At 72.5% G+C, this 51298-nt stretch carries 39 protein-coding genes (1 of these 39 cut by a window edge); 27 read left to right on the top strand and 12 right to left on the bottom strand.

Going from position 1 to position 51298, the window contains the following annotated elements:
- Window positions 1–318 precede the first annotated feature (318 nt).
- Window positions 319–1110 carry a VOC family protein gene (locus ACQKM2_RS09695; protein WP_427708110.1) on the bottom strand — a complete coding sequence of 264 codons (792 nt, stop codon included), beginning with the start codon at window positions 1108–1110 and terminating at the stop codon, window positions 319–321.
- A gap of 176 nt (window positions 1111–1286) precedes the next feature.
- On the opposite strand from ACQKM2_RS09695, the gene ACQKM2_RS09690 reads away from it, so the two are divergent.
- Entirely contained in the window at window positions 1287–2120 is an 834-nt protein-coding gene (locus tag ACQKM2_RS09690; RefSeq protein ID WP_427708108.1) for a sulfurtransferase, read from the top strand.
- 44 nt (window positions 2121–2164) lie between these two features.
- On the opposite strand, the gene sepH is transcribed toward ACQKM2_RS09690, so the two are convergent.
- A complete protein-coding gene (sepH, locus tag ACQKM2_RS09685) occupies window positions 2165–3196 on the bottom strand; it encodes a septation protein SepH (protein WP_427708107.1) in 1032 nt (343 codons plus the stop codon).
- A 532-nt stretch (window positions 3197–3728) separates the two neighbouring features.
- On the opposite strand from sepH, the gene ACQKM2_RS09680 reads away from it, so the two are divergent.
- Window positions 3729–4556: a hypothetical protein gene (locus ACQKM2_RS09680; RefSeq protein ID WP_427708105.1), complete on the top strand. Its 828-nt coding sequence runs from the start codon at window positions 3729–3731 to the stop codon at window positions 4554–4556.
- A 7-nt stretch (window positions 4557–4563) separates the two neighbouring features.
- Here the strand turns inward: ACQKM2_RS09680 and ACQKM2_RS09675 are convergent, their stop codons facing one another.
- Both ACQKM2_RS09675 and ACQKM2_RS09670 read right to left on the bottom strand, forming a co-directional pair.
- Window positions 4564–5895 (bottom strand): D-arabinono-1,4-lactone oxidase, encoded by a 1332-nt coding sequence (locus tag ACQKM2_RS09675; RefSeq protein ID WP_427708103.1) that lies wholly within the window; start codon window positions 5893–5895, stop codon window positions 4564–4566.
- On the bottom strand, window positions 5843–7102 hold the full coding sequence (locus ACQKM2_RS09670; RefSeq protein WP_427708101.1) for an MFS transporter: 1260 nt from the start codon (window positions 7100–7102) through the stop codon (window positions 5843–5845). The genes ACQKM2_RS09675 and ACQKM2_RS09670 overlap by 53 nt, the downstream gene beginning before the upstream one ends.
- 168 nt (window positions 7103–7270) lie before the next feature.
- On the opposite strand from ACQKM2_RS09670, the gene ACQKM2_RS09665 reads away from it, so the two are divergent.
- Window positions 7271–8437 (top strand): ferrochelatase, encoded by a 1167-nt coding sequence (locus tag ACQKM2_RS09665; protein ID WP_427708099.1) that lies wholly within the window; start codon window positions 7271–7273, stop codon window positions 8435–8437.
- Window positions 8438–8446: 9 nt separating this feature from the next.
- Complete coding sequence (locus ACQKM2_RS09660) at window positions 8447–9250, top strand: inositol monophosphatase family protein (RefSeq protein WP_427708097.1); 804 nt, start codon at window positions 8447–8449, stop codon at window positions 9248–9250.
- Between the two features lie 88 nt (window positions 9251–9338).
- Here ACQKM2_RS09660 and ACQKM2_RS09655 read toward each other — a convergent pair whose 3' ends face one another.
- Window positions 9339–9506, bottom strand: coding sequence for a hypothetical protein (locus ACQKM2_RS09655; protein ID WP_164720975.1), 168 nt, complete (start codon window positions 9504–9506; stop codon window positions 9339–9341).
- A gap of 296 nt (window positions 9507–9802) precedes the next feature.
- Here ACQKM2_RS09655 and ACQKM2_RS09650 point away from each other — a divergent pair, with 296 nt between their 5' ends.
- The 4 genes from ACQKM2_RS09650 to ACQKM2_RS09635 all read left to right on the top strand — a co-directional run bounded on the left by ACQKM2_RS09650 (window position 9803) and on the right by ACQKM2_RS09635 (window position 13328).
- Window positions 9803–10456: a response regulator transcription factor gene (locus ACQKM2_RS09650; RefSeq protein ID WP_007267046.1), complete on the top strand. Its 654-nt coding sequence runs from the start codon at window positions 9803–9805 to the stop codon at window positions 10454–10456.
- 4 nt (window positions 10457–10460) lie between these two features.
- Window positions 10461–11705, top strand: a complete 1245-nt coding sequence (locus ACQKM2_RS09645) for a sensor histidine kinase (protein WP_427708094.1) — start codon at window positions 10461–10463, stop codon at window positions 11703–11705.
- Window positions 11706–12090: 385 nt separating this feature from the next.
- Window positions 12091–12387 carry a DUF4193 domain-containing protein gene (locus ACQKM2_RS09640; protein ID WP_007267048.1) on the top strand — a complete coding sequence of 99 codons (297 nt, stop codon included), beginning with the start codon at window positions 12091–12093 and terminating at the stop codon, window positions 12385–12387.
- 2 nt (window positions 12388–12389) lie between these two features.
- A complete protein-coding gene (locus tag ACQKM2_RS09635) occupies window positions 12390–13328 on the top strand; it encodes a hypothetical protein (protein WP_427708092.1) in 939 nt (312 codons plus the stop codon).
- 36 nt (window positions 13329–13364) lie between these two features.
- On the opposite strand, the gene ACQKM2_RS09630 is transcribed toward ACQKM2_RS09635, so the two are convergent.
- Entirely contained in the window at window positions 13365–13835 is a 471-nt protein-coding gene (locus tag ACQKM2_RS09630) for a DUF3093 domain-containing protein (RefSeq protein ID WP_427708090.1), read from the bottom strand.
- Window positions 13836–13893: 58 nt separating this feature from the next.
- Here ACQKM2_RS09630 and ACQKM2_RS09625 point away from each other — a divergent pair, with 58 nt between their 5' ends.
- From ACQKM2_RS09625 to ACQKM2_RS09595, 7 genes are all read left to right on the top strand, one after another.
- Window positions 13894–14478 carry a PaaI family thioesterase gene (locus ACQKM2_RS09625; protein ID WP_427708088.1) on the top strand — a complete coding sequence of 195 codons (585 nt, stop codon included), beginning with the start codon at window positions 13894–13896 and terminating at the stop codon, window positions 14476–14478.
- Window positions 14478–15014: a dUTP diphosphatase gene (dut, locus tag ACQKM2_RS09620; protein ID WP_007267052.1), complete on the top strand. Its 537-nt coding sequence runs from the start codon at window positions 14478–14480 to the stop codon at window positions 15012–15014. The genes ACQKM2_RS09625 and dut overlap by 1 nt, the downstream gene beginning before the upstream one ends.
- 1 nt (window position 15015) lies before the next feature.
- Window positions 15016–15792 carry a DUF3710 domain-containing protein gene (locus ACQKM2_RS09615; protein ID WP_427708086.1) on the top strand — a complete coding sequence of 259 codons (777 nt, stop codon included), beginning with the start codon at window positions 15016–15018 and terminating at the stop codon, window positions 15790–15792.
- A 177-nt stretch (window positions 15793–15969) separates the two neighbouring features.
- Window positions 15970–18555 carry a DUF4118 domain-containing protein gene (locus ACQKM2_RS09610; RefSeq protein WP_427708084.1) on the top strand — a complete coding sequence of 862 codons (2586 nt, stop codon included), beginning with the start codon at window positions 15970–15972 and terminating at the stop codon, window positions 18553–18555.
- A complete protein-coding gene (locus ACQKM2_RS09605; RefSeq protein ID WP_427708082.1) occupies window positions 18552–19238 on the top strand; it encodes a response regulator in 687 nt (228 codons plus the stop codon). Before ACQKM2_RS09610 ends, ACQKM2_RS09605 begins: the two co-directional genes overlap by 4 nt.
- 43 nt (window positions 19239–19281) lie before the next feature.
- Window positions 19282–19701: an OB-fold nucleic acid binding domain-containing protein gene (locus tag ACQKM2_RS09600; RefSeq protein WP_007267057.1), complete on the top strand. Its 420-nt coding sequence runs from the start codon at window positions 19282–19284 to the stop codon at window positions 19699–19701.
- 3 nt (window positions 19702–19704) lie between these two features.
- The gene (locus ACQKM2_RS09595) at window positions 19705–20487 is read left to right on the top strand and encodes a DUF3159 domain-containing protein (RefSeq protein ID WP_427708080.1); all 783 of its coding nucleotides are present in this window, start codon (window positions 19705–19707) and stop codon (window positions 20485–20487) included.
- Window positions 20488–20570: 83 nt separating this feature from the next.
- On the opposite strand, the gene ACQKM2_RS09590 is transcribed toward ACQKM2_RS09595, so the two are convergent.
- Window positions 20571–21233 carry a potassium channel family protein gene (locus ACQKM2_RS09590; RefSeq protein WP_007267059.1) on the bottom strand — a complete coding sequence of 221 codons (663 nt, stop codon included), beginning with the start codon at window positions 21231–21233 and terminating at the stop codon, window positions 20571–20573.
- Entirely contained in the window at window positions 21230–21898 is a 669-nt protein-coding gene (locus tag ACQKM2_RS09585; protein WP_358891940.1) for a potassium channel family protein, read from the bottom strand. The genes ACQKM2_RS09590 and ACQKM2_RS09585 overlap by 4 nt, the downstream gene beginning before the upstream one ends.
- Window positions 21899–22109: 211 nt before the next feature.
- On the opposite strand from ACQKM2_RS09585, the gene ACQKM2_RS09580 reads away from it, so the two are divergent.
- The 3 genes from ACQKM2_RS09580 (at window position 22110) to ACQKM2_RS09570 (ending at window position 27378) form a co-directional block, all read left to right on the top strand.
- Entirely contained in the window at window positions 22110–24164 is a 2055-nt protein-coding gene (locus ACQKM2_RS09580) for an APC family permease (RefSeq protein ID WP_427708078.1), read from the top strand.
- Window positions 24165–24277: 113 nt separating this feature from the next.
- A complete protein-coding gene (locus tag ACQKM2_RS09575) occupies window positions 24278–25609 on the top strand; it encodes a class I SAM-dependent RNA methyltransferase (RefSeq protein WP_427708076.1) in 1332 nt (443 codons plus the stop codon).
- A gap of 104 nt (window positions 25610–25713) precedes the next feature.
- A complete protein-coding gene (locus ACQKM2_RS09570; RefSeq protein ID WP_427708074.1) occupies window positions 25714–27378 on the top strand; it encodes an N-6 DNA methylase in 1665 nt (554 codons plus the stop codon).
- A gap of 4 nt (window positions 27379–27382) precedes the next feature.
- On the opposite strand, the gene ACQKM2_RS09565 is transcribed toward ACQKM2_RS09570, so the two are convergent.
- The 4 genes from ACQKM2_RS09565 to ACQKM2_RS09550 all read right to left on the bottom strand — a co-directional run bounded on the left by ACQKM2_RS09565 (window position 27383) and on the right by ACQKM2_RS09550 (window position 34061).
- Entirely contained in the window at window positions 27383–29524 is a 2142-nt protein-coding gene (locus ACQKM2_RS09565; protein ID WP_427708072.1) for a UvrD-helicase domain-containing protein, read from the bottom strand.
- 40 nt (window positions 29525–29564) lie between these two features.
- Window positions 29565–30779 (bottom strand): McrC family protein, encoded by a 1215-nt coding sequence (locus ACQKM2_RS09560; RefSeq protein WP_427708070.1) that lies wholly within the window; start codon window positions 30777–30779, stop codon window positions 29565–29567.
- Complete coding sequence (locus ACQKM2_RS09555; RefSeq protein ID WP_427708068.1) at window positions 30776–32620, bottom strand: DUF4357 domain-containing protein; 1845 nt, start codon at window positions 32618–32620, stop codon at window positions 30776–30778. The genes ACQKM2_RS09560 and ACQKM2_RS09555 overlap by 4 nt, the downstream gene beginning before the upstream one ends.
- Window positions 32621–32705: 85 nt before the next feature.
- Complete coding sequence (locus tag ACQKM2_RS09550) at window positions 32706–34061, bottom strand: hypothetical protein (RefSeq protein WP_427708067.1); 1356 nt, start codon at window positions 34059–34061, stop codon at window positions 32706–32708.
- 183 nt (window positions 34062–34244) lie between these two features.
- Between ACQKM2_RS09550 and ACQKM2_RS09545 the strand changes: the two genes are divergently transcribed.
- The 9 genes from ACQKM2_RS09545 to ACQKM2_RS09505 all read left to right on the top strand — a co-directional run.
- Window positions 34245–37724, top strand: coding sequence for a sigma-70 family RNA polymerase sigma factor (locus ACQKM2_RS09545; RefSeq protein WP_427708065.1), 3480 nt, complete (start codon window positions 34245–34247; stop codon window positions 37722–37724).
- 60 nt (window positions 37725–37784) lie between these two features.
- Window positions 37785–40904, top strand: a complete 3120-nt coding sequence (locus ACQKM2_RS09540; RefSeq protein WP_427708063.1) for a helicase-related protein — start codon at window positions 37785–37787, stop codon at window positions 40902–40904.
- Window positions 40901–42727 (top strand): DrmB family protein, encoded by a 1827-nt coding sequence (drmB, locus tag ACQKM2_RS09535; protein WP_427708061.1) that lies wholly within the window; start codon window positions 40901–40903, stop codon window positions 42725–42727. Before ACQKM2_RS09540 ends, drmB begins: the two co-directional genes overlap by 4 nt.
- Window positions 42728–42735: 8 nt before the next feature.
- Window positions 42736–43824, top strand: coding sequence for a DNA helicase (locus ACQKM2_RS09530; RefSeq protein ID WP_427708059.1), 1089 nt, complete (start codon window positions 42736–42738; stop codon window positions 43822–43824).
- Window positions 43825–44398: 574 nt separating this feature from the next.
- Window positions 44399–47356: a BTAD domain-containing putative transcriptional regulator gene (locus ACQKM2_RS09525; protein WP_427708057.1), complete on the top strand. Its 2958-nt coding sequence runs from the start codon at window positions 44399–44401 to the stop codon at window positions 47354–47356.
- Window positions 47357–47433: 77 nt separating this feature from the next.
- Window positions 47434–48468, top strand: a complete 1035-nt coding sequence (gene sbnB / locus ACQKM2_RS09520) for a 2,3-diaminopropionate biosynthesis protein SbnB (protein ID WP_427708055.1) — start codon at window positions 47434–47436, stop codon at window positions 48466–48468.
- Between the two features lie 95 nt (window positions 48469–48563).
- Window positions 48564–50102, top strand: a complete 1539-nt coding sequence (locus ACQKM2_RS09515; protein ID WP_427708053.1) for an anthranilate synthase component I family protein — start codon at window positions 48564–48566, stop codon at window positions 50100–50102.
- Window positions 50099–50695: an anthranilate synthase component II gene (locus tag ACQKM2_RS09510; protein ID WP_125596498.1), complete on the top strand. Its 597-nt coding sequence runs from the start codon at window positions 50099–50101 to the stop codon at window positions 50693–50695. The genes ACQKM2_RS09515 and ACQKM2_RS09510 overlap by 4 nt, the downstream gene beginning before the upstream one ends.
- A protein-coding gene (locus ACQKM2_RS09505; protein ID WP_427708051.1) for a class II 3-deoxy-7-phosphoheptulonate synthase crosses the window boundary here: on the top strand, window positions 50692–51298 show its start. Its footprint extends 752 nt past the window's final position; 607 of the gene's 1359 nt are visible here — the first part of the coding sequence; its start codon is at window positions 50692–50694; its stop codon lies off the right edge, out of view. The genes ACQKM2_RS09510 and ACQKM2_RS09505 overlap by 4 nt, the downstream gene beginning before the upstream one ends.

Genomic DNA, 51298 nt, shown 5'->3' with positions numbered 1-51298 from the left:
GCGATCCGAAGCCCTACGTCTGGACCAGAACCGCGGACGAGATCCTCGAACGCCTCGCCAGCTATCTGAACAGAATTCCTGACTCGGAAGACTAGGGCTTGTCGTCAAACTCCCTCCCCCAGCTACCGCTGGGAGGGGCCCCCAGCCCCGCGACGCCTGGTGCGTGCTCTCGCCGCACCGGGCGAAAGCCAAGTACGTTCCAGTACGCGGGCTTCCGCCCGGCGCACCGAGAGCACGCACCTGGGGGCACCTCCCAGCGGTAGCTGGGGGAGCCGCGGGGCCGCCCTCCGGGCGACGACGGGAGTTTGACGACAAGCCCTAGCCCTCCGAGGGCGTTCGTACCAGGGCGAACACCGCCCCCTCCGGGTCCGCGACCACGGCCAGCCGGCCCGTGATCCGCTCCCGGGGCGGGGCGACGACCCGGCCGCCCAGCTCGGCCACCCGGGCGGCGGCCGCGTCGGGGTCCGCCACCTCGAAGTACGTCATCCAGTGCGGCCCCCGGTCGTGCGGCAGCGACCGGCCCACCCCGTGGACGGCGGCGACCGGACGGCCGCCCAGGCGCAGCGTCAGGTAGTCGAAGTCGGACGGGACGTCCGGGTGCGGCTCGGTCTCGTGGCCGAAGACGTGCTCGTAGAACTTGCCGACCGTGGAGGACTCCTGGGTGAGCAGCTCGTTCCACACCGGGGTGCCGGCCGCCCCCGCCCGGCGGGCCGCGGGGTGGCCGTCCGTCTGCCAGACCCCGAAGATCGCCCCCAGCGGGTCGGAGCAGATCGCCATCCGTCCCGCCGCCCCCGCGTCGAGCGGGCCCACCGCGACCGTGCCGCCGCAGGAGCGGATGGACTCGGCGGTGCAGTCGGCGTCGTCCGTCGCGAAGTACGTGGTCCACGCCACCGGAAGATGGCGGTCCGGTGGCATCTCGCCGATCCCGGCGACCGCCTCGCCGTCGAGGAAGGCCCGGACGCTCGGGCCGAACTGGGTGGGGCCGGGCTCGTACTCCCAGCCGAACAGGTCGGCGTAGAAGTCCTCCGTGCTCCCAAGGCCGTGCACCATCAGGCTCACCCAGCACGGTGTGCCGGGCGTGCGCCGCGAAGCCCCCGATGCCTCCGTCATGTCAGCCGTCTCCCGCCGTCGTGTCCCTGTTCCCCGCAGATGCTTGCACTCCGCGGCACCCCGTGCGCCCCGACCGGCCGCGTGACCGGGGCGCGGAACAGAGATGTCCGAATCACTGCGCCCCGTCGATGTCGGGCTTGTTACACGGGTTCGAGGGCGGGGAGAAAGATGGGCCCATGACTGCGATTCTCTCGGCCTCCGAACTGCGGGGCGAGCTCGCCGGCGCCCGCCCGCCGGCACTCCTGGACGTCCGCTGGCAGCTGGGCGGCCCCGACCAGCGCCCCGCCTACGAAGCCGGGCACCTGCCCGGCGCCGTGTACGTCGACCTGGACCGCGAACTGGCAGGTCCGCCGGGGGCGGGCGGCCGCCACCCGCTGCCCGACCCGGAGGACTTCGGCGCCGCGATGCGCCGGGCCGGGGTGCGCGCGGACGAGCCGGTGGTCGTGTACGACGGCGGCCTCGGCTGGGCGGCCGCCCGCGCCTGGTGGCTGCTGCGCTGGACGGGTCACCGGAACGTGCGCGTGCTGGACGGGGGCCTGGCCGCGTGGACGGCGGCGGGCGGCGCGCTCAGCACCGACGCGCCGACGCCCGCCGAGGGCGATTTCAAGCCAAACCCGGGGGCGTTCGGACTGCTGGAGGCCGACGACGCGGCCGCGCTGGCGCGCACGGGCCTGCTGCTGGACGCCCGCGCGGGCGAGCGCTACCGCGGCGAGGTCGAGCCGATCGACCGGGTCGGCGGGCACATCCCGGGCGCGGTGTCGGCCCCGACCACCGAGAACGTCGGCCCGGACGGGCGGTTCCTGTCGGCCGGGGAGCTGCGCGCCCGGTTCGCGGCGCTCGGCGCCGCGGGGGACACCGCGGTGGGCGTGTACTGCGGCTCCGGGGTCTCCGGGGCGCACGAGGTGCTCGCGCTGGAGGTGGCGGGAATTCCGGCCGGCCTGTACGCGGGCAGCTGGTCGCAGTGGTCCTCGGACCCGGAGCGGCCCGTGGCCACCGGCCCCAACCCCTGACGCGCACGCGGCCGGCGGCGCCCCCTCGGGGGCGCCGCCGCGCGCTACTCCTGCTTCTTGCGCCGGGTCCCGAAGACGATCTCGTCCCAGCTGGGCACGGCCGCCCGGCGCCCCGGCCGGACCCCGTCGGCCTCGGCCTGCCGGTCGGTGGTACCCGTCAGCCGCTCGCGGTGGCCCGCCACCGTACGCGGCATCAGCACGTCCGCGTACGCCGCGCCGGCACCCGCCGACGCCGCCGCGGCCGGGGGCTCCGCGGACTCCTGCTCCTCGGCGGGAGCCTCCGTACGGTCCGGCACCACCAGGTCGCCCCGGAAGCTCGGGACCGCCTCCAGCAGGCTGGTCAGCGTGTCCCGCTCCTCCTCCGGCTCCGGCGGGGGCGGCGGGGCGGGGCGGCTGTCGGGCCGTTCGATCTGCCGGTCCAGGGCGCGGTCCAGCGGCCGGTCCCTGGGCAGCCGGGCGATCCTCGGCACGAACGGGAAGCTCGGCTCCGGGGTGGAGGGCAGGTCGTCGGCCTCGCCGATCAGGGAGCGGGCCTCGTCGTCCACGGCGACGACCAGCCGGCGCGGCGGGTCGTACGACCAGCTCGCCGAGTGCGGTTCGCCCGCCACCCGGTAGACCAGCAGCACCTCCCAGGTGCCGTCGTCGCGGCGCCAGGAGTCCCAGAGCACGGAGTCCTTGTCGGCCCCGCGCAGCGTGAGGCGCTCCTGCACGGCCTCGCCGAGCTGCGGTCCGGTGTTCTCGCCGGGGCGGCGCACGGGGGTCTTGCGGGCGCGTTCGGCCATGAAGGCGCGCTCGGCCAGCACCGGGCCCTCGAAGCGGCGCACCCGGTCGACCGGGATGCCGGCGAGCTGGGCGACCTCCTCCGCGGAGGCACCTGCTCGTATGCGGGCCTGGATGTCGCGGGGGCGGAGGTGGCTCTCCACCTCGATCTCGATCTGGTTCAGGCGCGCGCGGTCATTGCGCACGGCAGCCCGCAGCCGCTCGTCGATCGGAAGCGTGTACTCCGTGCTGTCCGCAGCCTTGAGCACCAGTCGTGTTCCGTCATTTGAGACGGCCACGACACGCAGTTCGGGCATGGGGACCTCCCGGGTGGTGCCTGCCGACGTCACGTGCGTCGCTGCTTCCGCTAGTCGAGTGTGGCCTGCCCGGGTGCAGCCTGCCACAACCTTGCCGAGTTAAACCGGCGTGTCGGGCATGCGCCCTTGATCGACGTTATGGCACGGTTACCTGTTGGGCACGCACAGTGACCAAGTGGTTACTGTGCGCAGCAGGAACCCGTGCGATACCGCGGCATCACCGGTCTTGAGTGCCGCTTCTCCATCAGCCGGCCCCCTCTCCCGGGTCCGGACATCCGGAAGGAAGGACGGTCCCAGGGCTCGCCACAGTACTCCATTCGGGCCACCCGGGTGGACCGCCGCGCCGCCGAACTTGTCGCGGGCGGCGGGAGTTGGCCTGCCCGGAATCGGGTCGGCATCCGGGTCCACCTGCGGACAGGGCCGTTTCGGGGTGTCCTGCTTCACAGAATCCGCAGAAACGGAACTTTCCATTTCGCTCAGAGGTCAGTAACTGCTGGAAGAGGAGAGGCGCGAGAGGCGGGACACACAGGGGATGGCGATGGGTCAGAAGGCGGCGGACGCGGCGGACGCGGCGAACCCGGAGGAACAGGGGCGCAGGAAGCTCGACCTGAGCGTGGCCCAGGTCGCGGGCAGCTCCCTCGCCACCGTCGCGGCCGCCCTGCTCGCCTCGAAGATGGGCGTCTACGGGACCATCCTCGGCGCGGGCGTGGTCAGCGTGGTCGCCACCGCCGGCGGGCCCGTCATCCAGCACCTGTTCCGCCGCACCGGCGACCAGCTCCGCGAGAGCGCCCGCCCCAGGGCCCGTCAGGTCCCGCCGCCCGGCGGGGAGCCGGACCCCGCGGCCCCGGCGCCGGGGGAGTTCGGCGAGGCCACCGTGCACGGCACCCGCGTACGGGGCTGGAAGCGCACGGCGGTGGCCTCCGGCGCCGCCTTCGCCCTCGCCCTCGGCGGCCTCGGGACCTACGAGGCCTTCGCGGGCACCTCCGTCAGCAGCGACGGCCGCACCCTCCTGTCGGGCGGCTCCCGCACCGCCCCCGACCACAAGCCCGCCCCGTCGAAGCGGGACCCGGACGGGAACGGCGGGGGCGGGACGGACGGCAAGGGGCGGTCCGGCGGCGAGCAGGGCCGGAGCGGCACCCCGGGGACGGACGGGAAGACGCCCGGTTCCGGGACCTCCCCGAGCCCCTCCCGCTCGGGCACCGGCCAGGACCCGTCCCCCGGCCCCGCCCCTTCCGGGTCGAAGGGGCCGACGGCGCCGACGCCCGCCCCGACCCCCTCGGGGCAGAGCCCCGACCCCGGCCCGACCCCGGCCTCCGGCGGCGCGGGAGGCGGCCGCGAGCCGTCGCCCAGCGCCTCTTGAGCGGGGGTCAGTCCCCGAGGACCCGCCGCAGGTAGTCGTTGCCGAACAGCCGGTCAGGGTCCAGCCGGTCGCGCACCGTGGTGAACTCGGCGAAGCGCGGGTAGACCTCGGCGAGCTGCTCCGCGTCCCGGCTGTGCACCTTGCCCCAGTGCGGCCGGCCCCCGTGGGCGGTGAAGATCCGCTCGGCCGCCGTGAAGTAGGCCTGGTACGGGGTGCCCCGGTACATGTGCACCGCGACGTACGCCGTCTCCCGCCCCGAGGCGGTGGACAGGGTGATGTCGTCCGCCGGAGCCGTGCGCACCTCCACCGGGAAGCTGATCCGCAGGCCCGAGCGGTCGACCATGGCCTTCAGCTCCCGCAGCGCCTCGACCGCCCGCTCGCGCGGAAGGGCGTACTCCATCTCCACGAACCGCACCCGGCGCGGACTGGTGAACACCTTGTACGGGATGTCCGTGTAGGTGCGCGCCGACAGGGCGCGGCTGGCGACGCGGGCGATCGAGGGGATGGCCGCCGGGACGGCGCGGCCCAGGGAGTTGACCGCCTGGAAGAGGCCGTTGGAGAGCAGCTCGTCCTCGATCCAGGCGCTGACCGCGCCGGGCGGGGCGGCGGGGCCCTGGCTGCGGTTGTTGCGCTTGGTGTTGCAGTTGCCGGTGTGCGGGAACCAGTAGAACTCGAAGTGCTCGTTCTCCGCGACGTGCTGGTCGAACTCGGCGGTCACCCGGTCGAAGCGCATGGGCTCCTCGCGGGCGGTCAGGAGGAAGAGCGGCTCCACCGCGAAGGTGATCGAGGTGACGACGCCGAGGGCGCCGATGCCGATCCGGGCCGCCGCGAAGACCTCGGGGTTCTCCTTCTCCGAGCAGGTCATCAGCCTGCCGTCCGCCGTGACCAGCTCCAGCGCGCGGATCTGGGCGGAGATGGAGGCCGAGTCGCGGCCGGTGCCGTGCGTGCCGGTGCCGGTGGCGCCGGAGACCGTCTGCTCCATGATGTCGCCCATGTTGGCGAGCGAGAGGCCCTGCCGGGCCAGGTCCCGGTTCAGGTCCTTGAGGGCGGTGCCCGCCGCCACGGTGACGGTGCCCGCGGCCCGGTCGAGCGACAGGATCCCGCTGAGCGCCTGCGGCCGTACGAGCACCCCGTCGGTCGCGGCCGCCGCGGTGAAGGAGTGGCCGGTGCCGACCGCCTTCACCCGCAGCCCTTCCTCGGCGGCCCGGCGGACCGCCTCCTGGAGCTCCCCGACCGAGGCCGGAGTCACCACGCGCGCGGGCGTGGCGCGGACGTTGCCCGCCCAGTTACGCCACGTGGCCGGTGCGTTCTTCGCTGCTGCTGTCCCCGACGTCGCCATCGCTGGCAGGCTCCTCCCCTTGCGCCGGCCTCGTCAGCCGGCGGTAACCCGCGAACGCCACCGCCGCCGCGGCCACTCCCGAGGAGATCGAGACCACGAACCCGCGCTGGGCCCCGGCCGCGTCGATGACCAGACCGGTCACCGAGGAGCCGACCGCGACCCCGACCGCCAGGCCGGTGCTGATCCAGGTCATGCCCTCGGTGAGCTTCGCGCGTGGTACGTGCGATTCGATCAGGGCCATCGTGGTGATCATCGTGGGAGCGATGGCGAGGCCCGAGACGAAGAGCGCCACGGCCAGAAACGGAAGGTTCCCGGCCAGTAGGAGGGGGATCATACTCACGGCCATCGCACATATGCCCAGTACCCAGCGGCGTTCGGCCTTGCCCTTGAGGTGCAGCAGGCCGAAGACGATTCCGGCGATACAGGACCCCGCCGCCCAGATCGCCAGGATGAAGCTGGCGGAGGACTTGCTGCCCTGCTCCTCGGCGAAGGCCAGCGTGGACACGTCGATGGAGCCGAAGATCGCGCCGGTCGCCACGAAGGTGGCCGTCAGCACCTGGAGTCCGGGGGAGCGCAGGGCCGAGGCGCGGTCCGCGTCGGGGCTGCGCGGGTGCGGGGCCGGCTCGGTGGAGCGCTGGGCGGTGAGCAGCCAGACCCCGACGAGCAGGCAGCCGGCCGCGATGACCGGCCCGGCCTCGGGGAACCAGGTGGTGGACAGTCCGATGGCGAGGATCGGGCCGAAGATGAAGCACACCTCGTCGATCACGGACTCGAAGGAGTACGCGGTGTGCAGCTCGCGCGGGGAGTCGCGGTAGAGCTCGGTCCAGCGGGCGCGGACCATGGAGCCGACGCTCGGCACGCAGCCGGCGACGGCGGCGAAGACGAAGAGGGTCCAGTCGGGCAGGCCGTTCGCGGCGGCCAGCACCAGGCCGGTGACGGCCGCGGTGGAGACCAGGGTCGCGGGGCGCAGGACCCGCCGCTGCCCGTACTGGTCGACCAGGCGGGAGACCAGGGGGCCGATGAACGCGGCGGCGAGGGCCAGGGTGCCGGTGAGGGCGCTCGCCATCGCGTAGCGGCCGGTCATCTCCGAGATCATCGTGAGGATGCCGACGCCGACCATGGATATCGGCAGCCGGCCTATGAGGCCGGCGGCGCTGAACCCCTTGGTGCCGGGGGCCGCGAAGATCGCGCGGTAGGGACTGGACAAGGTCGCTCCGTAAGGGACGTCAGAGGCCCATACAGGTTACGACTGCCGACAAGGCGCCCGCATGGGGAAAAATCAACGCTTCAACTTAGGGTCACCTTACCTACGCCGCGTCCGGGATGCGGACCGGCCGGTTCTCCCCGGCGGACCCCGGGTGGCAGGATTCGAGGCATGTCAGACCAGCTCCGTGCCCCCGAAGCGCCCGCGGCCGAAGGCCTCGCCGCCCCCTACGACGCCCTGCTGCTGCTGTCCTTCGGCGGCCCCGAGGGGCCCGACGACGTCGTGCCGTTCCTGGAGAACGTCACGCGCGGCCGGGGCATCCCGCGCGAGCGGCTCAAGGAGGTCGGGCAGCACTACTTCGGCTTCGGCGGGGTCAGCCCGATCAACGCGCAGAACCGCGAGCTGCTGGACGCCCTGCGCAAGGACTTCGCCGAGCACGGGCTGGACCTGCCGGTCTACTGGGGCAACCGGAACTGGGCCCCGTACCTGACCGACGTGATGCGGGAGATGGTGCGCGACGGCCGCCGCCGCATCGCCGTCCTCGCCACCAGCGCGTACGCCTCCTACTCGGGCTGCCGCCAGTACCGCGAGAACCTCGCCGACGCCCTGGCCGCCCTGGAGGAGGAGGGCCTGGAGCTGCCGCGCGTGGACAAGCTGCGGCACTACTTCAACCACCCCGGCTTCGTGCGGCCCATGACCGACGGGGTGCTGGCCTCGCTCGCGGCCCTGCCCGCCGAGGTCCGGGACGGGGCCCGGCTGGCCTTCACCACCCACTCCATCCCCGACTCCGCGGCCGACACCTCCGGCCCGGTCGAGGACCACACCGGGGCCGGCGGGGGCGGGGCCTACGTCAAGCAGCACCTCGACGTGGCCCGCGTCATCGCCGACGCCGTGGCGGCGGAGACCGGCACCGCGCACCCCTGGCAGCTCGTCTACCAGTCCCGCAGCGGCGCCCCGCACATCCCGTGGCTGGAGCCGGACATCTGCGACCACCTGGAGGCCCTGCACGCCGACGGCGCGCCCGCCGTGGTCATGGTGCCGATCGGCTTCGTCTCCGACCACATGGAGGTCCTCTACGACCTCGACACCGAGGCGAAGGCGAAGGCGGCCGAACTGGGCCTGCCCGCCGAGCGCTCCGCGACCGTGGGCGCCGACCCGCGCTTCGCCGCCGCGGTACGCGAACTCGTGCTGGAGCGCGCCGCCCGCGAGCGCGGGGAGCACCCCGTGGAGTGCTGGGTGGGCACGCTGGGGCAGAGCCACGACCTGTGCGCGGTGGGCTGCTGCCCGGCCCGCGCACCCCGGCCGGCGGCCGCCGGCACGGACAGCCCGTACGCGTAGGGGGAAAGCGTGATCCCGCAAGACCTGAAGGCCGAACTGCTGGACGTGGCCCAGGAGGCCGCCCGGCGGGCCGGGGCGCTGCTGCGCGACGGCCGGCCGGCCGATCTGGCGGTGGCCGCGACCAAGAGCAGCCCGATCGACGTGGTGACCGAGATGGACATCGCCGCCGAGAAGCTGATCACCGGCATCCTCGCCGAGCGCCGGCCCGCGGACGGGCTGCTGGGCGAGGAGGGCGCGGACAGCCCCGGCACGAGCGGAGTCCGCTGGGTCGTCGACCCGCTGGACGGCACCGTGAACTACCTCTACGGGCTCCCGAGCTGGGGCGTGTCCATCGCGGCCGAGTACCGGGGCGAGACCGTGGTGGGCGTCGTGGCGGCGCCGATGCGCGGGGAGACCTACCACGCGGTGCTGGGCGGCGGGGCCTGGTCGGGCACCGCCCGGCTGGCCTGCCGGCCGGACGCGCCGCTGGACCGGGCGCTGATCGCCACCGGCTTCGGGTACCTCCAGACCAGGCGGGCCCACCAGGCCGAGGTCGCCGCGCGGATCATCCCCGTGGTGCGTGACATCCGGCGCGGCGGCTCGGCGGCGCTCGACCTGTGCGACGTCGCCGCGGGCCGCCTCGACGGGTACTGGGAGCGCGGACTGAACCCCTGGGACCTGGCGGCGGGCGAGCTGATCGCCCGCGAGGCGGGCGCCCTGACCGGAGGGCGGCCCTCGGAGCCGGCTTCCGGAGAGCTGGCGCTGGCGGCCACCCCGGCGGTCTTCGCCCCGCTCCAGCTGCTCCTGGACGAAGCCGGGGCCTGGCACGACTGACGCGGCGCCGACGGCACCGGGCCCCGGCCGCCTCTCGGCGGCCGGGGCCCGGTGGGTGCGCTGTGAGCTCGGAGGTGCTGCCGTCGGGTCAGGCGGCGGAAACCGGTACGCCGTGTTCTGCGGCGAGCCGCTGGAGATCCTCCAGTTCGGCCTGTTCCACATCCGCGAGGTAGTCGTCGCCCGTCTCACGGGCCTTGCTGAGGTCCGACTGCGTGGCCTTGATGCGCTGCAGGAGACCCGCGGTGAATGCGTCCATGGTGGGTGCGCCCCCTCTGCGTGGGTCGACGGCGGAGAGCACGGAGCAGTCCGCCGCTTCAGGGTGTGGTTGGGGTGTGCTCCTCGTCCTCCCCGGCACCCTGGGCCCAGAAACCTCGTAAGGCGAGGGAATCCTCACTTCCACCGCGCCCACACCCCGCTTCCACGCCGTACGCACGCCCCAGGAGGGCCCCGGAAGGCCCCCCAGGGGCGCCTTACAGCCGGTTTACGGCCGAAACCGGCAGGATGGAGGCGCAATACACGTGTGCCCTGAAGGGCTCGAAGGAAGGAAACGACGTGCGCGTACTCGTCGTCGAGGACGAGCAGCTGCTCGCCGATGCGGTGGCCACGGGCCTGCGCCGGGAGGCCATGGCCGTGGACGTCGTGTACGACGGCGCCGCGGCGCTGGAGCGCGTCGGGGTGAACGACTACGACGTGGTCGTGCTCGACCGGGACCTTCCGCTGGTGCACGGCGACGACGTCTGCCGGAAGATCATCGAGCTGGGCATGCCCACGCGCGTGCTCATGCTCACCGCCTCCGGCGACGTCAGCGACCGCGTCGAGGGCCTGGAGCTCGGGGCCGACGACTACCTGCCCAAGCCCTTCGCCTTCACCGAGCTGACCGCCCGCGTGCGCGCCCTCGGGCGGCGTACCACCGTCGCGCTCCCGCCCGTCCTGGAGCGGGCAGGCATCAAGCTGGACCCGAACCGCCGTGAGGTGTTCCGCGAGGGCCGCGAGGTGCAGCTGGCGCCGAAGGAGTTCGCGGTGCTGGAGGTGCTCATGCGCAGCGAGGGGACCGTGGTGTCCGCCGAGCAGCTGCTGGAGAAGGCCTGGGACGAGAACACCGACCCGTTCACCAACGTGGTCCGGGTGACCGTCATGACCCTGCGCCGCAAGCTCGGGGAGCCGCCCGTCATCGTGACCGTGCCCGGCTCCGGCTACCGGATCTGATCCGGTGGCCTCGACCCCGGCGCCGCCCGCGGCGCCACCGAAACCGACCTGGGACCCCGGCCAGCCCGAGGGTCCCTTCCCTTGGCTGCGGCCGACCATCCGGATAAGGCTCACGCTGCTGTACGGCGGCATGTTCCTGATCGCCGGGATCCTGCTGCTGTCGATCATCTACCTGCTGGCCGCCCAGGCCCTGAGGGAGGGCAACGCGCTCCCCTTCAAGATCGTCGGGGGCCAGAAGGTCGAGGTCTCCAGCACCACCTGCTCCGGCGTGGGCATCGACCAGTCGATCGACCAGTTCAACGCCGCGATCGCGCAGTGCATCCTCGACCAGCGCAAGCACGCCCTGGACGACCTGCTCAGCCGGTCGCTGATGGCCCTCCTGGGCCTCAGCGTCATCGCCTTCGCCTTCGGCTACGCGATGGCCGGCCGGGTGCTCTCGCCGCTGGGCAAGATCACCCGCACCGCCCGCCGGGTGGTCGGCTCCGACCTGACCCGGCGGATCGAGCTGGACGGGCCGGACGACGAGCTGAAGGAGCTCGCCGACACCTTCGACGAGATGCTCGACCGCCTGGAGCGGGCCTTCACCGCCCAGCAGCGCTTCGTGGCCAACGCCTCGCACGAGCTGCGGACCCCCCTGGCGATCAACCGGACGCTGCTGGAGGTCCATCTCTCGGACCCCGGAGCGCCGGTGGAGCTCCAGCAGCTGGGCAAGACGCTGCTGGCCACCAACGAGCGCAGCGAGCAGCTGGTCGAGGGCCTGCTGCTGCTGGCCCGCAGCGAGAACCAGATCGTCGAGCGCAAACCGGTCGACCTCGCCGAGGTCGCCTCCCGCGCCATCGACCAGGCCCGGGGCGAGGCACTCGCCAAGGGCGTGGAGATCCGCGGCGAGCGCGCGCTGGCGGTGATCCAGGGCAACGGCGTCCTGCTGGAGCGGATCGCCCTCAACCTGGTGCAGAACGCCGTCCGGTACAACGTGCCGGAGGGCGGCTGGGTGGAGGTCACGACCGAGGCGCAGCACGGCCAGGCGGTGCTCGTCGTCTCGAACACGGGTCCCGTGGTTCCCGCGTACGAGGTGGACAGCCTCTTCGAGCCCTTCAGACGGCTGCGTACCGAGCGAACGGGCAGCGACAAGGGTGTGGGGCTCGGCCTGTCGATCGCGCGCTCCGTGGCGCGCGCACACGGCGGCCGCATCCTCGCGACGCCCCGCGAGGGCGGTGGCCTCGTGATGCGTGTCACGTTGCCCCTTTGATCCGCCCGGGCCCTGTTCGCCGTCAGCGGAACGCGGCAGCGGTCGCAGAGGGCCCTTCCTGTGTGATCGATCACAGTGTCGAGTGGCGGGCCATGCGCGTTCTGTGACCCCAAGGTGGCCGGAAAGCCCGGGAAGTCCGGGTTTCCGGCCCCCCGGATGGCGGGAAATACACGGGGTGGCGTTCGTGCATGACGGCCCCCCGACCGTGTACGGTCCCGCTCGACATCCCGGCCACGGAGCCCTTCGGGTAAGCGGCTGGGTGTCGATTGAGTAACAGACCTTGATGTGAGGCAAAATCTCCGCCTCAGGTCGGGCACAAGTCCGGCCTCTCGCGCGTTACGTGCGCTGAGACACCGCTAAATCCCAGAGGGGGAGAGCGAAAAAAATGGCAACGGACTACGACACCCCACGCAAGACCGACGACGACGTCGACAACGACAGCATCGAAGAGCTCAAGGCCCGGCGCAGTGACAAGGTCACTTCCAGCGTCGACATCGAGGACTTCGACGGCGCTGAGAGCCTGGAGCTCCCGGGTGCCGACCTCTCCAACGAGGAGCTGGCCGTCCGGGTGCTGCCCAAGCAGGCCGACGAGTTCACCTGCATGAGCTGCTTCCTGGTGCACCACCGCAGCCAGCTGGCGCGCGAGAAGAACGGTCAGCCGATCTGCCGCGACTGCGACTGAGGATGGCCGCGAGCGGCTCGACGCCCTTTCGGAAGCGACGCTTCCGGAAGTCCGGCGATCCGGAGGCGCAGGTTCGCGCGGTGACCACGGGCCCGGAAACGGGCCCCGCGGACGCCGGTGACCACGTCTTCGGTACGACTGTGGTGCCGTCCGACACCGCCGAGGCGGTGCCGTCGGCCGCAGTGGCGGACGAGGAGTCCCGGGGCAGGCCCGGGGCGCGTCGGATGCAAGCCGTCAAGAACGGTGTGCGCAAGGGCGGCGAGAGCGCGAAAGCCGCCGCCCTGTACATCGCCGACCTGATCATCGAGAACGCCCCGCGCGTTCCGGTACGGGACCTCGCGACCCTGCGGGCGCAGTTCCCGGACCTCGGTCCCGACCAGCTGGCCGACAAGCTGATCACCGGGGCCGCCAACGGCACCTCGACCGTGGGCGCCGGCATCGGCGCCGCGGCCATGCTGCCGGTCCCGCCCGCGATGCCGGCCGAGCTGGCCGCGGAGATCACCGGGGTCGCCGCGATCGAGCTGAAGCTCATCGCCGAGCTGCACGAGGTCTACGGGCAGCGCCCGCCGGGCGGCATGAAGGACCGCAGTTTCGCCTACCTGACCTCCTGGACCGAGGAGCGCGGGATCGACCTGACCAAGCCGACCACGCTGAACGCGGCGCTCGGCGGGCAGATGAAGCGCGAACTGCGCCAGCAGATCATGAAGCGGATGTTCCGCAACCTGCCGAACCTCATGCCGTTCATGGTCGGCGCCGCCGTCGGAGCCGTGATGAACCGCCGGGACACCAGGAAACTCGCCGAGAAGGTCCGTAAGGACCTGCGGAGCCGCGCCGTGCCCTGGGACGCCCTCCCCGCCCTGCCGCCCCTGGAACGCCCCTCCGGAGCCCTTCCCGAGGCCACCAGGGCCGCTCTTGAGGGGCGCCGCCCGGACGGCGGCTGAGCCCCCCGAACCTGCCTGCCGGACCAGGCCCCCGGATCAGGCCTTCGCCGCGGCTGCCTTCGCCGCGCGGACGGCCGCCGCGAGGGCCTGGGGCTCGCGCGTGGAGACGTACACGTACGGGGTCGGGTCCGCCGGGTCGGTGACCTCGATCCGGACCGCCGTGGGGACGTAGCTGCGCATCAGCATGAAGGCCCGGACGTCGGCCTTGTACGTGCGCCAGGCGCGCGCCTCCTCCGCCTCCAGCACCTCGGGCTCGCCCAGGGCCGTCACCGGGATCCGGGCGTCGCCGGCCGCGAGCGCGCCGTTCACCACGCGCACGCGCGCGGAGCCGTACGAACTCACCAGCATCCCCGTCAGCGCGGCGCCGCCGACCAGCCCCGCCAGCAGCGGCAGGGTGCCGAGCGGCAGCAGCATCAGCGCGCACGCCAGGCCGGCCAGGGCCGTTATGCCCCACCAGGAGCGGGGCGCGGAGAGTCGTTCGTCGTGGTGCGCGGGGGAGGGCTGCATGGGGCCTAGCCTCCCACGGGGCGACCGGCGGGTAGCCGCGCGGGTAAGGTCAGCGCCTGTGAGTGGACGAAACACGGCGTTGACGCCCCCGGCCGATGCCTCCGCACCGGTCCGGCACCCCGGTGCCCCCGCGCCCGGGGAGCTCCTCGGCGCGCACTACGAACACTGTTTCGGCTGCGGCGGGGGCCAGCCGCACGGGCTCCACCTGGAGGCGCGGGCGGGCGAGGGCGTACGCGTCACGGCCGAGTTCACCGTCAGGCCCGCCCACCAGGGCGCACCCGGTCTCGCGCACGGAGGCGTCCTGGCCACCGCGCTCGACGAGACGCTGGGCTCCCTGAACTGGCTGCTGCGCGTCATCGCGGTGACCGGCCGGCTGGAGACCGACTTCGTGCGGCCCGTGCCCGTGGACACCGTGCTGTACCTGGAGGCCGAGGTCACCGCCGTTGCCGGCCGGAAGATCTACTCCACCGCCGTGGGCCGGATAGGCGGCCCGGACGGCCCCGTCGCCGTCCGCGCGGACGCGCTCTTCATCGAGGTGAAGGTCGACCACTTCATCGACAACGGTCGGCCCGAGGAGATCCGGGCGGCGATGTCCGACCCGGACCAGGTCAGGCGCGCACGCGCCTTCGAGGTGAACCCCTGATGTCCCAGAACACCCATGCGCCCGTCGACGTGCTGATCCGCCGCGTCGACCCCGAGGTGCCCATCCCCGCCTACGGCCACCCCGGCGACGCCGGCTGCGACCTGGTGACCACCGTGGCCGCCGAGCTGGAGCCGGGGGAGCGGGCCGTGCTGCCCACGGGCGTCTCCATCGCCCTGCCCGACGGGTACGCGGCCTTCGTGCACCCGCGCTCGGGCCTGGCTGCCCGCTGCGGGCTCGCGCTCGTGAATGCCCCCGGGACGGTGGATGCCGGGTACCGTGGGGAGATCAAGGTGATCGTGGTCAATCTCGACCCGCGCGAGAGCGTCCGGTTCGAGCGATTCGACCGCATTGCCCAGCTGGTTGTCCAGCGGGTCGAGAAGGTGCGCTTCCACGAGGTGGCGGAGCTTCCCGGCTCGGCCCGGGCCGACGGGGGGTTCGGCTCCACCGGCGGCCATGCGGCCGTGGCCGGATCCGGGGCTGGTCAGCAGGGTGGGAATGGCTACGCTTCGGTCGTATCCGACCGGGAAGGACAGTGACGTGTTCGGACGTCGCAAGAAGAACGACTCCGCCCATGACGGCGGCGCGGCCGAGCAGGTCGTGAACGGCGTGGCTGCCGACGAGCAGGCCGGCGACGACTCCGTCGCGCCCCGCAGGCTCAACCTGCCCCCCGCCCCGCGGCCCGACGGCCCCTGGGACGTCTCCGAGGTGCTCGGCAACCCGGCCGACGGCCGGGTCGACCTGGGCGGCATCCTCGTGCCCGGCGTCGAGGGCATGGAGCTGCGCGTCGAGGTCGCGGGTGACGCGATCGTGGCCGCCACGGTCGTCCTGAACGACAGCGCCGTGCAGCTGCAGGCCTTCGCCGCCCCCAAGAAGGAGGGCATCTGGGGCGAGGTCCGCGACGAGATCGCCTCGGGCATCACCCAGCAGGGCGGCATCATCGACGAGGTCGACGGCCCGCTGGGCTGGGAGCTGCGCGCGCAGGTCCCCGTACCGCTGCCCGACGGCCAGACCGGTGCCCAGCTGGTGCGCTTCGTCGGCGTCGACGGCCCGCGCTGGTTCCTGCGCGGCGTCATCTCCGGCCAGGGCGCGGTGCGCCCCGAGTCGGCCGGCGTGCTAGAGCAGATCTTCCGGGAGACCGTCGTCGTCCGCGGCGACGGCCCGATGGCCCCGCGCGACCCGATCGTCCTGAAGCTGCCGAACGACGCCCAGATGGTGCCGGACGGCGTGCAGACGGCCGAGGAGCAGGAGGGCTCGCGCTTCTCCGGCGGCATGGGCCAGCTGGAGCGCGGCCCGGAGATCACCGAGGTCCGCTGACCCGGACCCCGCGAAGGGTTTCCTCCGGCCCGCGGGTCCCGTTCCCCCGTAAGGGGGGCGGGCCCGCGGGCCTTCGCGCGCCCGGGGCGCGGGCGCGTGCGTCAGGGATGCGTCAGAGATGTCCGGTGGACGCCCTTCCGGTGCGTGAACAGCGGGAACGTCCCCGAGAATGAGCGCATGGGACGCGGAAGGCTAAGGATCCATCTCGGCGCGGCACCCGGAGTGGGCAAGACGTACGCCATGCTCTCGGAGGGCCACCGCCGGGTGGAACGCGGCACCGACTGCGTCGTCGGCTTCGTCGAGCACCACGGGCGGCCGCGCACCGAGGTGATGCTGCACGGCCTCGAACAGGTGCCCAGGCGGGAGCTCTCGCACCGGGGCGCCGCCTTCACCGAGATGGACGTGGACGCGCTGCTCGCCCGCCGCCCCGACGTGGCCCTGGTGGACGAGCTCGCGCACACGAACGTCCCCGGCTCGCGCAACGCGAAGCGCTGGCAGGACGTGGAGGAGCTGCTGCGCGCCGGGATCGACGTGGTGACCACCGTCAACATCCAGCACCTGGAGTCCCTCGGGGACGTGGTGGAGAAGATCACCGGGGTGCGCCAGCGCGAGACCGTGCCGGACGAGGTGGTGCGGCGGGCCGACCAGATAGAGCTGGTCGACATGTCCCCGCAGGCGCTGCGCCGGCGCATGGCGCACGGCAACATCTACCAGCCGGACAAGGTCGACGCGGCCCTGTCGAACTACTTCCGGCCGGGCAACCTGACCGCACTGCGCGAGCTCGCGCTGCTGTGGGTCGCCGACCGGGCCGACGAGTACCTCCAGCAGTACCGGGGCGACCACGGCATCCGCTCGGCCTGGCAGGCCCGTGAGCGGATCGTGGTGGGCCTCACCGGCGGCCCCGAGGGGCGCACCCTCATCCGCAGGGCGGCCCGGATGGCGGCCAAGGGCTCCGGCAGCGAGGTCCTCGCCGTCTACATCGCCCGCAGCGACGGGCTGACCTCGGCCTCGCCCAAGGAGCTCGCGGTGCAGCGGACCCTGGTCGAGGATCTTGGCGGAACGTTTCATCATGTGATCGGCGACAACGTCCCCGACTCCCTCCTCGCCTTCGCCCGCGGCGTCGACGCCACCCAGATCGTGCTCGGCTCCAGCCGCCGCAAGGCCTGGCAGTACGTGCTGGGGCCCGGCGTGGGCGCCACCGTCGCCCGCGACTCCGGCCCCGACCTCGACGTGCACATCGTCACCCACGAGGAGGTGGCCCGGGGCCGGGGGCTGCCCGTGGCCCGCTCGGCGGCCCGGCTCGGCCGGCCCCGGATCGTGGCCGGCTGGGTGGTCGGCGTGGTCTTCCCCGCGCTGCTGTGCACGCTGCTGACCAACATCGACGCCGATCCCGGCCTCGCCAACGACATGCTGCTCTTCCTGGCGCTGACGGTCGCGTCCGCCCTGCTGGGCGGGCTCTGGCCGGCGCTGGCCTCGGCGGCCTTCGGGTCGCTGCTGCTGAACTACTTCTTCGCGCCGCCGGTGCACCGGTTCACCGTCTCCGACCCCAGGAACATCATGGCCATCGCCGTGTTCTTCGGAGTGGCCGTCTCGGTGGCCTCGGTGGTGGACCTCGCCGCCCGGCGCACCCACCAGGCCGCCCGGCTGCGGGCCGAGTCCGAGATCCTGTCCACCCTGGCCGGGAGCGTGCTGCGCGGCGAGACCGCCCTGGACGCGCTGCTGGAGCGGGTGCGCGAGACCTTCGCGATGGAGTCGGTGGCCCTGCTGGAGCGGGCCGGCGAGCTGGAGCCCTGGACCCCGGCCGGCAGCGTCGGGCCCCGCCCGGCCGCCCGGCCCGAGGACGCCGACGTGGACATGCCGATCGGCGACCACATGGCCCTGGCCCTGTCCGGGCGGGTGCTGCCCGCCGAGGACCGCCGCGTGCTCGGCGCCTTCGCCGCGCAGGCCGCCGTCGTGCTGGACCGGCAGCGGCTCGTGGGGGAGGCCGAGGAGGCGCGCCGGCTGGCCGAGGGCAACCGGATCCGGACCGCCCTGCTGGCCGCCGTCAGCCATGACCTGCGTACGCCCCTGGCCTCCATCAAGGCCTCCGTCAGCTCCCTGCGCTCCGACGACGTGGAGTGGTCCGAGGAGGACCGGGCCGAGCTGCTGGCCGGGATCGAGGAGGGCGCCGACCGGCTCGACCACCTGGTCGGCAACCTGCTGGACATGTCCCGGCTCCAGACCGGCACCGTGACCCCGCTGATCCGGGAGATCGACCTCGACGAGGTGGTCCCGATGGCCCTGGGCGGCGTACCGGAGGACAGCGTGCTGCTCGACGTGCCGGAGAGCCTGCCGATGGTGGCCGTGGACCCGGGACTGCTGGAGCGGTCCGTGGCCAACGTGGTGGAGAACGCCGTCAAGTACAGTCCCGCCGGAGAGCGGGTCCTGGTCGCGGCCAGCTTCCTCGGAGACCGGGTCGAGGTGCGCGTCGTCGACCGCGGGCCCGGGGTCCCCGACGAGGCCAAGGACCGGATATTCGCCCCCTTCCAGCGGCACGGCGACGCCCCGCGCGGCGCCGGCGTGGGCCTGGGGCTCGCGGTGGCCAGGGGCTTCGCCGAGGCCATGGACGGCACGCTCGCCGCCGAGGACACTCCCGGGGGCGGGCTGACCATGGTGCTCACCCTCCGGGCGGCGGCCCGCGGCGGCCCGCCGGAACCCGCCGGAACCGAACCGACCGAAGCCGGGGACCTCCCCGCCGAACGACAGAAAGCAGGTCCCCGATGACCCGGGTGCTCGTGGTGGACGACGAGCCGCAGATCGTCCGAGCCCTCGTGATCAACCTCAAGGCGCGCAAGTACGAGGTCGACGCGGCCGCCGACGGGGCGGGCGCCCTGGAGCTCGCGGCCGCCCGCCACCCCGACGTGGTCGTCCTCGACCTCGGCCTGCCCGACATGGACGGGGTCGAGGTCATCCGGGGCCTGCGCGGCTGGACGCGGGTGCCGATCCTGGTGCTCTCGGCCCGGCACAGCTCCGACGAGAAGGTCGAGGCCCTCGACGCGGGCGCCGACGACTACGTCACCAAGCCCTTCGGCATGGACGAGCTGCTGGCCCGGCTGCGCGCCGCCGTCCGCCGGGCCGAGCCGTCCGCCGGGACCGGCGAGGACGAGGTGGTCGTCTCCACCGAGGGCTTCACGGTGGACCTCGCGGCCAAGAAGGCGGTGCGCGAGGGGCGCGACGTACGCCTCACCCCCACCGAGTGGCACCTGCTGGAGGTGCTGGTGCGCAACGGCGGGAAGCTGGTCAGCCAGAAGCAGCTGCTCCAGGAGGTCTGGGGGCCCTCCTACGGGACCGAGACCAACTACCTGAGGGTCTACATGGCCCAGCTGCGCCGCAAGCTGGAGGCGGACCCCTCGCACCCCCGGCACTTCATCACCGAACCGGGCATGGGGTACCGCTTCGAGAAGTAGCGGGGGCTTCGAGAGGCGGCGGGGGCGCCGGTACGCTTCCGGTATGAGTGCTGAACCGCGTCCCGAGAAGCCCGCGAAACCGGCCAGGCCGGCGGGCCGGTTCCGCCGGATGATAGAGCGGCTGTCCACCTCCCAGGAGGAGCTGCATTCGGCGGAACTGCAGGAGGACGCAGAAGCCGCGGGGTGCACGCGGATCTGCGACTGCCACGACCGTCAGATAGTGAAGGTGACCGGCACGCTGCGCACCGTCACCCTCCGGCCCCGGGCGGGGGTGCCCGCCCTGGAGGCCGAGCTGTTCGACGGCTCCGCCGCGCTGGACGTGGTCTGGCTCGGCCGTCGCTCGATCGTGGGAATCGAACCCGGGCGGCGCATGATCGCTTCGGGCCGCGTCTCGATGAGCCACGGCCGCCGGGTGCTCTTCAACCCGAAGTACGAACTCCGCCCGCTCGGACAGGAGCACTGACCGGTGACGCCACTCGACAAGCCGACCACGCCGGAGCCGGGCGCCGCGCCCGCCGACGACCAGAGCGCGGTCACGCAGGCAGCGCTCTTCGACGCCTTCGGCGGCGTCCGGGGCACCGTGGAGACGATGCTCCCCGGCCTGCTCTTCGTGATGATCTACACGATCAACAAGGACGTGAAGTCCTCCGCCATCGCCGCGGGCGGGGTCGCCGTACTGCTGGTGATCGTGCGGCTGCTGCGCAAGGACACCGTGAAGCACGCCTTCAGCGGGGTCTTCGGGGTGGGTCTGGGCGTGGCCTTCGCCCTGTTCACGGGCGACCCGAAGGGCTTCTACCTGCCGGGCATGATCTACGGGGTCTGCCTGGGCCTGGCCTTCACGCTCTCGGCGCTGGCGGGCTTCCCGCTGCTGGGCGTGATCCTCGGGCCGGTGTTCAAGGAGAACCTGTCCTGGCGCACGCGCAACCCGGGGCGCAAGAAGGCGTACGTGAAGGCCAGCCTCGCGTGGGGGCTCATCTTCCTCGCCAAGTACGCGATCATCTTCCCGCTGTACTGGTGGGGTGACGCGACGCAGCTCGGCTGGGTGCTGATCGCGCTCAAGCTCCCGCCGATGGTGCTGGCCGTGTACTTCACCTGGGTCTTCCTGGCGAAGGCTCCGCCGCCGATCGACGTGATCGCCGAGTACGAGGCCGAGGAGGCCGCGCAGGAGGCCGCGAAGGCCGCCGCGAAGGAGGCACAGGCCGGGCAGTCGGCCCAGCCGGGGCAGTCCGGCCGCCACAAGCGGGTCTGAGACGCCTGAGACGTCTGAGACGCGGGAGAAGGGGCGGGGCGGCCGGGATGGCCGCCCCGCCCCTTCTTCGTGTGCGCCGCCGGCTAGTGACGGGCCTGGAGGAGGTCCTCCAGCTGCTCCTCGCGGGCCTGGGCGGCCACGAAGAGGAGCTCGTCGCCCGGCTCCAGGGTCTCCTCGCCGTGCGGGGTGAGCACCCGGTTGCCGCGGATGATCGTGACCAGGGAGGTGTCCTCCGGCCAGGAGATCTCGCTGATCTGGGTGCCGGCGACCGAGGAGTCGGCCGACAGGGTCAGCTCCACGAGGTTCGCGTCGCCGTGGCTGAAGCGCAGCAGCCGCACCAGGTCGCCGACGCTGACGGCCTCCTCGACCAGGGCCGACATCAGGCGCGGCGTGGACACCGCGACGTCGACACCCCAGGACTCGTTGAAGAGCCACTCGTTCTTCGGGTTGTTCACGCGCGCCACCACGCGCGGGACCCCGTACTCGGTCTTCGCCAGCAGCGAGACGACCAGGTTCACCTTGTCGTCGCCCGTCGCGGCGATGACCACGTTGCAGCGCTGCAGCGCCGCCTCGTCGAGCGAGGTGATCTCGCAGGCGTCGGCCAGCAGCCACTCCGCCTGCGGCACCCGCTCCACCGAGATGGCGGTCGGCGCCTTGTCCACGAGGAGCACCTCGTGGCCGTTCTCCAGCAGCTCGCCCGCGATGGAGCGGCCCACGGCCCCGGCTCCGGCGATCGCGACCCTCATGCGTGTGCCTCCTCGGGGCCCTCGGCGAAGGCCGCCTCGACCTTGTCGATCTCGTCCGTGCGCATCATCACGTGGACGAGGTCGCCCTCCTGGAGGACGGTCTGCGAAGTCGGCAGCATCGCCTCGCCCAGGCGGGTGAGGAACGCGACACGGACGCCGGTCTCCTCCTGCAGTTTGCTGACCTTGTGACCGATCCAGGCCGCGGAGGTGTGCACCTCCGCGAGCTGCACCCCGCCGCTCGGGTCACGCCACAGCGGCTCCGCTCCCGAGGGGAGCAGCCGGCGCAGCATCTGGTCGGCGGTCCACCGCACGGTCGCGACGGTGGGGATCCCGAGGCGCTGGTACACCTCGGCGCGCTTGGGGTCGTAGATCCGGGCGGCGACGTTCTCCACGCCGAACATCTCGCGGGCCACGCGGGCCGCGATGATGTTGGAATTGTCACCACTGCTGACGGCGGCGAAAGCACCCGCCTCCTCGATCCCCGCCTCCCGCAGCGTGTCCTGGTCGAAGCCGACACCGGTGACGCGGCGGCCGCCGAACGAGGCACCGAGCCGGCGGAATGCGGTGGGGTCCTGGTCGACCACGGCGACCGTATGCCCCTGCTGTTCCAAGGTCTGCGCGAGGGCGGAGCCCACCCTTCCGCAGCCCATAATGACGATGTGCACGGCCGTCCTTCCGGCTGACAGCTGCTCGCTGGTTCCCAGCCTCATTGCATGCTCTGGCTAATCAGGGTCTCAGACCATGGCCCAAGCTACACACGGGCGGTCACCAGTGTGACCGTTTAGGGGTCCCGCAGGTGCTTCATTGGAGGCGCATTGGTGCGGATTGGGGGCAGGGGGTTCGTCAGCCACATTTCGAACGCTTACGATCCTCTGCGTGTCCAAACTGACCGACGTGCCCAAACGGATCCTGATCGGCCGGGCGCTGCGCAGCGACCGCCTCGGGGAAACGCTCCTCCCCAAGCGGATCGCCCTTCCCGTGTTCGCATCCGACCCGCTCTCCTCAGTGGCATATGCCCCTGGCGAAGTACTGCTGGTCCTGTCCATCGCGGGTGTGTCGGCGTACCACTTCAGCCCATGGATCGCGGTCGCGGTCGTCGTGCTGATGTTCACCGTGGTCGCCTCCTACCGGCAGAACGTCCACGCCTACCCCAGCGGCGGCGGTGACTACGAGGTCGCCAACACCAACCTCGGACCGCAGGCCGGCCTCACGGTGGCGAGCGCCCTGCTCGTCGACTACGTCCTCACCGTCGCCGTCTCCATTTCCTCCGGCGTCGAGAATCTCGGCTCCGCCGTCGATTTCGTCATCGAGCACAAGGTGCTCTCGGCGATCGTCATGATTCTGCTGCTCACGCTGATGAATCTGCGCGGAGTGAAGGAATCCGGGAAGCTCTTCGCCATCCCGACGTACGTGTTCGTCGGCGCCGTGTTCGTGATGATCGCGTGGGGTGCCTGGCGCGGCCTCGTGATGGGCGACACGATGGAGGCCCCGACCGCCCACCTGGAGATCAAGGCCGAGCACCAGGGGCTGGCCGGCTTCGCGCTGGTCTTCCTGCTGCTGCGCGCCTTCTCCTCCGGCTGCGCCGCCCTGACCGGTGTCGAGGCGATCAGCAACGGCGTGCCGGCCTTCCGCAAGCCCAAGAGCAAGAACGCCGCCACCACCCTCGCCCTCATGGGCGGCCTGGCCGTGACCATGTTCTGCGGGATCATCGGCCTGGCCATGGCCACCGACGTGAAGATGGCCGAGGCCCCCGCCACCAACCTGCTGGAGAACGGCGTCCCGGTCGGCGACGGCTTCGTCCAGCACCCGGTGATCTCCCAGGTCGCCGAGGCCGTCTTCGGCAACGGCAGCTTCCTGTTCGTGCTGCTCGCCGCCGCCACGGCCCTCGTCCTGTTCCTGGCCGCCAACACCGCCTACAACGGCTTCCCGCTGCTCGGCTCGATCCTCGCCCAGGACCGCTACCTGCCGCGCCAGCTGCACACCCGCGGCGACCGGCTCGCCTTCTCCAACGGCATCGTGCTGCTCGCCGGCGCGGCCATACTGCTGGTGTGGATCTACGACGCCGACTCCACCAAGCTGATCCAGCTCTACATCGTGGGCGTGTTCGTCTCCTTCACGCTGAGCCAGATCGGCATGGTCCGGCACTGGAACCGCCACCTGAAGACCGAGCGCGACCAGGCCGCACGCCGCCGGATGATCCGCTCCCGGGCGATCAACACCTTCGGCGCCTTCTTCACCGGCATGGTGCTGGTCGTCGTCCTCGCCACCAAGTTCACCCACGGCGCCTGGGTCGCCCTGCTGGGCATGCTGATCTTCTACGGCACCATGACCGCGATCCGTAAGCACTACGACCGCGTCGCCGCCGAGATCGCCGCCGACGAGGGCCCCAGCGACGACAGCGTGCGCCCCTCCCGGGTCCACTCGATCGTCCTGGTCTCCAAGGTCCACAAGCCGACCCTGCGCGCCCTGGCCTTCGCCAAGCTGACCCGCTCGGACACCCTGGAGGCGCTCAGCATCAGCGTCGACCAGGCCGAGACCAAGGCGCTGCGGGCCGAGTGGGAGCGGCGCGGGATCAACGTCCCGCTGAAGATCCTCGACTCGCCCTACCGCGAGATCACCCGGCCCGTGGTCGAGTACGTGAAGGGGCTGCGCAGCGAGAACCCGCGCGACGCGGTCAGCGTCTACATCCCCGAGTACGTCGTCGGACGCTGGTACGAGCACCTCCTGCACAACCAGAGCGCGCTGCGCCTCAAGGGCCGGCTGCTGTTCACGCCCGGCGTGATGGTCACCTCGGTGCCCTACCAGCTGGAATCCTCGGAGCTCGCCAAGCGGCGGGCGAAGAAGCGCCAGGAGTGGAACGCCCCGGGCGCGGTGCGCCGCGGCCCCGTCGACACGCCGAGGCAGCGCCAGAAGGACCCGGCGGGCAAGTAGCCGCGGAGACGCTGCGGAGCCGATGGCGAACGGCCGGAGGAGACCCACGTAAACTGGTGGGTCGGTCCTCCGGCCGTTCCCTTTTGATCCACTTCCCTTGGAGTCTCCCCACCATGACCGAGCAGAACGAGAAGCAGTCACTGGTCGGGGAGGAGTACGAGGTCGAGGTCGGTCCCGTAGCGCACGGCGGCCACTGCATCGCCCGCACCTCGGACGGCCGCGTCCTGTTCGTCCGCCACGCGCTGCCGGGCGAGAAGGTCATCGCAAAGGTCACCGAGGGCGAGTCGGACTCCCGCTTCCTGCGCGCCGACGCCATCACCGTCCTGACCGCCTCCAAGGACCGCGTCGAGGCCCCCTGCCCGTACGCCGGCCCCGGCAAGTGCGGCGGCTGCGACTGGCAGCACGCCAAGCCGGGCGCCCAGCGCCGCCTCAAGGGCGAAGTCGTCGCCGAGCAGCTGAAGCGGCTCGCCGGGCTCACCCCGGAGGAGGCCGGCTGGGACGGCACCGTCATGCCGGCCGAGGGCGACAAGCTCCCGGCCGGACAGGTCCCGCAGTGGCGCACCCGCGTCCAGTACGCGATCGACGAGACGGGCCGGGCGGGCCTGCGCAAGCACCGCTCGCACGACATCGAGCCCGTCGACCACTGCATGATCGCGGCGCCCGGGGTCTCCGAACTCGGCATCGAGAAGCAGGACTGGCCCCAGATGGCGACCGTCGAGGCCATCGCCGCGACGGGCTCGAGCGACCGCCAGGTCGTCCTCACCCCCCGCCCGGGCGGCCGCCTCCCGCTGGTGGAGCTCGACAAGCCGGTCTCCGTCCTCCGCGTCGAGGAGAAGGACGGCGGGGTGCACCGCGTCCACGGCCGCCCCTTCGTCCGCGAGCGCGCGGACGGCCGTACGTACCGCGTCGGCATGGGCGGCTTCTGGCAGGTCCACCCGCAGGCCGCCGACACCCTGATCAAGGCCGTCATGCAGGGCCTGATGCCGCGCAAGGGCGAGATGGCCCTCGACCTCTACTGCGGCGTCGGCATCTTCGCGGGCGCCCTCGCGGAGCGCCTCGGCGAGACCGGCGCGGTCCTCGGCATCGAGTCGGGCAAGCGCGCGGTGGAGGACGCCCGCCACAACCTGGCGGACTTCCCCCGGGTCCGCATCGAACAGGGCAAGGTCGACACCGCCCTCCCGCGCACCGGCATCACCGAGTGCGACCTGGTCGTCCTGGACCCGCCCCGCGCGGGCGCGGGCAAGCAGACGGTCCGCCACATCGCGAGCCTCTCGGCCCGCCGCATCGCCTACGTCGCCTGCGACCCGGCGGCCCTGGCCCGCGACCTGGGCTACTTCAAGGACGCGGGCTACCGCGTCCGCACGCTCCGCGTCTTCGACCTCTTCCCGATGACCCACCACGTGGAGTGCGTGGCGATCCTGGAGCCGGTGCGGGACGACGCCTGACCCGGCGAGCCCGCGCGGGGGCGGTACGTGCGACCTGTCCGCGTGTGTACGTTGTCAACATGTCAGGCGAGAGGGCTGTGGCGTCGCTCGTGTACGCTGCCGCCATGGCTGACGTGGACGCTGGGTCGCCGGAGCAGCTGGTTTCCGGGTCTGAGATCGCCCGCCTCGCTGGTGTGACGCGGGCGGCTGTTTCCAATTGGCGGCGGCGGTACGAGGACTTTCCCGCTCCCGCGGGTGGCGGTGTGAACAGTCCGCTCTTCGCCTTCGGCGAGGTGCGGCAGTGGCTGGAGCGCCAGCACAAGGGGCAGGGCGTTTCCGATGAGGTGAGGCTCTGGCAGGCGGTGCGGGCCGGCTACGGGGAGGACGCCGTCGCCGGGGTCGCCGATGTCGCGCGGTGGCTGGCCGGGGGCGAGGCTGCGCCGAACCTGCCCGCCGATGCCGGCCGGCTTGCCGAGGGGCTTGCACGGGGCGGGGGCGCCGGGGAGGTCGTCGAGGCGTTGGCCGAGCGGATCGGGCTGGCCGTCGGGCGGTCCGGGTCCGACCGGGTCACCTCCCAGCGGATCGTCCGCGCGCTGTGTCATCTGGCTCCGCCCCTTGCCGAGGGGGCCACCGTGCTGGATCCCGCCTGTGGCATTGGTTCCCTTCTTTTGTCCGTGGGGCCCCGCCATGGGCTGAAACGTTTCGGGCAGGAGCGGGAGCCGAACAGTGCGCGGCTGGCGCAGCTGCGTGCCGGGTTCGGGGGGCTGGAAGACGTGGCCGTCGTGGAGGGGGACTCGCTCTCTGGTGACCAGTGGTCCGGTGTGCGTGCCGATCTGGTGGTGTGCGATCCGCCCGTCGGCGTCACCGAATGGGGCCGCGAGGCCCTGCTGCTCGATGAGCGGTGGGAGTTCGGCACGCCGCCGAAGGCGGAGGGGGAGCTGGCCTGGCTGCAGCACGCGTACGCCCGTACCGCTCCGGGCGGGCGGGTCCTCGTGGTCATGCCCGCCTCCGTCGCGTACCGGAAAGCCGGCCGCCGGATCCGGGCGGAGATCGTGCGCCGGGGCGTGCTCACGCAGGTCGTCGCCCTGCCAGCCGGGGCCGCGGCCTCGCACGCGCTGCCCGTGCACGTGTGGCAGTTGACCCGGCCCCGGGACGTACGCGACGCCGCGACCGCCGTGCGGCTGGTGGACCTGACCGCGAACGAGCCGGACGGGCCGCTGGATCCCGCCCCGCACCAGGTGGCCGACGTCCCTCTCGTGGAATTGCTGGACGACGTCGTCGACCTGACGCCCGGGAGGCATGTCCTCGCCTCCCACCGTGACCACCTCGCCGAGTACACCGCCCTGCGGGCCCGGCTGGAGGGGCAGCTCGACCGGCTCGCCGAGCTCCTCCCGGCCCTCGCCGAAGGCGCCGGGTCGGGAAGCCTGGAGGCTTCGACCGTGAGCGTCTCCGAACTCGCGCGGGCCGGTCTCGTCGAGTTCGGGGACGGCGAGCCCGCCTCGGTGAGTGAGCAGCTGGATACTGATTATCTGCGCGGTTTCCTGCACAGTGCGGCGAACACCCGGCGGTCGACCAGTGCCACCGGCACCTACCGGTTCGACGGCCGCGGCGGCAGGGTTCCGAAGATGGACATCGACGCGCAGCGCAGGTACGGGCGGGCCTTCAACGCCGTCCAGGAGTTCGAGAACCAGGTGCGGGAGGTCGCGGACCTCGGCCGGCAGGCGGTGGAGTTGGCCCGGGACGGGCTGGGCAACGGCGCGCTCGCGCCCTCCGGGGACGTGGACGGCTGAGGGATCAGCTAGCGGCCGTTTGAGGGAGGAAGCCGCTTGGCAGGCCCGACCAGGAGACGTGCAGTGCCTCCCGGGCGCGGGTGCAGGCGACGAACAGCAGGCAGCGCTCCCGCAGCAGGTCCGATTCGTGCTGGAGGGCGTCGACGGAGGCGGGCGTGACCTCGCGTCCGAACGGCAGGCTGCCCGACGTCACCCCGAGGACGGCCACGCAGCGGAACTCCAGGCCCTTCATCGCGTGCATGGTCGCCAGGCGCACCCCGTCCTCCGCCGGGCCCGGGTTGTTCCGTACCCGGACCACCGGGATCCCTTCCGCCGCCAGTCGCTCGTACACCTTGTCGAGGAGGAGGTTGAAGCGGGCGCAGACGCCTATCTCGGACGGCTTCACGCCCTGCGCGATCCACTCCCGTACCCGGTCCACCAGCGCCGCGACCTCGGCCGGCTCGGAACCGTGCCCCTCCACGCCGGGCCGGCGCCCGTGCAGGACGGAGCGGTAGCCGGCCAGGCTGTCCGAGCCCGCGCCGCCCAGGTCGTCGACCGTCACCGGGGCCAGCACGCCGGTCGACCAGGTCAGGATCTCCTCCGTACTGCGGTAGTTGAGACGCAGGCGGGTCGTGCGCCCGGTCACCGAGATCCCCAGGGAGCCGAGTGACACCTTCGTGTCGTAGATCCGCTGGTGCGGGTCCCCGGTGATGAACAGGTCGTCGCTGCCGGGAGCGACCGCGCCGCGCAGCACCCGCCACTGGGCCGGGTGGAGGTCCTGGGCCTCGTCGACGACGACGTGGTCGTAGGCCGGTGCCGCCCCGGCGAGCAGCCGGGCGGCCCGCGCGCACACCTGGAGGTGGGTGGTGGAGCCCTGGCCGGCCAGGATCGACTCGAAGAGCTCGACGGCGGGCCACAGCTGCTCCCGCCGTGCGGTGGACAGGGCGTTCCCCCTGCCCCGGCGCAGGGCGGTCCGGTAGGTGTCGAGGTCTCGGATGTCCTGGGCCAGGACCACGTGCCGGTACTCCTGCGCGAGGAACTGCTCCGACCAGGGGAGCTGCAGCTTCTTCAGCACCCGCTGCCAGACCTGCCGCTCCTCCCGGTCGCCGAGGGGGGACGGCACCCGGGTGCCGCCCTCCGCCACGGTCCGGTGGGCGAAGGCGTTCACGGTGGTCACGTCCACCCGGTCCAGCAGTCCCTCGTCCCCGTCGAGCAGCAGCGACAGGCTCTCCCGCAAGGCCTGGGCCAGCGCGTTCGTGTACGTGGTGAGCAGGATCCGGGTATCGGGAGCGAGCGACAGCAGGTGTTTGACGCGGTGCAGCGCCACGACGGTCTTGCCGGTGCCCGGCCCGCCCGTCACCTGCACCGGTCCGCCGTACGAGGTCCGGTAGGCGACCCGGCGCTGTGAGGGGTGCAGGAACACCCGCCAGGCGGCGAACGGCTTGCTCAGGATCTCCGTCAGCTCGTCCGCGCCGGTCACCAGCGTGATGCGGCTCGTGGTGTTGGCGATCGCCGCGGCCAGGCTCGGGTCCGGGCCGGGTGCGGCGCCGGCCGGCCGCCGGACCGCGACGACGTCCCGGTAGACCTCCTCGGGGGTGAACCCCTCCGCGAGGTACTGGAGGGCCTCGAACTGGTCCTCGGGCAGCAGGGTCCCGAACGCTTCCAGCTGCGGCTTGTCGATGACGGTGCGCACCGCGCGCAGGACCTGGTCGTCGACGCCGAGGTCGCGCAGGACGGTGTCGGAGTACCGGCCGAAGAGGAGGGCGGGGGCCTGGGCGGCGGCCTTCTCCATGGTCGGCGTGAGCTGCTCGATCGCGACGACGTCGCGGACCTCCAGCGCCCGGGTCGCCTTGTTCGTCGTGTACAGCCGCTTGGCCGCCCAGGTGTACGCGTCGTCGTGCGGCACCACGTTGACCAGGAGGAAGACGTCGCTGCCGTCGTCCGGGGAGAGGACCACGCCCCGCCAGAAGTCGTTGACGCGGATCGTCCGCATCCGGGGGTCGCGCGCCTTGTCCACGGACTCCAGGTGCAGCCCCTTGTCCGCGTAGAGCTCGGCCACCGTCAGCTTCTGGAACTTCTCCATCGCCTTGCGCACGCCCGCTTTGACCGGCCTCTCCAGGACGTCGTAGCTCTGCCAGAAGCTGTTGGCGAACGCGAGCTGCGGCACGACGTGAACTCCCCACCCTGGAACGGCACTCCGGCGCTGATCATAAGGGCGGGTCAGCGCCCATCCGTAGGGACAGGGCGGCAATATCGGCCAGGAGCGCGGCCGGTTCCCGGTCCAGGTCCAGAGCGTGCTGGTGGAGTACGATGCCCGCGTGCCGGACCCGGTGGGCGGCGTGCGGGGCATTGCCCTTCGCGTAGACGAGATGCCCTTCGGGGAGTCCGAGCGCGGTGCAGTAGGCGAGCATCTGGTACAGGTCGGCGTCCGGGTATCCGTCCCTTTTCTCGGCCTTGTACTTGGCGTCGGCGACCGCGCGCGCTGTCCCCTCCGGCCCGTACAGCACGAAGTCCGGCTTCATGCGGATCGCGTCGTCCTCGTCGAGGTGGTGCGGGTCCTGGAGGGAGCCGGTGAGATCCGAGCCGCGCAGCGCCTCACGCAGGGCGACCGTCACGAAGTCCTCGAAGAGCTTGTTCATGTCGAACAGGAAACCGTCGATGCGCAGGCCGCCGGGCGCGTGCTCCGGCGAGGACCCGCAGAGCACGGCCCGGGCGAGGTGCAGGGCCGGCTGGTAGCGGGCGTTGAGCCGGGACGGGCGCCAGGACGGCAGCGGCCGGCCGGGTACCAGCGGGGTGGTGCCGTTGAACCGGGACCGCTGGTGCAGGAGTCGGCGGCGTACCTCGCGCGGCACACCCGGCAGGCGCAGCAGCTGCTCGACGGCCGCCCGCAGGACGCGGTTCTCCGCGATGTCGGTGGTGAACTCGTCGTACGCCACCTCGACGGGCAGCGTCGCCCCGAAGCGGCGCCGTATCTGGTCCGCCTCGCGGATCCGCCCGCGCACCACGAGCGCGCTCTCCTCGGTCGCCCGGTACCCCTGGAGCAGCCCTTGGCGCAGGGACCGGTCGATCTGCCGCTCCACGGCGTGCGCGAGCGCGGGCAGCACCTCGCGGTGCTCACCCACGTCGACCTGACCGTCCCGCCAGTGGCCCTTCGGGTCGAGGCTGTAGCCGAGCAGGAAGAACAGCCGCGCGACGGGGACCTTGGGCGTGATGCGGACGGTGACAGGCCCGTTCCCGCCGCCCGGTACGTCGACGGACACCGCGCCGACCTTGCTGCCGGCCCGCAGCAGCCAGAGGCCCGGCGTGTGTGGGTCGGGGGAGGCGTCCACGATGCGGGCTGCGGCCAGCGCCCGGCCGACCGCGTCCGGCAGGACGTGCCCGGTGGCCTGGGCGTGCTCGACGAGCTCGATGACCGGGGTCACGCGGGCGACACCGGATCGGGCTCCGGCGGCTTGGGGAGCGAGCGCCGCAGCGCGGCGAGCCCGTACCGCTTCTCGATGTCGACGCCCTCGCCGTAGTGGTGCTCCTCCAGCAGCGGAAGGATCTTCGTCCGCCAGGTGCGCTCCAGCCCGCCCTCCCGGTACACGCCCTTCTTCATCAGGTACGACGGCCCGATCCGGAAGTCCGGGTCGTCAATACGGGCGTTGAGCGCGTCCAGCAGCTCGGCCGGCTCGGCGTCACGTTCCTGGGACTCGAGCCATCGCCGCAGTAGCCCGCTGGTGGGCTCGGTGCGCGGCGACAGCTCAACGAACGCGAACCGGCGCCGCATGGCCGCGTCCACCAGCGCGATCGAGCGGTCCGCGGTGTTCATGGTGCCGATGACGAACAGGTTGGGGGGCAGCGCGAAGTCGTCGCCGGAGTAGGTCAGTCGGACCGACTTGTTCCGGTATTCCAGGAGGAAGTACAGCTCGCCGAAGACCTTGGCCAGGTTCGCCCGGTTGATCTCGTCGATGATCAGGAAGTGCGGCAGGTGCCGGTTGCCCTCCCGGGAGGCCAGGTCGGCCAGCTCGCGCAGCGGCCCGGCGGTGAGCCGGAAGGCGACCTCCCGGGTTTCGGGGTCCTCCTGCGGGCGGAAGCCCTCGAAGAAGTCCTCGTACGCGTAGGACGGGTGGAACTGGACCAGCTTCACCTGCTCCGGGCCGCCGCCCAGGAACTCGGCCAGCTTCAGCGCCAGATAGGTCTTTCCCGTGCCGGGCGGACCGTACAGGACGAGCTGCCGGTCGTCCCACAGCAGGTCCCGGACCTCGCGCAGCCACTCCGTCTCGTGGACCAGCAACTCGTCGGCCAGCTCGTCGGTCGGCTCGGGCAGCTCCAACTCCCGTCGGGCGGCGAGGGCCGGGATCTCCACGCTCGGATCCCGCTCCATCGCCCCGGCCTCGTCGGCCAGCTCCTCGTCCGTGAGGCCGAGTCCGTCGATCACGGCTTGGACGGTGGTCAGCTCCACGACGTCGTGCTGGATGGACAGCCGCTGCTGGAGCTCCTCGGGCAGCTCGTCGTACGCGTAGCCCTCGTCCTGCCAGGCCACCGGGCGGCGCAGGTTGGAACGGTGGTCCTCGGACTCCGTCTGCTCCACCTCGCCGGAGATCTCCCCGACGTACAGCCGCCCCCCGGAGATGGTGCACACGGTGTCGCCCGGCTTCATCCGGGACAGGAACGCGTGCAGCTCCTCCACCAGGTCCTGCTTCTGGCTGTAGGTCGCCGTGGACTCGTAGTCCTCCTGGACGAGGGTGCGGACCTGCTCCTTGCTGATACCCGTCTCCACCCCCTGCCGCAGCCGGGAGGCCGCCAGGGTCACCCGCCCTTCGAGCAGCCACATGCGCTGCACGAGGTCGAGGCCCGTGACGTTGGAGCCGCGGACCAGCCACGCGCGGTTCGGGCCCCAGGAAGCCCCCGGCATGAAATCGCCGAGGGGTCGGCCGTCCTCCGTCTTCCAGCTCAGCCAGCCGTTGCAACTGCTGCCGGTGAGGACGGAGCCGGCCTCGGAGGGGGAGTTGAAGGTGATCGTGTCGGTCGTCTCCAGCCAGCCGGGCCATGCCTGAGACTGCTTGATCCGCCCTTCGCCGATGAGCTGTTCGCGCAACCGGTGGGCGGAGGCCACCTGCTTGGCGAAAGACGGAACGGCCTCCGGGCGAACGGGCTGACCCGGCCCGACGACGAACCGGCGGCTACCGTTCGTCCCCATCTCGTCGGTCTGCCGCCCGCGCGCCTCAGGCCCGCCGTTCGGCAACCGCAGGCGGAACTCCGGGTACGGGTCCGTAGCCATCGGGGCCTTCCTTTCCTCATGAACGAGTGGGCGGATCACCTGCCGGCAGGCTAGCCGGAGCCACCGACAGTGCGACCGGCCCCCGTCACCAAGGGTCGAGATCGTGGTCGCGGGGTGCGGCGTCAGGGAGCACGACCTGGCGCGTACGGGCGGTCAGAGGAGTCAGCCGTGCCGTCGAGCGGTCGATGTGGAAGACGAAGGCCTTGGCCTTGTCCGCGAACGCCGCGGCCGGCCGGCTGATGCCGGCACCGGTCACCAGGATCAGCCGCTTGGGGACGACCTCGCCGGCTGCCGCAGCCAGCCCGTTGAGCCGTTCCACCTCGGACAGCGAGAGATCCTTGGTGCCGCCGTCCCGGATCTGGACGTCGAATCCACTGGAATGGATCGGGGCCGCGAAGTCACCTGTGGATACGGCGTCGAAGCCGAGCATGTTCAGCTGGTCGACGACAGCCCGCGGGATTCCCCTGCCGGGCGCCGTTACCGAGGTGGCCGGATCAGGCGTGGAGTCATCCTCGAAGAGTGCCGGGGCGTCGGGTTCAGGTTCCTCGACGGGGAAGAGGGAGTCCTGTCGCATCGACGGAACGCGCCCACGGCTGGCGGTACGCCTGACGGGCTCCCAGGGGAAGCTGGTGCCCCAGTGAGCGGGCCCCTTCCCGATCACATCCGCGAGTTCGTCGACGGACACGGTTGCGCGGGGGACACCCGGTGCGGCCGCCGACTGTTTCCCCAGACTGCGGGCGAGGTCCACCCGTCCCCAGGCGCCCCAGTCGCGGATGTACGCATCGACCATCCAGCCGAGGGCGGGCTTGACCGAGATCCGGACGAAGGCGTCGGCGAGTTCGGCGTCCACGTACGCCCCCGCGGACTCGGGGACCAAGACGAGCTCCGGGTCACTGCGCGAACCCCGGGCGAACCACCGGTTGCCCTCGACGACCCGACGCACGCGCACCCCGCGTGCGTCGAGGAGATCGGCCAGCTGGGTCATCTCCGAGGGTTCCCCCTCGTCCCAGCGCAACGGCGACGGCACCGGCGTGTCGAAGAGGTGGGCCGCCGCACGGGCGTACAGGGCGTCGACGAGCACCTCGACGGGTGTGTTCAGGGCCCACACGGACGGATCACTGTGCAGGTGTGGATCGACGATGGTCCAGGCGACCTGGTGTTTGTAGTTCAGGCGGGCGAGCGCGACGGAGCGACCTGCCGACAGGCCGACCTTCAGGAAGAGGGGCCCGGCGGAGTTGAACTCGACCCGGTCGGCCAACTCCGGATGGCGCTCAAGGAAGGTGCTCTCAAGGCTTTGGTGGTGCAGGAAGTTGCCGAAGGCGGCGACCAGGTCGCCAGGGGGGGAAGGCCAAGTGAACACGCTCCTGGGGGCTTGTGCCGCCGGGCGGTGCAGGCTAGACCGCCGGAAGGAAGCGTAGATCGCCCCCGATTCCGTGATCAAAGGCGTTCTTCGGCCGATTGGCCAGAAGGAGTTGCATGCGCTGGGGGAACTTCTGCCTCTTTCGTACCAGCCGTCACGGCACAACGTACACACGCCTGCTGTGTGATTGCAGCATTCAACGTGTTGACGATGTCAACACGTTGACTTAAGGTCGTGCTCATGAACGGTTGAGGAGGGGTAGCCGTGAGTGGTGGGGAACCTCGGGGTGATCGGGGCGCGACCGAACTCCGGAACGCCCTCCGGGAGCTGTACGCCGAGCTCGGCCGGGCGGCCGTGGAGGGCGTGGTCTCCGCCGAGGACTTCCGCCGGTGCGTCGGGGGTCTCGGGCTGGCGCAGGCGGAGCAGGAGCGCCTGGCGGGCGAACTGACGCGCCTGGGGCTGCGGATCGGGCAGGAAGCGGAGCACGCGAGTCAGGACTGGCTCGGCCCGCGAAAGGTTGTACATCCGTCAATTTCCGGACGGCTGGCCCCGGTTCGGGCCCTGCTGCTCCGGTACGCGGACGGGCAGGGGCTCGTGGGCGCCGACGCCGTGGAGGGGGTGGCCGGGCTCGCCGGGCTGACGCCGGCGGAGACGAGCGAGCTCCGGAGGACGGCGCCCCTTCGTGCGGAGGCGTCGGCGGGCGCGCAACCATCCCAGGATGAGCCCGAGTTCGGGGAGTGGGAGGACTTCGATCCGGACCGGCGCCCGCAGCAGGGTGCGGGGCCCCGGCCCATCGGAGACCTCGGCCGTGCGGTCCGGGCGGCGCATGCGGTGCTGGACGAGGGCCGCTTCACCCGGCGGCCCGAGAAGCGCAGGCTGACGGCCGAGGAGGAGGTGGGCCTCGCCGTACTCGTACGGGGCGGCCCCGACCGCATCGCGGTCGAGCCGGACGCCGCCGAGATGGCCGCGCTGCCCGCCGGCGATCTCCGGATCCGGGCGCGCAACTGCCTCGTCCTGCACAACCAGGGCCTCGTGCACGGAATCGCCCTGAAGCACGGAGGGCAGGGCCTCGAACACGAAGACCTGTTCCAGCACGGGGTCTTCGGACTGATCAGGGCGGCGGTCAAGTTCGACCCCGCCAAGGGCTACAAGTTCTCCACGTACGCGACGTGGTGGATCCGGCAGTCGATCAGCCGGGCCGTCGCCGACGAGGGAGCGGTCATCCGCATCCCGGTCCACTTCCACGAGCTGGTACGGAAGGTCGCCGCGGCGGAGCGCAGGCTCCAGATGGAAGGGCGCCCGTGGAGTGCCGCCGATGTCGCGGTGGCGTGCGACCTGAGCGTGGCGCGGGTCGAGGAGGTCCGCAAGGTCAGCCGGCGCACGGACTCCCTGGACCGGGAGATCGGGGACGGGACGCACCTGGGGGAGGTGGTCGCGCTGGAGCGGCCGCTGCCGTCGGCGGAACACCGGGCCGTGGAAGCGATCGTGCACGAGCACCTGCTCTCCCTGGTCGCGCGTTTCGGGGAACGGGAGGCGCGGATCCTGCTGCGCCGTACGGGTCTGGACGGCGGGGAGAAGTCGACCCTGGACGAGCTGGGGAAGGAGTTCGGCGTCACCCGGGAGCGGGTCCGCCAGGTGGAGGTGAAGGCGTTCAAGGCCCTTCGCGAGGCGCTGCTGGCCGACGGGTTCGGCCCGGGGCACGTCGAGCCGCCGGACCCGGAGCCGCGTAGGCGCAGGGCTCCGTCGCGGGAGTCCCTCCGGCGCCGTAGGGCTGCCGCCCTGGCGGCGCGGGGGCGGCGGGCGCCCGTGCCGTCCCGGCCGGCGCCGGAGCATGACGTGCCCGAGCCGGCCCCGCTGCCGCCCGCCGAGGCCCTGCCGGCGGCTGCGGAGCCGGTGCCGGTGCCGGTGCCGGGGTCTGAGCCGGAGTCGGCGCTTGCGTCCGAGCCGCAGCCGGAGCCCGAGCCGCAGCCCGAGCCCGAGCCCGAGCCCGAGCCCGAGCCCGAGCCCGAGTCGGGGTCGGAGCCCGAGCCGGAGTCGGAGGCCGAGGCCGGGCAGGGTTTGCAGGTGGCAGTAGGGGTGGGAGTGGAGGAGGCGGTGGTGGTGTCGGCGCGGTACCGGGCGGACTGGGAAGCGGCGTTGGCGGCGCCCGTCGTGTTCGCCGGCGGAGTGGCCTGGCTCGCCGAGTACGCGCTGGTCGCCCTCGGCGACGCGGAACTGGCCGTGCTCCTCGGGCCGGCCGCCGCCGAGGACGTCATGGGCGTGGTCGAGCGGCGGGGCACGCTCGACCGTTCCGTCGTCATGGCCCTTCAGCTGCTGCATCGCCTCTTCGGCGTCCTCAAGGACACCGGGCGGCGTCCGGAGGACTTCCTCGACCGCGTCTTCGAAACGCTGAACGGTGCCTCGCCGCGGACCTACCTGGCGGGCCGCCCCCTCGTACGCAGTGAGTCGAGGCTCGCGTTCCGGGATGCCCTGGAGGAGTTCACCTCGGCCGGAGCCGCGATCGCGGTACCCGTCGTGCCGGCCGTCGCCGGGGAGCCCGCCGCTCGGGCCGAGTGCGCGTTCCGGGTGGAATCGGGGGCCGGGGACGTCGCCGGGGACGGGGACGGGGTCGAGCCGGAGTTCGGGGTGCAGTGCGTGGAGGTGGCCGAGGCGGAGGCTGGGGCGCAGCCCGTGGGCGTGGCCGAGGCGGAGGCTGGGGTGCGGCGCGTGGAGGCGGCCGAGCCGGAGTTCGGGGTGCAGTCCGTGGGCGTGGCCGAGCCGGAGTTCGGGGTGCAGCGCGTGGAAGTGGCCGAGCCGGGGGCTGGGGTGAAGTGCGTGGAGGTGGCCGAGGCGGACGGGCAGGGTGCCCTGGAGGCGTTGCGTGCCGAGCATGAGGTACGCGTCGCGGAACTGCTGGCGGAAGCGGCTGCCTCCGAGGAGCGGCTGCGGGAGGAGCACGTGGACGCGCTCGAACGGGAGCGGCACCGTACCCGGAGCGCCCTCGCGGACACCGAGCGGCAGCTCGACGAGCTGGAGTCCGGCATGCTCGGCCGCGTCGATCTGTCCCTGCGGCGCCAAGCGGCTGCGCTGCACCGCGCGGCCGGGGAACGCATGGCCTGGCTGAGGACGCAGGCGGAGGAGGAGGTCGCACAGGCGCACCGGCAGGCCGCCGAGTCCGCGGCAGGCGTCCGCGGCGAGCTCGCGGCCGCCCGCCGGCACGCGGCCGAGACCGAGGAGCTGCTGCGGCGTTCGGTCCAGGACCACGAGGGACGCGTGTCCGCGCTCACCGAGCGCCTGCGGTCGGCCGAGTGGGCGCTCGCGCAGCGGGAGCGCGCGCTCCAGGACGCCGACGCGCACGCGACCGCCCGGGTGGAAGCCGTCGAGAGGTGGGCCGCTCAGCGCGTGGCCGAGGCGGAGGACGCGGCGGCTGCGCGGGTGGCCCAGGCGGAGCACGACGCCTGGGTGCGCATCGCGGAACTCCAGGCACAGGTGGCTGCCCTCACCGAGCCCGGACCCGGCACCGGGCCTGCGTCCGGGCCCGGGCCGGCGTCCGGGCCCGGACCTGGAACGGGACCCGGACCCGCGTCCGGCCCCGGCTCCGGCACCAGCTCCGGCCCCGGCCCCGCCCCCGGCTCCGGCTCCGGCACCGGCTCCGGCTCCGCCCCCGGCCCCGGCCCCGGCTCCGGCTCCGGCTCCGGCTCCGGCACCGGCACGGGCCCCGGCCCCGAACGCAGGCCGCTGCGCGGCCTGTGGCGCCGTGGCTGACAGTCACCCGCGCATTCCGTCCGGTACCGACAGACAACCCGCACTTCCCCGAGGAACGCCATGGATCCCCGACAAGAACTCGTCGACTATCTGGGCCGCCAGCTGGTCGGCCCGGCCCACGGCGAGGACGAAGTCCTCGACGGCCCGCCCGACCGCCAGTACCTGATGGGCACGCTCTACCCCCAGGACGCCGACCTCCAGCGGCAGCTGACGCTGGCGGCCGAGGACGAGGACGGCATCGGAACCGAAGGCGCGGCCCTCGACACCAATCCGGCCGACGACCCGGTACCCGAATCCAACTCCTGGCTGCCCTCCTCGCTCGGGCTGAGTTTCTACACGGACAGCGACACCATCGAGGTCCGCTGCGGCGCCGCCCACTACCGCACCCTGCGCGCCCAGGGGGACCAGGGGCGCCGCTGGCAGCGGGTCGCGCTCGCGGAGGAGGGCCACCGGGTCGGACCGGACCAGGACGCCGTCACCGTCCTGGACGGCAGGGCCGAGCTCAGGATCCGCCGCCGCCCCCTCGGCTCGGGGCTGCTGGTGACCGTGGCGCTGGTGAACACGGCACGTACCGAACCGGCCCTGGGCCGGTCGGCACAGTGGGACCGGATGCTGTTCCAGGTGGCCCTCGCGGTGCGTCCCCTCGACGGACGGGTCCTGCAGTACCCGAGCGTCCGGCTCGCCAGCCGGGATCCGGAGGAGCAGGAACTGCGCCTGCAGTACCGGCACGTGCGCACCCACGCCGTGGGCCACGGCTGTGCCGTCGAGGAGATCGCCGACGGCGACGCCGTCACCGGACTGCGCGCGGTGGTCATGCCGGAGGCCGAAGTGCCCGCGACGCGCGCGGCGGGCCTCACGGGCGCGCCCGTGCTCAACGTGCTCCACCTAGCCGACCCGGACGTCCCCGTGGCGCGGCTGCGGCAGGAACTCTCGGAGTTCACCGCCGACTACCGCAGCTGGTACGAGGAACAGTGCCGGGTCGAGGTGCCCGCCTGGGGCAGGGCCGCAGCCGAACGGATCCTGGAGCGCATCGGCACGGCCGTCGCACGGATGGAGTCCGGCGTGCGCACCCTCTGCGATCCGGGCTGCCCGGAGCTGCTGGAGGCGTTCCGCGCGGCCAACCTCGCCATGGCCCTGCAGATGCGGCACTCCGCACGGGACCAGGCCGGCGAGCGGCGGGCCCGTCACGAACCCGCGGCGGTGGATCCGGCGCCGGACCCCCGCTCCGCGTGGCGCCCGTTCCAGCTGGCGTTCTTCCTCCTGACCCTGGACGGTGTCGCCGACCGCCGCCACCCCGACCGCGGAACGACGGACCTGATCTGGTTCCCCACCGGCGGCGGCAAGACCGAGGCGTACCTGCTGCTCGCCGCCTTCGTGATGGTGCTGCGCCGACGTGACCCCAAGGGCGGCGGGACCGCGGTGCTCAGCCGCTACACGCTCAGCCTGCTGACCACGCAGCAGTTCCAGCGGGCCGCGACCACCGTGTGCGCCCTGGAGACGATGCGCCGCGCCGATCCCGGCGGCTACGGCGAGGAGCCCTTCTCGATCGGGCTGTGGGTCGGTGAGGCGACCTCGCCCAACTCGTACGAGGCGGCCGAGGCGGTGGCCCGCGACGTGCGGTCCGCGGCGCGGCCCGAGGACGTCTTCATCCTCGACCGCTGCCCCTGGTGCGGCACCCGCATCCTGCCCGCCCACCGGTCCGCCGACCACGCCGACTACGGCATCCGGGCCACCGCCGACTCCTTCGCGTTCCACTGTCCCCGTGACGAGTGCGCGTTCCACGACGAGCTGCCGGTCGCCGTCGTCGACGAGCAGCTCTACGACCGGCCGCCCACGTTCGTCCTCGGCACGGTCGACAAGTTCGCCCGACTGGCCTGGGAGCCGCGGGCGGGAAGCCTGTTCGGGACGGGCGGCGGCACCCTGCCGCCCTCCCTCGTGATCCAGGACGAACTGCACCTGCTGACCGGGCCGCTCGGAACGACCGTGGGACTCTACGAGGCGGCCATCCTCGGCCTGTGCGCCACGGCCGACGGGACGGGCCCCAAGGTGGTCGCCTCCACCGCGACGATCCGCCGCTCCGGCGAACAGGTGCGCGCCCTCTACGGCACCGACGTACAGCTCTTCCCGCCCGCCGGACTCGACGCCCGGCATTCCTATTTCGCCGAACCCGACACCTCACGCCCCGGGCGGCGCTACCTCGGCGTCATGGCCCAGGGGCACACGGCCGGCCGCGCGGCGGTCGCCACCGCCGCCGCCATGCTGCAGGGGGCCTGGGAACTGCCCGAGGAGCACCGGGACTCCTACTGGACCCTGGTCGCGTACCACCACAGCCTCCGCGAACTCGGCCGTACCGTCACCGCCGCGGCCGACGACATCCCCGCCCAGCTCACGGGCCTGGACGCCGGACACGGGGTCCGGCCGCTCGCCGACCACCAGGTCCAGGAGCTGACCAGCAACCTGGCGCGGGCCGAACAGCCCGTACTGCTGGACCGGCTGGAGAAGCCCTGGACGCATCCCGAAGCCGTGTCCTTCCTGCCGTGCACGAACATGCTGTCGGTCGGGGTGGACGTCAAACGGCTCGCACTGATGCTGATGCAGGGGCAGCCCAAGACCACGGCCGAGTACATCCAGGCCACCAGCCGGGTCGGCCGTCACTCCGTACCGGGACTGGTCGTCGCCTTCTTCAACGCCACGCGGCCCAGGGACCGTTCGCACTACGAGACCTTCGGCCCCTATCACCGCTCCCTCTACCAGCACGTCGAACCGACGAGCGTGACACCGTGGTCGGTGCCGGCGCGCCGGCGGGCCCTGCACGCCGCGCTCGTCATCCTCGTACGGCACCGGCTCGGCCTGAGCGCCGAGAACCAGGCCGGGGAACTGCCGGACCGCATCGTCGAGGCGAAGGCGCTGGCCGAGCTGCTCGCACGGAAGGCGGGGGCCAGCGGAGGGCGCGCCGCGCACGCCGTCCGCACCGAACTGGCCGACCTGCTCGCGGCGTGGGAGGAGGCGGCCCGCAATGCCGCGCAGGAGGGCAAGGAGCTCTACTACCGCAGCCAGGGCAAGGGGCAGCACAACCTGCTGAAGAACTTCGAGCAGCACGGGGGGCTCTGGGAGACCCTCCACTCCATGCGCAGCGTGGACCGCGAATGCCAGGTGACGGTGAAGGGAGCCGACCAGTGAACCGCAAGCTTCGAGTCCGTCAGGCACAGACGGTCGTCCCGTTCGGCGTCGGCGCGGTTTTCGACATCCAGGGCGAGTCCTTCGTCGCGACGGGCATCGGCGACTGGCCGAAGGTACGCCAGCCGGTGGAATCCCCGCGGCTGGCCTCCCGGCTCGGCGTGACCGGCTTCTTCGCCGCACCCGCGACGCTCAACGACCGGTTCGACCGCGCCGACGCGCCCGGCGCACCGTACATCCGCTTCCCCGCCTGGCTGTTCTGCGGCTCCTGCCGTCGCATGGTCCGCTGGCGGATCGGCGACGAGAAGCCCGGAACACCGCCGAGCTGTCCGTCCTGCGCGCCGGTGCGCCGGCTCGCCCCGATGAGGTTCGTACAGATCTGCGCCGCCGGACACCTCAGCGACGTGGACTGGTGGTTCTGGGCGCACGCCCGGCTCGATGCGGCGCAGCGGCAGTCCTGCGGCTCGCGCGAACAGCTGCGCTTCCGCGTGTCGGACCGGGCGAGCGGCCTGGAGGCGCTCTCCGTGTCGTGTGCCGCCCCGGGCTGCGGCGCCTCCCGCGACCTGCTGGACGTCCTGGGCACCCACGGCATGCGGTGCTCCGGCCGGAACCCCTGGCAGCGGGCCCGCGACGCGGCCGACTGCGCCAAGCCGGTCCAGGTCGTGCAGCGCACGGCGGGCAACCTGTACTACCCGGTGGTCCACTCGGCGCTGTCGCTGCCCGAGGCCGAGGTGTCGGCGCTGGACGGAGGCGCCCTCGCCGACCGCGTGCGCGAGAGCGACTTCTGGGTACTGCTGTGCAAGGCGGCCGGGACCCCCCGCGGGGAGGCCCTCCGGGACATGGTCAAAGAGGACACGGGGGTGGACGACGCCCTCCTGGACGCGCTCCTCGCCGAAGAGACCGGGACCGGCGCACCCGCCCCCGCCGACGGGGGCGCCGCCGGGCCGGACCTGCGCCGCGAGGAATGGTCGGCGCTGACGGCCGCCGAGCCGCCCAGGACGCGCGACTTCCTGGTACGCGGTTCCACCCTCGGGCTGGAAGGGGAGACCGCGGAGCCCTGGGCCGGCCTGCACCGGCGCGTCGGCCGCGTCGTCCTGGCCGACCGGCTGAGGGAGGTGCGGACCCTGTACGGCTTCAGCCGGGTCTCTCCCGATGCCGCCATGGTCCCCTCCGACACCTCCCGCCGACTGCGCTGGCTGCCCGCGGTGGAGGTCTTCGGCGAGGGAGTCCTGCTCACCCTGGACCACGCGGCGCTGACCGCCTGGGAGCAGGACGACGCCGTACGGGCCCGGGTGGCGGGCCTCCGGGGCGACCTGGAGCGCTCGTTCCAGCGCGACCGGCTCCAGTTCTTGACGGGCCTGGAGCTCTCCCCGCGCTTCGTGCTGCTGCACACCCTCGGGCACCTGCTGGTGCGCCAGCTGTCGTTCGAGTCGGGCTACACCACGGCCAGCCTGCGCGAACGCGTCTACGCCCGGCCCGAGCACGACCAGTACGGGGTGCTCGTGTACACGGCCGCGGGGGATGCCGAGGGCACCCTCGGGGGCCTCGTCCAGCAGGGGGAGTCGCCCCGGCTCGCCGAGACGCTGCTGCGCATGGCCGAGGCCGCCGCCTGGTGTTCCGCGGACCCGCTGTGCTCGGAGCACACCGGTCAGGGCTTCGGGAACCTCAACCGTGCCGCCTGCCACGCCTGCGCGCTGCTCCCGGAGACGAGCTGCGAGACCGGGAACACCCTGCTGGACCGCGCGCTGGTCGTCGGCGGGGGCGGTGTACCCGGATTCTTCGAGCCGATCGTCGCTGCCGCCCGGGCAGCGGCCACCGAGGAGTGAGCGCGGCCGTGACCCTGACCTACCTCGACCTGACCCCCGTCCAGCGGGCGCTGCTCGACGGTCTGCCGTTCGACGGGAACCACCTGGTGAGCGGTCCCCCCGGGAGCGGCAAGAGCGTGCTGGCCGCACAGCGGGCCGTGATGCTCGCCCTCACCGGTCGGCCGGTCGTCCTGCTGACCCGGTCCAACCTGCTGCGGCAGTCGCTGGGGCCGATGGTCTCCACGCTGTCCTGCGGCGGTGCGGCCGTCACCGTGGCGACCGCGCACTCCTGGCTCGCCCGGTGGTACGGCGGCGAGGTGCGGCGGACCGACGACGGCTGGTACAACTGGCCGGCCTTCTACGAGCGGGCGGTGCTCGGGGATCCCGGCGAACCGCTCACGCTGGTGGTGGACGAGGGGCAGGACCTGCCCCCTGCCTTCTACCGCCTGTGCCGGATCCTCGGCGCCCGGACGACCGTCTTCGCGGACGAGTGCCAACGGCTGACCGAGACGAACTCCACCCTGACGGAGATCGCGCAGGGGCTGGGCGCGTGCACGCCCCACGAGATCGACGCCAACCACCGCAACACCCGGCAGACGGCCGGGCTCGGCGCCTGGTTCCACACGGGACCCGGATCGCCGGCCCTCCCGGACCGGGAGGGCCCCCTGCCCCGCCTGCACGCGCTCCCGGACCAGGCAGCGGTGGTACGGCTGCTGACCGGACTCGCCGAGGGCCGGCCCGGCCACGGCATCGGCGTGGTGGTGCACTCCACCCGGGCCCAGTTCGACCTGCTCGCCCGGCTGGAACGCGAAGCGCCCCGGCTCCGGCCGCAGATGTACACGGCGCAGGCGACGGCGGGCCGGTACCGGACCCTCGACCTGTCGCGCCCCGGCATCGTCATCGTCCACCGCGCCAGCGCCAAGGGCCTCCAGTTCGACACGGTCGTGGTTCCGGACACGGAGGCCGACGCCGGAACGGATCCGACCTCGGCGGCACTTCGCATGCAGTACTACGTGATGGCGACCCGGGCACGTCACGACCTGCACCTCGGCTACGCGGGCGAGAGGGAGCCGGGCCACCTGAGGGACGTTCCGCACGACGTCCTGGCGCGCGGGTAGCCGAGCCGGCCGCGCCCCGTCAACCCGGTGGGCCCGCCGGGGTTCCCCGAACTGGCGGGCGGCCGGATCGGGTTCGCGGGGGAGGGGGCGGCGGGTCGGGGTGGCCGGTACCGGGTGGTGGGGGGTCGGCGGGGTGTGTCGGTCGCGTGAAATCCCGGGGTGCGGGTGTCGCCGGGGCCCGTTGGATGGGTACGAAGAGCGCCACTTCGAGGTTGACGGGATCGGGAGCGGTCCCGTCGTGGCGGCGTGCGTCCCGGCCAGCCCGGAGGGGGCCGGCGGGTGGCGCGGGGGTGGCCGGGGGGAGGCGTGAACGGGATGCTCCCGTTCCCTTGGTTTGGCTGGATGTAGACCTCGTGGCATCCGCTCGGGCGCCGGTAGGGTTCCGATCGATTCCGGCCATTCACGAGATGATCGATCAGCTTTCGGTCATGGTGTCCCACCAGCCGCAAAGCTTGGGTCTCGGCTCTTTTCTGTCAGCGGCAGACAGGTAGGGTGATCGCGCTGCCGGGCCCGGTGGCGACGGGGGGAGACACAGTTGGGCGAGCCACTCAGATTCGGAATTCTCGGACCACTCATGGTCACCGTGGGGGAACGGACCGTTCAGGTCGGAGGTGCCCGGCAACGCACGATTCTGGCCCTTCTGCTCCTGAGTCCGGGGCGAATCGTTCCGGTTGACACCCTCGTGGACGTGGTCTGGAACGGTCGCCCGCCAGCCACCGCGCGCACCCAGGTCGCCATCGTCATCGCCGCCCTGCGCAAGGCCATCAAGAGCGAGGGGGTCGCCGAGGAGGTCATCGCCACCGCGCACCCCGGCTACCTGCTGCGCCCCGACGGGCACGTGCTCGACACCGTCACCTTCGGCTCCCTCGTCGCCGAGGCAGAGGAGGCCGTGCGCACGCACCGCCCCGCGGACGCGGCGCGCTGCTACGGCGAGGCGCTCGCGCTCTGGCGGGGGCCCGCGCTCGCGGGGGTCACCGGACAGCTCGTCGAGGACGAGGCGGCCCGCTGGGAGGAAGTGCGGATCAACGCGTACGAGGCGATGACGGGCGTGCAGCTGGAGCTGGGCCGGCACCAGCTGCTGCTGCCCGAACTGGCCGCCGCCGTACGGGAACACCCGCTGCGCGAACGCACCCGGTACCACCTGATCCTCGCCCAGTACCGCTCCGGGCGGCGGGCCGAGGCGATGGAGAGCTTCCGGGACGCGCGGCGCCAGTTCATCGACGAGCTCGGCATGGACCCGGGCCCCGAACTCCAGGAGCTGCACGACGCGATCCTGCGCGACGACCCGTCCCTCGCGTACGAGTCCCCGAGCACCCCGGTCGACGCGGCGGCGGACACCTTAGAACCGCGCGGGCGCGTCGTGCCGTCGGAACTGCCGCCCGACGTACCCGGGTTCGCGGGGCGCGGCGAGGAACTCGACGCCCTCGACACCCTGGTGGACGGGCAGGGCGAGGACAGTCGGACGTCCACCGTCGGGCTGATCACCGGTGTCGCGGGGGTGGGCAAGACCGGCCTCGCGGTGCGCTGGGCGCACCGTGTTACCGAACAGTACCCGGACGGGCGGCTCTTCGCGGACCTCCGCGGGTATGACGAGCACCACGCCCCGACCACCGCCGGGGACATACTCAGCCGTTTCCTGCGCTCGCTGGGCGTGGACAGCGACGACGTGCCCAACGGCCTGGAGGACCGCATCGCGCTGTACCGCAGCGTGCTCGCGGAGCGCAGGGTGCTGATCGTGCTGGACAACGTACGCACCTTCGCGCAGATCCGCCCCCTGCTGCCGGGCAGCGGCGGCTCCACCGTGCTCGTCACCAGCCGGGAGCAGCTGGAGCAGCTCGTGACCTGGCCGCAGCGGGGCCGGGTGCACCTGGGCGTGCTCCCCGAGGCGGACTCGGTCGAGCTGCTCGGCCGGATCGTCGGCGAGGTCCGGATCCAGGCCGCCCCCGAGGACTCGGTGCGCCTGGCCGAGCTGTGCGACCGGCTGCCGCTGGCGCTGCGCATCGCGGCGGCCCGGCTGGCGTCGAAGCCGCACTGGACGGTGCGCCACCTGGTCACCCGGCTCAGCGACGGGCGGCGCCGGCTGGACGAGCTCAGCCAGGGCGAGTCCCAGGTCCGGGCCAGCTTCGAGCTGAGCTACCGCTACCTGCACAAGGACGCGGCCCGGCTCTACCGGCTCCTCGGGCTGCTCGGCGTACCCGACTTCACCACGTGGGTGGGTGCCGCGCTGCTGGACGGGGACGTCATGGACGCGGAGCGGCTGATAGAGCACCTGGTGGACGCGCAGTTCCTGGAGGTCGTCGGCGTCGACGCCACCGGCCAGCTGCGCTACCGCTTCCAGAACCTGATGCGGCTGTACGCGGAGGAGCTGGCGCGGGCGGAGGAGAGCGAGGAGGACCGGAGGGAGGCCTGCGAGCGGGTGTTCCGGACGTGTCTGGCCATTGCCGAGCGGGCGCAACGGCGGGAGAACGGCGATGACCACGATGGCGTCCGCGGCGATGTCGAGCGCAGGGAGATCGACCCCTTCCTGCTGGACGAGCTCCTGGCGACCCCGTTGGAGTGGTTCGAGGCCGAACGGCTCTCGCTGGTCGCCGTCGTGGAACAGTCGGCCAGGATGGGCATGGACGATCTGACCTGGGGTCTGGTCATGTCCATGGAGGTGCTCTTCGAGACGCGCAATTACGTGGAGGACTGGCGCCGATGCAGTGAGTACGCACTTGACGCAGCGCGCACAGCGGGCAACCTGCGGGGTCAGGCGGCGATGGAACAGCAGCTGGGCGTGATCGACGTACGGCTGCGCAGGCTCGCCGAGTCGACCGCCAGGGGGGAGGCCGCTCTCGCGCTCTACACGGAAGCGGAGGACGCCCTCGGACGGGCACTGGTCCTGAGCGACCTCGCCTTCATCGACCGGATCCGGGGAGAGTACGACCGGGGCATGGAGCGGCTTCAGGAGGCCCTCCCGGTGTTCCGGGCCGCGGGCAAGCGTTCCTCCGAAGCGTACGCACTCCAGAACATGGCCCAGTTCGCCCTCGACCAGGGGCAGCCGGAGGCAGCGGTGGAGCTCGGCCGGGAGGCCGTGCGCGTGAGCGAGAGCATCGGGGGTAAACGGCGCAGCATGGCGATGGCCATGCACCGGCTGGCCGGTGCGCATCTGGCGCTGGGGCAGTTGGACGAGGCCGAGGACGGGTTCAGCCGGGTCGTGGAAATCGTCGAGGAGATCTCCGACCTCCTCGGCCTCGCCCATGCGTTGCTGGGTCTCGCGGAGACCCGGCTGCAGGCCGGAGCCGCAATGGCTGCCGAGCGGACCTTCCTGGAAGCCCTGGAGGTTGCCCGCCGTACCCGGAGTCCGATGATCGAAGGCCAGATCAGGCTCGCGCTGGGGCGGGCATGCGGTGAGCGCGGAGATGGCGAGGCGGGTCGGGCGCACGTCGTCGAGTCGCTCGCCATCTTCCGGCGCATCGGGTCCCCTCCCTGGGAGGAGAAGGCGTCGGCGGCGTTGGAACGACTGGGGGGCGCGTCCGGACAGCGCACGTAACCGGCCAATAACCCGGCGATAAGCCGGCTCCCTAGCGTCATCGCAGACGAGAAAACTGCCGAGCTGTGGAGTCTGCGATGTCACGTACGACCGGCGCGCCCTCTTTTGCCGTGATTCCCGGGGCCCAGGTGCACGAAGTCCTGGACGGCCGTGCGCCCGAAGTGGTCGGATTGATCGAATCCGCTTATCGGGTGCACGGCGAGGGCGGGACGGTCAATCCGCCGTCCTATTTCCTGCGCTTTCCCGACCGGCCCACCTCGCGGATCATCGCGCTGCCGGCGTCGATCGGGGGAGCGGCCCCGGTCGACGGGGTGAAGTGGATTTCCAGCTTCCCCGAAAATGTGGCGGCCGGAATTCCGCGCGCCTCCGCCGTACTGATACTCAACGACCCCGAGACCGGATATCCCCTCGCCTGCCTGGAATCCTCGATCATCAGCGCGGCCCGCACCGCCGCCTCCGCCGCCCTGGCGGCCGACCGGCTCAGCCCGGCGGGCCGCCGGCCGCGCCGGATCGGCTTCTTCGGCGTCGGGCTGATCGCCCGCTTCATCCACCAGTACCTGGCGGGCACGGGCTGGGAGTTCGACGAGATCGGCGTCCACGACCTGTCCGCCGAGCACGCCGGCGGCTTCGCCGACTACCTCACCCGCTCCGGCGAGCAGGGTCCGGTCACCGTCCACGACAGCGCCGAGAAGCTGATCCGCAGCAGTGACCTGGTCGTCTTCGCGACCGTCGCCGGCACCCCGCACGTCACCGAGCCCGACTGGTTCGGCCACAACCCGCTCGTGCTGCACGTCTCGCTGCGCGACCTGTCGCCCGAGGTGATCCTCTCCGGCTTCAACGTCGTCGACGACGTCGAGCACTGCTTGAAGGCCGACACCTCCCCCCACCTGGCCGAACAGCTCACCGGAAGCCGCGACTTCGTCGACGGGACGCTGTACGACGTGCTCTCCGGGCAGCTGTCCGTGCCCGAGGACAAGCCCGTCTTCTTCTCGCCCTTCGGGCTGGGCGTCCTCGACCTCGCGGTCGGCCGGCACATCCACGACACCCTGCGCGAGCGCGGCGACCTGTCGGTCGTGGAGGACTTCTTCCACGAGATGCGCCGCTACGGCTGAGACACGGCCGCTCCCGCGCACCCCCTCACGCGCCGCCCGCCCGGCGCGACACGGCCGCTCCGAACGGCCCCGAGCCATCCGAGGAAAGTGATTCAGTGACCACACTGCTCGACACCGCCACTCGGGCGCCGGCCGGTCATGGCCGGCGCCCCCTCCCCGTCCGGATCGAGGAGACCGTCCTCGACCCGCACCCCCCGATCGAGCTGTACGAGGCCCTGCGTGCGCGGTTCGGGGAGGACGTCTTCCTCCTGGAGTCCCTGGAGAGCCCCGAGTTCGACGGGAACTCCGCCGTCGTCGGCTTCGGCCGCCTCGCCGAGCTGCGCATCCGCGCCGGGCGGATCTCCGCCGCGGGCGTGGCGCCCGTACTGGCCGAGCTGTCCCGGGTCGCCGACGGGCTGGGGCTGGCCGCCGGCCCCGGGGGCGACCGGATCTTCGAACGTCCCGGGCAGGTCTGGGACGTGCTGCGTGCCGTCCAGGCCCGCTTCGACGTCGACAGCGGCCGCCCCGACTACGCCTTCGGCTTCCTCGCCACCATCGGCTACGGCGCCGCCTGGTACATGGAGGACCTGCCCGTCCGGGAGCACGCCGACGGGGGCGCCCCCGACCTGGTCCTGACCCTGTTCCAGGACACCGTCTGGTACGACCTGGACGCCGGCACGGCCGTCCGGCTGGCGGCCCGCAGCGACGAGTTCGGCCCCGACGGCGGCCCCGCCGCCCGCACCGACCTGGCCGGCATCGTCGAGCGGCTCACCTCCGGGATCACCGAGCCCGCCGGCCGCGTCCCGGCCGCCCCCGCCCCGCGCGCCGTCCGCGACAGCACCGACGAGGAGTCCTTCCGCGTCAACGTGGAGCGCTGCCTGCGGCACATCGGCGTCGGCGACATCTACCAGATCCAGATCGGCCACCGCATCGAGGTCGACACCGACCTCACCCCGCTCGACGTCTACCGGCGGCTGCGCGGACGCAACCCGTCCCCGTACATGTACCTCGTCCCGCGCGACGGGTCCACGCTGATCGGCGCCAGCCCCGAGGTGCTCTTCCGCACCGAGGGCGACCGCATCGTGATGCGCCCCATCGCCGGCACCACCCCCCGCAGCGGCGACCCCGCCGTGGACGGGCCGCGCGTCGAGGCCCTGCTCGCCAGCGAGAAGGAGCAGGCCGAGCACGTGATGCTGGTCGACCTGTGCCGCAACGACATCGGCCGGGTCTGCCTGCCCACCACCCTCGACGCCCCCCAGCTGATGACGGTCGAGACCTTCAGCCACGTCTTCCACCTGGTCTCCACCGTCGAGGGCAGCCTCGCCCCCGGGGAGGACACCTGGTCCTCGCTGGCCGCGACCTTCCCCGCCGGGACGGTCACCGGCGCCCCCAAGATCCGCGCCATGGAGATCATCTCCGAACTGGAGTCCGAGCCCCGCGACATGTACGCCGGAGCCGTCGGCCTCGTCGACATGCGCGGCTGGTCCCGCCTGGCCCTGTGCATCCGCACGGTCACCCACGACGGAACGGCCTACTCCACCCAGAGCTGCGCCGGCATCGTCGCCGACTCCTCGCCCGCCGCCGAGTGGCGCGAGACCCTGCACAAGATGGGAGCGGCCTACTGGGCGCTCACCGGTGAGGAGCTGCTCCCGTGAAGGTCCTGCTCGTCGACGCCTACGACAGCTTCACCCACATCATCGACCAGTACCTGCGCACCCTGGGCGCCGACACCGAGGTCGTCCGCTCCCGCACCGAGAGCCCCGACGAGCTCGCCGCGCGGCTGCCGGACGCCGTGGTCCTGGGCCCCGGCCCGGGCCACCCGGCCGAGTCGGGCCACGTCGAGCTGGTGCACCGGTTCGCCGGACGGGTCCCCCTGCTGGGCATCTGCCTGGGCCACCAGGCCATCGGCCTGGCCTACGGGGGCCGCGTACAGGTCGCCGACCGGCTCAAGCACGGCAAGACCAGCGAGGTCGCCCACGACGGGGCCGGGGTCTTCGCCGGGCTCGGCGAGACGATGACGGCGACCCGCTACCACTCCCTCATCGTCGCCGAACCCCTGCCGCAGGAGCTGCTCGCCACCGCGCACGCCGTCGACGACGGCTACGTGATGGGCCTGCGCCACCGCACCCTCGCGGTCGAAGGGGTGCAGTTCCACCCCGAGTCCATCACCACCGTCGGCGGCATGCCGCTGCTGCGGAACTTCCTCACCGGCGCACGGACCCGCCCGGCCGGCACCCTCGCCGGATGACGCAGGAGCCTCGAAGGAGCGATCTCGTGGAGCACGTCGATTCCTGGCGGGCCCGGCCCGCCGCACAACAGCCCGAATGGCCCGACCCCGTCGCCCTGGCCGAAGTGCGCGAGCGGCTGCGGGAGGCCGTCCCGCTCGTGGTCGCCGCCGAGTGCGAGCAGCTCAAGTACCGGCTCGGCGCCGTCGCCCGCGGCGAGGCCTTCCTGCTCCAGGGCGGGGACTGCGCCGAGACCTTCGCGGACGTCCGCGAGGACTCGGTGCGGCGCAAGGTGCAGACCCTGCTGCAGATGGCGCTCGTCCTCCAGTACGCCGCCTCCGTCCCGGTCGTCAAGATCGGCCGGATGGCGGGCCAGTACGCCAAACCCCGGTCCAAGCCCACCGAGACCCGCGGCGGGCTGACCCTGCCCGCCTACCGGGGCGACGCCGTCAACGGCTTCCCCTTCGAGGCGGCCGAGCGCACCCCCGACCCGGACCGGCTGCTGCGGATGCACCAGGCCGCCTCCGGCACGATCAACCTCGTCCGGGCCTTCACCACCGGCGGCTACGCCGACCTGCGCCAGGCGCACGCCTGGAACCAGGACTTCGTGGCCCGGTCACCCGTCG

It is taken from the genome of Streptomyces sp. NPDC004126, from assembly GCF_050275515.1.
Lineage (GTDB): Bacteria > Actinomycetota > Actinomycetes > Streptomycetales > Streptomycetaceae > Streptomyces.
The sequence above is the reverse complement of the archived record's forward strand: the minus strand, read 5'-3'. Positions and strand labels throughout refer to the sequence as shown.

Bases quoted from the DNA above. Each gene is read 5' to 3' on its own strand.
- ACQKM2_RS09695 (WP_427708110.1), bottom strand. From the start codon at position 1,110: ATGACGGAGGCATCGGGGGCTTCGCGGCGCACGCCCGGCACACCGTGC.
- ACQKM2_RS09690 (WP_427708108.1), top strand. From the start codon at position 1,287: ATGACTGCGATTCTCTCGGCCTCCGAACTGCGGGGCGAGCTCGCCGGC.
- sepH (WP_427708107.1), bottom strand. From the start codon at position 3,196: ATGCCCGAACTGCGTGTCGTGGCCGTCTCAAATGACGGAACACGACTG.
- ACQKM2_RS09680 (WP_427708105.1), top strand. From the start codon at position 3,729: ATGGCGATGGGTCAGAAGGCGGCGGACGCGGCGGACGCGGCGAACCCG.
- ACQKM2_RS09675 (WP_427708103.1), bottom strand. From the start codon at position 5,895: ATGGCGACGTCGGGGACAGCAGCAGCGAAGAACGCACCGGCCACGTGG.
- ACQKM2_RS09665 (WP_427708099.1), top strand. From the start codon at position 7,271: ATGTCAGACCAGCTCCGTGCCCCCGAAGCGCCCGCGGCCGAAGGCCTC.
- ACQKM2_RS09655 (WP_164720975.1), bottom strand. From the start codon at position 9,506: ATGGACGCATTCACCGCGGGTCTCCTGCAGCGCATCAAGGCCACGCAG.
- ACQKM2_RS09640 (WP_007267048.1), top strand. From the start codon at position 12,091: ATGGCAACGGACTACGACACCCCACGCAAGACCGACGACGACGTCGAC.
- ACQKM2_RS09635 (WP_427708092.1), top strand. From the start codon at position 12,390: ATGGCCGCGAGCGGCTCGACGCCCTTTCGGAAGCGACGCTTCCGGAAG.
- ACQKM2_RS09630 (WP_427708090.1), bottom strand. From the start codon at position 13,835: ATGCAGCCCTCCCCCGCGCACCACGACGAACGACTCTCCGCGCCCCGC.
- dut (WP_007267052.1), top strand. From the start codon at position 14,478: ATGTCCCAGAACACCCATGCGCCCGTCGACGTGCTGATCCGCCGCGTC.
- ACQKM2_RS09610 (WP_427708084.1), top strand. From the start codon at position 15,970: ATGGGACGCGGAAGGCTAAGGATCCATCTCGGCGCGGCACCCGGAGTG.
- ACQKM2_RS09605 (WP_427708082.1), top strand. From the start codon at position 18,552: ATGACCCGGGTGCTCGTGGTGGACGACGAGCCGCAGATCGTCCGAGCC.
- ACQKM2_RS09600 (WP_007267057.1), top strand. From the start codon at position 19,282: ATGAGTGCTGAACCGCGTCCCGAGAAGCCCGCGAAACCGGCCAGGCCG.
- ACQKM2_RS09590 (WP_007267059.1), bottom strand. From the start codon at position 21,233: ATGAGGGTCGCGATCGCCGGAGCCGGGGCCGTGGGCCGCTCCATCGCG.
- ACQKM2_RS09575 (WP_427708076.1), top strand. From the start codon at position 24,278: ATGACCGAGCAGAACGAGAAGCAGTCACTGGTCGGGGAGGAGTACGAG.
- ACQKM2_RS09570 (WP_427708074.1), top strand. From the start codon at position 25,714: ATGGCTGACGTGGACGCTGGGTCGCCGGAGCAGCTGGTTTCCGGGTCT.
- ACQKM2_RS09555 (WP_427708068.1), bottom strand. From the start codon at position 32,620: ATGGCTACGGACCCGTACCCGGAGTTCCGCCTGCGGTTGCCGAACGGC.
- ACQKM2_RS09540 (WP_427708063.1), top strand. From the start codon at position 37,785: ATGGATCCCCGACAAGAACTCGTCGACTATCTGGGCCGCCAGCTGGTC.
- ACQKM2_RS09525 (WP_427708057.1), top strand. From the start codon at position 44,399: ATGGTCACCGTGGGGGAACGGACCGTTCAGGTCGGAGGTGCCCGGCAA.
- sbnB (WP_427708055.1), top strand. From the start codon at position 47,434: ATGTCACGTACGACCGGCGCGCCCTCTTTTGCCGTGATTCCCGGGGCC.